This is a genomic window from Bradyrhizobium sp. UFLA05-89 (assembly GCF_059803475.1).
The window spans coordinates 56,888-110,864 of sequence record NZ_JBANBA010000016.1; the positions used below are offsets into that span (position 1 = coordinate 56,888).

At 63.9% G+C, this 53,977-nt stretch carries 50 protein-coding genes, 1 pseudogene and 1 riboswitch (1 of these 52 only partly in view); of the genes and pseudogenes, 38 read left to right on the top strand and 13 right to left on the bottom strand.

The genetic code is table 11. The features are described from left to right. From SO139_RS11400 to SO139_RS11425, 6 genes are all read right to left on the bottom strand, one after another. Positions 1-459: the 5' portion of a branched-chain amino acid ABC transporter permease gene (locus SO139_RS11400; protein WP_449377751.1), read on the bottom strand. The gene continues 540 nt to the left of window position 1, outside the view; the window shows 459 of its 999 coding nt (coding positions 1-459); it begins with the start codon at positions 457-459; its stop codon lies beyond the left edge, outside the window. Continuing rightward, complete coding sequence (locus tag SO139_RS11405; protein ID WP_449377750.1) at positions 456-1,331, bottom strand: branched-chain amino acid ABC transporter permease; 876 nt, start codon at positions 1,329-1,331, stop codon at positions 456-458. The genes SO139_RS11400 and SO139_RS11405 overlap by 4 nt, the downstream gene beginning before the upstream one ends. A 184-nt stretch (positions 1,332-1,515) precedes the next feature. Then, a complete protein-coding gene (locus tag SO139_RS11410) occupies positions 1,516-2,643 on the bottom strand; it encodes an ABC transporter substrate-binding protein (RefSeq protein ID WP_449377749.1) in 1,128 nt (375 codons plus the stop codon). A gap of 58 nt (positions 2,644-2,701) precedes the next feature. Beyond that, on the bottom strand, positions 2,702-3,577 hold the full coding sequence (locus SO139_RS11415) for a shikimate dehydrogenase (protein ID WP_449377748.1): 876 nt from the start codon (positions 3,575-3,577) through the stop codon (positions 2,702-2,704). 133 nt (positions 3,578-3,710) lie between these two features. Next, positions 3,711-4,649, bottom strand: coding sequence for a LysR family transcriptional regulator (locus tag SO139_RS11420; RefSeq protein WP_498540069.1), 939 nt, complete (start codon positions 4,647-4,649; stop codon positions 3,711-3,713). Between the two features lie 252 nt (positions 4,650-4,901). After that, on the bottom strand, positions 4,902-5,078 hold the full coding sequence (locus SO139_RS11425) for a hypothetical protein (protein WP_449377746.1): 177 nt from the start codon (positions 5,076-5,078) through the stop codon (positions 4,902-4,904). A gap of 171 nt (positions 5,079-5,249) precedes the next feature. Here SO139_RS11425 and SO139_RS11430 point away from each other — a divergent pair, with 171 nt between their 5' ends. The 10 genes and pseudogenes from SO139_RS11430 to SO139_RS11475 form a co-directional block, all read left to right on the top strand. Beyond that, the gene (locus tag SO139_RS11430; protein WP_449377745.1) at positions 5,250-5,978 is read left to right on the top strand and encodes a helix-turn-helix transcriptional regulator; all 729 of its coding nucleotides are present in this window, start codon (positions 5,250-5,252) and stop codon (positions 5,976-5,978) included. 80 nt (positions 5,979-6,058) lie between these two features. Next, the gene (locus SO139_RS11435; RefSeq protein WP_449377744.1) at positions 6,059-6,718 is read left to right on the top strand and encodes an acyl-homoserine-lactone synthase; all 660 of its coding nucleotides are present in this window, start codon (positions 6,059-6,061) and stop codon (positions 6,716-6,718) included. Positions 6,719-6,764: 46 nt separating this feature from the next. Further along, on the top strand, positions 6,765-6,950 hold the full coding sequence (locus tag SO139_RS11440; RefSeq protein WP_254102280.1) for a hypothetical protein: 186 nt from the start codon (positions 6,765-6,767) through the stop codon (positions 6,948-6,950). Positions 6,951-7,360: 410 nt separating this feature from the next. Further along, the gene (locus tag SO139_RS11445) at positions 7,361-8,278 is read left to right on the top strand and encodes a branched-chain amino acid ABC transporter permease (RefSeq protein ID WP_449377743.1); all 918 of its coding nucleotides are present in this window, start codon (positions 7,361-7,363) and stop codon (positions 8,276-8,278) included. Further along, entirely contained in the window at positions 8,275-9,219 is a 945-nt protein-coding gene (locus SO139_RS11450; protein WP_449377742.1) for a branched-chain amino acid ABC transporter permease, read from the top strand. Before SO139_RS11445 ends, SO139_RS11450 begins: the two co-directional genes overlap by 4 nt. Continuing rightward, positions 9,212-9,979 carry an ABC transporter ATP-binding protein gene (locus SO139_RS11455; protein WP_449377741.1) on the top strand — a complete coding sequence of 256 codons (768 nt, stop codon included), beginning with the start codon at positions 9,212-9,214 and terminating at the stop codon, positions 9,977-9,979. Before SO139_RS11450 ends, SO139_RS11455 begins: the two co-directional genes overlap by 8 nt. Positions 9,980-9,983: 4 nt before the next feature. Continuing rightward, positions 9,984-10,697: an ABC transporter ATP-binding protein gene (locus SO139_RS11460; RefSeq protein WP_449377839.1), complete on the top strand. Its 714-nt coding sequence runs from the start codon at positions 9,984-9,986 to the stop codon at positions 10,695-10,697. 113 nt (positions 10,698-10,810) lie between these two features. Next, the gene (locus SO139_RS11465; protein WP_449377740.1) at positions 10,811-11,737 is read left to right on the top strand and encodes a helix-turn-helix transcriptional regulator; all 927 of its coding nucleotides are present in this window, start codon (positions 10,811-10,813) and stop codon (positions 11,735-11,737) included. A gap of 248 nt (positions 11,738-11,985) precedes the next feature. Continuing rightward, the gene (locus SO139_RS11470) at positions 11,986-12,393 is read left to right on the top strand and encodes a hypothetical protein (RefSeq protein WP_498540070.1); all 408 of its coding nucleotides are present in this window, start codon (positions 11,986-11,988) and stop codon (positions 12,391-12,393) included. Between the two features lie 15 nt (positions 12,394-12,408). Next, positions 12,409-14,235 (top strand): annotated as a pseudogene (locus SO139_RS11475) (TonB-dependent siderophore receptor); the annotation flags it as partial. Between the two features lie 367 nt (positions 14,236-14,602). On the opposite strand, the gene SO139_RS11480 reads toward SO139_RS11475, so the two are convergent. Together SO139_RS11480 and SO139_RS11485 are read right to left on the bottom strand one after the other, a co-directional pair. Further along, on the bottom strand, positions 14,603-16,039 hold the full coding sequence (locus SO139_RS11480; protein ID WP_449377738.1) for a glutamine synthetase family protein: 1,437 nt from the start codon (positions 16,037-16,039) through the stop codon (positions 14,603-14,605). A gap of 282 nt (positions 16,040-16,321) precedes the next feature. Continuing rightward, positions 16,322-17,680 carry an aromatic ring-hydroxylating dioxygenase subunit alpha gene (locus SO139_RS11485; RefSeq protein ID WP_449377737.1) on the bottom strand — a complete coding sequence of 453 codons (1,359 nt, stop codon included), beginning with the start codon at positions 17,678-17,680 and terminating at the stop codon, positions 16,322-16,324. A 111-nt stretch (positions 17,681-17,791) separates the two neighbouring features. Here SO139_RS11485 and SO139_RS11490 point away from each other — a divergent pair, with 111 nt between their 5' ends. The 3 genes from SO139_RS11490 (at position 17,792) to SO139_RS11500 (ending at position 20,375) form a co-directional block, all read left to right on the top strand. Beyond that, positions 17,792-18,577: an IclR family transcriptional regulator domain-containing protein gene (locus tag SO139_RS11490; protein WP_449377838.1), complete on the top strand. Its 786-nt coding sequence runs from the start codon at positions 17,792-17,794 to the stop codon at positions 18,575-18,577. A 157-nt stretch (positions 18,578-18,734) separates the two neighbouring features. After that, positions 18,735-19,064 (top strand): PRC-barrel domain-containing protein, encoded by a 330-nt coding sequence (locus SO139_RS11495; RefSeq protein ID WP_449377736.1) that lies wholly within the window; start codon positions 18,735-18,737, stop codon positions 19,062-19,064. 180 nt (positions 19,065-19,244) lie between these two features. Beyond that, the gene (locus SO139_RS11500; RefSeq protein WP_449377735.1) at positions 19,245-20,375 is read left to right on the top strand and encodes a glycoside hydrolase family 172 protein; all 1,131 of its coding nucleotides are present in this window, start codon (positions 19,245-19,247) and stop codon (positions 20,373-20,375) included. A 59-nt stretch (positions 20,376-20,434) separates the two neighbouring features. Here SO139_RS11500 and SO139_RS11505 read toward each other — a convergent pair whose 3' ends face one another. Next, on the bottom strand, positions 20,435-21,343 hold the full coding sequence (locus tag SO139_RS11505; protein WP_254102299.1) for a helix-turn-helix transcriptional regulator: 909 nt from the start codon (positions 21,341-21,343) through the stop codon (positions 20,435-20,437). Positions 21,344-21,465: 122 nt separating this feature from the next. On the opposite strand from SO139_RS11505, the gene SO139_RS11510 reads away from it, so the two are divergent. From SO139_RS11510 to boxB, 5 genes are all read left to right on the top strand, one after another. After that, positions 21,466-23,007, top strand: a complete 1,542-nt coding sequence (locus tag SO139_RS11510; RefSeq protein ID WP_449377734.1) for a benzoate-CoA ligase family protein — start codon at positions 21,466-21,468, stop codon at positions 23,005-23,007. Between the two features lie 114 nt (positions 23,008-23,121). Continuing rightward, positions 23,122-23,940 (top strand): alpha/beta fold hydrolase, encoded by an 819-nt coding sequence (locus tag SO139_RS11515; protein WP_449377733.1) that lies wholly within the window; start codon positions 23,122-23,124, stop codon positions 23,938-23,940. A 21-nt stretch (positions 23,941-23,961) separates the two neighbouring features. Next, entirely contained in the window at positions 23,962-24,489 is a 528-nt protein-coding gene (locus SO139_RS11520) for a DUF309 domain-containing protein (RefSeq protein ID WP_498540071.1), read from the top strand. A 115-nt stretch (positions 24,490-24,604) separates the two neighbouring features. Then, positions 24,605-26,293, top strand: coding sequence for a 2,3-epoxybenzoyl-CoA dihydrolase (gene boxC, locus SO139_RS11525; protein WP_449377731.1), 1,689 nt, complete (start codon positions 24,605-24,607; stop codon positions 26,291-26,293). Between the two features lie 144 nt (positions 26,294-26,437). Then, positions 26,438-27,889 (top strand): benzoyl-CoA 2,3-epoxidase subunit BoxB, encoded by a 1,452-nt coding sequence (gene boxB, locus SO139_RS11530; RefSeq protein WP_449377730.1) that lies wholly within the window; start codon positions 26,438-26,440, stop codon positions 27,887-27,889. 75 nt (positions 27,890-27,964) lie between these two features. Here boxB and SO139_RS11535 read toward each other — a convergent pair whose 3' ends face one another. Continuing rightward, positions 27,965-29,023 carry a polysaccharide deacetylase family protein gene (locus SO139_RS11535; protein ID WP_449377729.1) on the bottom strand — a complete coding sequence of 353 codons (1,059 nt, stop codon included), beginning with the start codon at positions 29,021-29,023 and terminating at the stop codon, positions 27,965-27,967. A gap of 165 nt (positions 29,024-29,188) precedes the next feature. Here SO139_RS11535 and SO139_RS11540 point away from each other — a divergent pair, with 165 nt between their 5' ends. From SO139_RS11540 to phoB, 10 genes are all read left to right on the top strand, one after another. Next, positions 29,189-30,583 (top strand): OmpA family protein, encoded by a 1,395-nt coding sequence (locus SO139_RS11540; protein WP_449377728.1) that lies wholly within the window; start codon positions 29,189-29,191, stop codon positions 30,581-30,583. Between the two features lies 1 nt (position 30,584). Continuing rightward, positions 30,585-30,881: a hypothetical protein gene (locus SO139_RS11545; protein WP_449377727.1), complete on the top strand. Its 297-nt coding sequence runs from the start codon at positions 30,585-30,587 to the stop codon at positions 30,879-30,881. A gap of 472 nt (positions 30,882-31,353) precedes the next feature. Next, the gene (locus tag SO139_RS11550) at positions 31,354-32,409 is read left to right on the top strand and encodes a putative bifunctional lysylphosphatidylglycerol flippase/synthetase (protein ID WP_449377726.1); all 1,056 of its coding nucleotides are present in this window, start codon (positions 31,354-31,356) and stop codon (positions 32,407-32,409) included. A 34-nt stretch (positions 32,410-32,443) separates the two neighbouring features. After that, positions 32,444-33,742: an ATP-binding protein gene (locus tag SO139_RS11555; protein ID WP_449377725.1), complete on the top strand. Its 1,299-nt coding sequence runs from the start codon at positions 32,444-32,446 to the stop codon at positions 33,740-33,742. A gap of 143 nt (positions 33,743-33,885) precedes the next feature. Then, complete coding sequence (pstS, locus tag SO139_RS11560) at positions 33,886-34,896, top strand: phosphate ABC transporter substrate-binding protein PstS (protein ID WP_449377724.1); 1,011 nt, start codon at positions 33,886-33,888, stop codon at positions 34,894-34,896. A gap of 192 nt (positions 34,897-35,088) precedes the next feature. Further along, complete coding sequence (gene pstC, locus SO139_RS11565; RefSeq protein ID WP_449377837.1) at positions 35,089-36,078, top strand: phosphate ABC transporter permease subunit PstC; 990 nt, start codon at positions 35,089-35,091, stop codon at positions 36,076-36,078. Position 36,079: 1 nt separating this feature from the next. Further along, positions 36,080-36,925, top strand: coding sequence for a phosphate ABC transporter permease PstA (pstA, locus tag SO139_RS11570; RefSeq protein ID WP_449377723.1), 846 nt, complete (start codon positions 36,080-36,082; stop codon positions 36,923-36,925). Continuing rightward, positions 36,922-37,740 carry a phosphate ABC transporter ATP-binding protein PstB gene (gene pstB, locus SO139_RS11575; RefSeq protein ID WP_449377722.1) on the top strand — a complete coding sequence of 273 codons (819 nt, stop codon included), beginning with the start codon at positions 36,922-36,924 and terminating at the stop codon, positions 37,738-37,740. The genes pstA and pstB overlap by 4 nt, the downstream gene beginning before the upstream one ends. A gap of 11 nt (positions 37,741-37,751) precedes the next feature. Further along, complete coding sequence (phoU, locus tag SO139_RS11580; RefSeq protein WP_449377721.1) at positions 37,752-38,468, top strand: phosphate signaling complex protein PhoU; 717 nt, start codon at positions 37,752-37,754, stop codon at positions 38,466-38,468. A gap of 14 nt (positions 38,469-38,482) precedes the next feature. Next, entirely contained in the window at positions 38,483-39,190 is a 708-nt protein-coding gene (gene phoB / locus SO139_RS11585; protein WP_449377720.1) for a phosphate regulon transcriptional regulator PhoB, read from the top strand. A gap of 225 nt (positions 39,191-39,415) precedes the next feature. On the opposite strand, the gene SO139_RS11590 is transcribed toward phoB, so the two are convergent. Then, on the bottom strand, positions 39,416-39,928 hold the full coding sequence (locus tag SO139_RS11590) for a GcrA family cell cycle regulator (protein WP_027521514.1): 513 nt from the start codon (positions 39,926-39,928) through the stop codon (positions 39,416-39,418). Positions 39,929-40,383: 455 nt separating this feature from the next. Here SO139_RS11590 and SO139_RS11595 point away from each other — a divergent pair, with 455 nt between their 5' ends. The 3 genes from SO139_RS11595 (at position 40,384) to SO139_RS11605 (ending at position 43,855) form a co-directional block, all read left to right on the top strand. Beyond that, positions 40,384-41,592: an aspartate aminotransferase family protein gene (locus tag SO139_RS11595; RefSeq protein WP_449377719.1), complete on the top strand. Its 1,209-nt coding sequence runs from the start codon at positions 40,384-40,386 to the stop codon at positions 41,590-41,592. Next, positions 41,592-42,515, top strand: a complete 924-nt coding sequence (gene argF / locus SO139_RS11600) for an ornithine carbamoyltransferase (protein ID WP_449377718.1) — start codon at positions 41,592-41,594, stop codon at positions 42,513-42,515. The genes SO139_RS11595 and argF overlap by 1 nt, the downstream gene beginning before the upstream one ends. Before the next feature lie 332 nt (positions 42,516-42,847). After that, positions 42,848-43,855, top strand: coding sequence for an Hsp33 family molecular chaperone (locus SO139_RS11605; protein ID WP_449377717.1), 1,008 nt, complete (start codon positions 42,848-42,850; stop codon positions 43,853-43,855). 125 nt (positions 43,856-43,980) lie between these two features. Here the strand turns inward: SO139_RS11605 and apaG are convergent, their stop codons facing one another. Beyond that, positions 43,981-44,376 carry a Co2+/Mg2+ efflux facilitator ApaG/CorD gene (gene apaG / locus SO139_RS11610; RefSeq protein ID WP_027521510.1) on the bottom strand — a complete coding sequence of 132 codons (396 nt, stop codon included), beginning with the start codon at positions 44,374-44,376 and terminating at the stop codon, positions 43,981-43,983. A 178-nt stretch (positions 44,377-44,554) separates the two neighbouring features. Here apaG and SO139_RS11615 point away from each other — a divergent pair, with 178 nt between their 5' ends. The 3 genes from SO139_RS11615 to SO139_RS11625 are packed head-to-tail and all read left to right on the top strand — an operon-like array spanning position 44,555 to position 47,604. Then, positions 44,555-45,805: an OpgC domain-containing protein gene (locus tag SO139_RS11615; RefSeq protein WP_449377716.1), complete on the top strand. Its 1,251-nt coding sequence runs from the start codon at positions 44,555-44,557 to the stop codon at positions 45,803-45,805. Beyond that, the gene (locus SO139_RS11620; protein WP_449377715.1) at positions 45,805-46,584 is read left to right on the top strand and encodes an SGNH/GDSL hydrolase family protein; all 780 of its coding nucleotides are present in this window, start codon (positions 45,805-45,807) and stop codon (positions 46,582-46,584) included. The genes SO139_RS11615 and SO139_RS11620 overlap by 1 nt, the downstream gene beginning before the upstream one ends. A 12-nt stretch (positions 46,585-46,596) precedes the next feature. Then, positions 46,597-47,604 (top strand): SGNH/GDSL hydrolase family protein, encoded by a 1,008-nt coding sequence (locus SO139_RS11625; RefSeq protein ID WP_449377714.1) that lies wholly within the window; start codon positions 46,597-46,599, stop codon positions 47,602-47,604. Between the two features lie 130 nt (positions 47,605-47,734). On the opposite strand, the gene SO139_RS11630 is transcribed toward SO139_RS11625, so the two are convergent. After that, positions 47,735-48,922 carry an O-succinylhomoserine sulfhydrylase gene (locus SO139_RS11630; protein ID WP_449377713.1) on the bottom strand — a complete coding sequence of 396 codons (1,188 nt, stop codon included), beginning with the start codon at positions 48,920-48,922 and terminating at the stop codon, positions 47,735-47,737. 74 nt (positions 48,923-48,996) lie between these two features. Next, positions 48,997-49,076: riboswitch (SAM riboswitch) on the bottom strand. Between the two features lie 79 nt (positions 49,077-49,155). Between SO139_RS11630 and SO139_RS11635 the strand changes: the two genes are divergently transcribed. The 4 genes from SO139_RS11635 (at position 49,156) to SO139_RS11650 (ending at position 53,772) form a co-directional block, all read left to right on the top strand. Next, positions 49,156-50,292, top strand: a complete 1,137-nt coding sequence (locus tag SO139_RS11635) for a 2'-deoxycytidine 5'-triphosphate deaminase (RefSeq protein WP_449377712.1) — start codon at positions 49,156-49,158, stop codon at positions 50,290-50,292. A 185-nt stretch (positions 50,293-50,477) separates the two neighbouring features. Beyond that, positions 50,478-50,900 carry a PAS domain S-box protein gene (locus SO139_RS11640; protein WP_449377711.1) on the top strand — a complete coding sequence of 141 codons (423 nt, stop codon included), beginning with the start codon at positions 50,478-50,480 and terminating at the stop codon, positions 50,898-50,900. Positions 50,901-51,004: 104 nt separating this feature from the next. Beyond that, positions 51,005-52,057, top strand: coding sequence for a hypothetical protein (locus tag SO139_RS11645; RefSeq protein ID WP_498540072.1), 1,053 nt, complete (start codon positions 51,005-51,007; stop codon positions 52,055-52,057). A gap of 248 nt (positions 52,058-52,305) precedes the next feature. Next, on the top strand, positions 52,306-53,772 hold the full coding sequence (locus tag SO139_RS11650) for an MATE family efflux transporter (RefSeq protein ID WP_498540073.1): 1,467 nt from the start codon (positions 52,306-52,308) through the stop codon (positions 53,770-53,772). Positions 53,773-53,977 lie beyond the last annotated feature (205 nt).

Consider the following 53,977-nt stretch of genomic DNA (forward strand, 5'->3'; position numbering starts at 1 on the left):
CGCGATGCCGAAAATATGTGGCCGCGGAATATTGGAGATGCCGTAGATGCCGCCCGTGAGCCAGCTCTCATTGCGGAACACCAGGAAGGCGAGGGTGGAGAAGGCGAGCGTGACGAAGGCGAGGTAGTGGTGCTGCACGCGCAGCGCCGGGTAGCCGAGCACCCAGCCGACCGCAAAGCTCAAGCCGATCGCGACGAGGATCGCGGCCGGCAGCGGCCAGCCGTGGGTCGTCATGATCGCCGCGGCGTACGCGCCGATGCCGACGAAGGCGCCCTGTGCCAGCGAGACCTGGCCGGCATAGCCGAGCGTGAGATTGAGCCCCATCGCGGCGATCGTCATCACGGCCCACTGGCTCAGGATGAACAGGCCGTAGCGGTTGAAGTTCATGGGGACGACGATCAGCGCAGCGATGACGATAAGGCCGAGCGCGATCTTCAGGGGTTTGGCGAATCCGGTCATACCGTACGCTCCTCGGCGCGGCCGAGCAGGCCCTGGGGACGGAACAGGATGACGATGATCAGAACGAGCATCGGCACTGCCGAGCGATATTGCGTCGAGACGTAGGAAGCCGCGAGATTGTCGAGCACCCCGATCAGGAGGCCGCCCGCAATCGCGCCGCGCACCTGGTTGAAGCCGCCGACGATCGCGGCGATGAAGGCAGCCTGGCCCAGCACCTCGCCGGAGGAGAATTTCGCCAGATAGATCGGCGTGATCAGGAGCGAAGCCAGCGCGACCAGGAAGGCGTTGATCAGGAAGGTCAGGAGGATCATCCGCTCGACCGGTACGCCGATGATGCGCGCCACCGTCGGGTTCTGCGCCGCCGCCTGCATCTGGTGGCCGAGCGAGGTGCGGTTCAGAAGCGCAGTCAGGCCGACCACGGCGAGAATAGCGACGACGAGCACGCCGATGCTTTGCAACGAGACCGCATGTCCAAAGACAGAGACGTCACCAGTCGGCACGATCGAGGGGAAGGGCGAGGCTTCGGCGCTGAAGAACTGCTTCACGGCCTCCTTGATGCCGATTGCCAGCGCCATGGTGGCGATCGCCAGCGGCAGCACGCCATGGCGCAACATCGGATCGACCAGCAGCATCTTGAAGGCGAGGCCAAGCAGGATCATCGAGAGCAAGGTGCCGAGGATGATGGCGAGCCAGAACGGCGCCCCCACATGCATCGCCGCCAGCATCAGAAACGCCGGCAGCATCACGAACTCGCCCTGCGCGAAATTGATGGTCTGCGAGGTCTGCCACAGCAGCGTGAAGCCGACCGCCACCAGCGCATAGATGGCGCCTGTTGCAAGTCCCGCGACCAGAAGATCGAACAGATTGGACATTTTCCCCTCTCCCCGCTCTCACTCTTCTCCCTCTCACCGTTCTTACGGGCCGCGACGAGCATCGCTCGGGCTGAGAGGGTCGGGTGAAGGGCTCGCTCCGCAAATACGGTGATAATTCGCGGAAGCCGCCCCTCACCCCAACCCTCTTCCCGCGAAGAGCGGGGAGAGGGAGTAGGGCGCAAGGTCACTTCAGCTTCGGCAGCACCTGCTTCACCACCTGCTTGCCTTCCACGACCTCGACCAGGAAACTCTGGCGGTCGATGTCGCCGTTCTGGTCGAAGGTGACGTCCATCAGGATGCCCGGTTCGTCCGCGGCCTTGATGGTCAGGCCGTGCAGCGTGTCGGCAAACGCCTTGGGATCGACCTTGCCCATCTTCTCGGTGGTGGCCTTCACCATGTAGACGGCGAGGTAGCCCTTCAGGCCGTTATGGTCGGGCACGTAGTTGTACTTTTTGGAGAACCGATCGCGGAAGCCCTTGATCAGGTCGACCGGTGCGTCGGTGGTGAGGCCGACATGGCCGCGCGCGCCGTTGGCGGCGTCGCCTGCAAGCTCGATCACCTTCTGGCCGATCAGCGTGGTCTCGCCCATCAGCGGCGCGGTGACGCCCTGGCGCTTCAGCTCTTTGAGGATGCGCGCGCTCTCTTCCTCGTTCAGATAGACGAACACCGCGTCCGGATTGGCGGCCTTGATCTTGCCCACGTCGGCGGCGAAGTCGGCTTGGCCGGCTTCGGTCGAGAGATCGGCGACGACCTTGGAGCCGAGGCGGTCGAGCTCCTTGACGATGACGTCGCGTCCGCCGCGGCCGAAATCATTGTTGACCCAGACGACAGCGACCGTCTTCGCCTTCATGTCGTCGTGGATGTACTTTGCGACCTTCGGCATCGAGGATTGCTGGCCAAAGGAGGTGCGGAACAAGAACTTGTTGCCTGCCTGGGTCAGCTCGGCGGCCTCACCGCCCATGATCTGCGCGATGCCAGCTTCGGCCGCGAGCGGCGCGGTGACTTTCACCGAGCCGGAATAGCCGGGCCCGAGCAGCACATAGGGCTCGGCGTCGAGCGCCTTTTGCACTTGCGCGCGCGCCACGCCCGGGTTGGACTGCGAGTCGGCATGGGTGACCTCGAGCTTGCGACCGAGCACGCCGCCCTTGGCGTTGATTTCCTCGATCGCGAGATCGATGCCGTTCTTCCAGTTGGTGCCGACGGTGGCGCCGCCGCCGGACAGCTCGGCGACGTCGGCCAGCTTGATCGGCTGCGCAAAGGCGCTCGTTGCCATGGCAACCGCAAACAGGGCGCCCAGTAATGTCGATTTCATCTCACTCCTCCCATTTCTCTTCAGTTATGCAAGCGGTCTTGTTTCCGGCCGCTTTCCGTCAAGCTACCTGATAGGCGGCGCTGCGCGCTGCCATCACGGCGTCAAAAGCCTCGCCCATGACCTCGGTCGATGGGGCAAGGCCGGTGAACAGTTCGAACGCGTCTGCGGCCTGGTAGATCGCGAGCTCGCGGCCGGTCATGATCCGCGCGCCCTTGGCCTGCGCTGCCGCGAGCAGCGGGGTGATCAGCGGTGAATAGACGGCGTCGGCGACCCAAAGGTCTGCACGCAGCAGCGCCGTCGGCACCGGCGTGTCCCGGTTCGGCAGCATGCCGACCGGCGTTCCGTTGATCAGGCCAGTTGCGCCCTCGAGCGCATCCTCGATGCTGGATGCGACTTTTGCGCCGTTCGTGGTCAGGAGCGATGCGAGCTTCTCGGCCCGCGCCGGTTCGCTGTCGACGATGCGGATGTCGGAGACCTTCTGGCTCGCCAGCGCGAAGGCGATCGCCTTGCCGACGCCGCCGGCGCCGATCACGGCGACCGCATTGCCCGCGGGCGCCAGCAGGGGCGCCACCGCACGGGCAAATCCCGTGGTGTCGGTGTTGTGGCCGATCAGCCGGCCATCGCGAACGACGACGGTGTTGACTGCACCCATGGCGGCTGCGCCGGGCGCAAGCTCGTCGAGTAGCGGCACCACCGCTTCCTTGTAGGGATAGGTGACGTTGACGCCGGCAAAGCCGAGCCGCCGCACCCCCTCGAGCATCATGCTGAGCCCGGCAGAATCCGCGCCGGCGACCTCGATGAGCTGGTAATGGCCGCGCAGCCCCAGCGCCTCGGCGGCGTGCTCGTGCATGGCAGGCGAAGCGGAATGCTTAATCGGCGCACCGATCAGGCCGGTGAGGAGTTTCTGAGGTGCGGCAGGTCGGCGCGTTGACATGATCCGAATTGGTCTGGGTGTGTATGTGTTTCGCCACGCGGTGTTGCGCGGAAATCGGCAAAGCTCAAGCCCGACGATAGCCTGTCCCCCGCCTAACACAATTACCCATTTATCCTACAAACCTAACATAATGTTATTTCCTGCGACCGCGAGCCGCGGCGCCCTTCTGGCCGCTGCGCGAGGGCTCGACCGCGCGCATCTCGGCGCGGAGCTGCTCGATGAAATATTCGACGTGGAGCGAGAGCGGTGCGCCGCGTTTCACCGCGATATAGGTGTCGAACCGCGTCGGCTCGGTGATCCTCAACAGCTCGATGCCGGGATAGCCGCCATGGGCGACCGTGAACTGGTCGATGATCGCGATCCCCAGGCCCGCCTTCACCAGCGCGCACACCGTGGTGCCGAAGCGAGCGCGGATGGTGATGTTGTATTCGAGCCGGTGACGGGCAAAGATCTCGGCCATGATCCTTCCGTAAGGATCGTTCGGATCGATGCCGATCAGCGGATAGCGCGTGATCTCGGCCGCCGAGACCTGCTTGCGGCCGGCTCGCTCATGGCCGGGCGGCACGATGCAATAGAGCTCGCCGGAAGCGAGCGGCATGAAATCGAGGCCGGAATGCTCCAGGCGGTAGCTCATCGCGACGCACTCGCCGCGGCCGAGCATGAGATAGTCGATCGCTTCCTCGAGCTTGAGGATGTTGATGTCGATGCCGAGATCCGGATAGCGCCGCCGGACCCGCTCGATCGCACGCGGCACCATCACCTGCGAAATGCTCGGCACCGAGCCGATGCGCAGCTCCGACAATCCGCCGCGGCCGATCTTGGAGATGATCTCGGAGAGGTCATCGACCTTCTTGTAGACGCCGTTGATCTGCTCGAAGATGTTCTCGGCCTCGGGCGTCGGGAAGTAACGTCCGTTCTGGCGCTGGAAGAAGCGGATGCCGAGCGAGCGTTCGGTGTATTTGACGAGACGGCTGATGCCGGGCGCCGATACGTTCAATAGCTTCGCCGCGCCGCCAATGGTCCCCGTCACCATCACGGCGCGGATCACTTCAACCTGGCGTAGCGTCATCATGCTCTGGGACATCCCGACGGACGATCGTGAGTGACGATCATCTCACGACAGGCGTCATGTCATCCAGCCGCAAATGCCTGTCAACGTGAATAGCCCGCGGCGCGCGCTATCTTTGGCCATGAAGGGAGAACGGACTAGGAAGCGAGAACGGACTCAATTTCGCGGTCAGATTGTTTCAGCTAAAACCGGCGCGTTCGAATAGAAGGCCATCGCATCGCGACGTCTCACCCGCGCGATTGCTGCAACTGCGTTCTAGCGTGCCGGCCCTTCGGGTGAGACGCTATCGGGCAGCGCGGCGCGTTCGCTTTCCAGCACCTCGCGCGCGAGCTCGATGATCTTCTGCTTGTTCGCGGTCTCGCGCACGGCGAAGAACACGCGGTTGAGTTCCAGGCCGAGCACGCTGTTGAGGGCGATGTTCTCATCTTCCATCGTGGCTCTCTCGCTCCAGACGACGGAGGTGTATCTTGACCTCCCTTCCTCCACAAGTAGATTAAATCTTCAGAGCCTGCCGCACCGTGAAACTACGGAGGCGATGCATTGAGACGACGCCCGAGTCAGGCTACAAAGCAAGCTACGGAGCGAGGGGGCAGGAACGAACCGATGTCCGCTGTGGACTATGGCCGGGAAGCGCTCGACTTCATCGAAGGCCTGGAAGCTTACAGCAGGGTTCCGGATGCGATGAACGCGCTTGAGGCGGCATTTGGCCGCTTCGGTTTCGAGCACATCATCGTCACGGGGCTACCGAATCCGGAGCAGCACTTCGAACAGATGGTGCTCGCCAAGCGCTGGCCTGCGGAATGGTTCAGGATGTACACCGAGCGGAACTACGTCCGCTTCGATCCGGTGATCCGGATGTGCCGGCAGTCGGTGAATCCCTTCGAATGGTCGGAAGCACCGTACGATGCCGAGCGGGAGCCCGGTGCGGTGGAAGTGATGAACCGCGCCACCGATTTCCGCATGTCGCGCGGCTTCGTCGTGCCGATCCACGGGCTGACCGGTTATGAGGCCGGTGTTTCGCTCGGCGGCGTGCATCTCGATCTCAATGCACGAAGCAAGCCGGCGCTGCACCTGATGGCGATGTACGGCTTCGACCGCATCCGCCGCCTGCTCGATCCGCGTCCGACGCCGCCGGCGCTGCTCACGCCGCGCGAGCGCGAGGTGCTCGCCTGGGCCTCACAAGGCAAATCGGCCTGGGAGATCGGCGAGATTCTTCACATCACGCAGCGGACCGCGGAAGAGCACCTTGCAACCGCTGCGCGCAAGCTCGGTGCCGTCAACCGTACGCATGCAGTCGCGATCGCGATCAAGCACAAAATCATCAATCCATAAGCTCTCACTGGGAAATTTCCCAATATCGAAGCCGCCTCTTTTCAACGAGGCTTCCCCCGTTTCGAAGAACGGGGGATTTCATGATCCATGCAATTTCTTCGGCGAACCGACATCTGTACGAAGACGTCGTCGAGCAACACTTCCGCTTGCGGCACGAGATCTTCGTCGACGAGCGCAAGTGGGAAGCGCTGCGCAAGCCCGACGGCCGCGAGGTCGACGTCTACGACGACGACGATGCGATCTACATGCTCGCGCTGGAGAGCCGCCGCGTGATCGGCGGCTACCGGCTGTATCCGACCACGAAGCCGACGATGATGAGCGAGGTCTTTCCGCATCTCGCTGCGGTGCGCGGCTGTCCGGCTGGCGCGCTGGTGTGGGAATGGTCGCGCTTCTTCGTCGCGCGTGACCGCCGCGATGGAGCCATCAATCTGCAATTGATGGCGTCGGCGCAGGAGTTCTGTCTCGACCAGGGCATCGAGCGTCTCTGCCTCGTCATGGAGACCTGGTGGTTGCCGCGCTTCCACGACATCGGATTCGTCGTCACGCCTCTGGGATTGCCCGCGCTGGTCGACGGCTCTTGGACCATGGCTGCCATGATCGACGTTTGCCGGGAGTCGCTCGATACCGTGCGCGAGCGGATCGGCATGGCGAGCGTCGTACGCCAGGATGGTCCGCGCCTCGACGCCGTCGCCCGTGCCAACACCTGCGGCCTCACCGCCGCGCAACGAAAGACCGCCTGAGATGTCGAACATGATGCGAGACACCCGAACCCTTGCGAAGCTTAAGATGAAAATGAAGGAAGAGAATCTCGGCTACATGTCCGACATGGCGCTCGAGCTGGCGCAGATGGCGGATGATTGCGGCCACGCCACGCTCGCCTATCTGTTCCGGATGGCGGCGCTCGAAGCTTCCACCGCCGACGGCGTCGCGACTGACCGGGATGACTTTCCTCACTCGATGACCTCGCACTGAGCGCGACGATGGCCTGCCTCTCCCTCTCCCCGCACGCGGGGCGAGGTGAAGCGCGTTACTCGGATGAATCGTGAGGCGAGCTGTCGACCTCAGCATTCTTGATGTGAGTGCGCGAGACAATCGCCGGGATGCCGGCAGCAACCTCACCGTTCAACATCTACCCTGCGCCTCGTCTGAGTAGACGTGGGTGCGGCAGCTTGACCCATCCCCCACGCAATCTTCTTGCAAGTCGCACTCAACGCCTGTTCGATGAGATGCAACAAAGTGCATGTCGGGCATAGAATCGCTCTTGCGTCGGAACGATACTGCCGTTACCGATTTTGGCCTTGAAGAGGTAGGGGGAGCTCTTTCACTGATGGCGGCCGTGTTCGAACATCGGCGCAACGTGATGCCTGGCTGAAAGAGCGTCGATGCTGCTCGTCGTCGAACAATTCCTCAACGGATTGCAGTTCGGGCTGCTTCTCTTCCTGCTGGCCGCCGGGCTGACGTTGGTGTTCGGGATCATGGATCTCGTCAATCTCGCGCACGGCTCGCTCTACATGATGGGCGCCTATTTCGCCGCGACCTTCGTCGCCTGGACCGGCAATTTCCTGCTCGGCGCGCTGCTCGCACTGGGCGCGACGCTCGTGCTCGGCATCGTGCTCGAAGTGGTTGCGCTCAGGCATCTCTATGGCCGCGACCATCTCGACCACGTGCTCGCGACCTTCGGCCTGATCCTGTTCTTCAATGAAGCGGTGCGGCTGATCTGGGGCCCGGCGGGTCTCGCGCTGCCGCTGCCGCCCTGGCTCACCGTGCCGGTGCCGATCCTGCCCGGCATCTATTACCCGGCCTATCGCCTTGCCATCATCGTGGTCGCGCTTCTCGTCGCGTTGCTGCTCTATCTCGGCGTGATGCGCACGCGCATCGGCATGCTGATCCGCGCCGGAGCCTCCAATCGCGAGATGATCGGCGCGCTCGGCATCAACATCAAGCTGCTCTATACGCTGGTGTTCGGTCTTGGCGCGGCGCTCGCCGGCCTCGCCGGGCTTATGCAGGCGCCGATCCTCACCGTGCAGATTGGCATGGGCGAGAACATCCTGATCCTTGCCTTCGTCATCATCGTGATCGGCGGCATCGGCTCGATCCGCGGCGCGTTCCTCGCGGCGATCTTCGTCGGCATGATCGATACGCTCGGCCGCGCCTTCCTGCCGAACCTGCTGCGCCAGATCCTGAGTTCAACCGCAGCGTCCACCGCCGCGCCCGCGCTGTCCTCCATGCTGATCTATCTCTTGATGGCTGTCGTGCTGGTGGTGCGGCCGGAGGGGCTGTTTCCGGCCAGTCGTCGATGAAGGCTTTGAGCGTGAGCAAGGCCGTCACGGCCCTGGTGCTGGCAGGCCTCGTGTTGCTGCCGCTCTATTCGCAGCTTTCCGGCAACATCTTCATCCTGACGCTATTCACCCGCATCGTCATCCTGGCGCTCGCGGCCGCGAGCCTCAACCTCATCATGGGCTATGGCGGCATGATGAGCTTTGGTCACGCCGCCTATCTCGGCATCGGCGGCTACGCGGTGGGCATCCTGGCGCAGGAAGGCATCGGAAGCGGCTTCATCCAGTTCCCGGTCGCGCTTGCGGCGTCCGCGCTGTATGCGCTCGTGATCGGCGCGCTGTCCTTGCGCACGCGCGGCGTCTATTTCATCATGATCACGCTCGCCTTCGCGCAGATGGCCTACTACGTCGCATCGGGCCTCGCGCGCTACGGCGGCGACGACGGTCTCACCGTCTACAAGCGCAGCGATTTCTCCGGGCTGATCAATCTCTCCAGCCGTGTGCAGTTCTACTATCTCTGCCTCGGCTGCCTGCTGGGCGTCATTGTCTTGATCTGGCGCATCGTCAATTCGCGCTTCGGTCTTGTCGTGCAGGGCCTGCGCTCGAACGAGCAGCGCATGCAGGCGATCGGATTTCCCGCGAAGCGCTATCAGCTCGTCTGCTTCGTCATATCGGGCACCATGTGCGGCCTTGCCGGTGCGCTGCTCGCCAACAACACCGACTTCGTCAGCCCGGCCGTGATGTACTGGACCCGCTCCGGCGACCTCATGGTGATGGTGATCCTAGGGGGAATGGGTACGCTGTTCGGCCCGGTCGTGGGTGCGGTGGTATATCTGCTGCTGGAAGAATTCCTGTCGCAGATCACCGAATATTGGGCGCTGATCATGGGCCCGCTCCTGCTGCTTATCGTGCTGTTCGGGCGCGGCGGCATCATGGGCCTGCTCGGGAGGGCCGGTCGTGGTTGAACCGCTGCTCCGCGTCGAAAAGCTGGTGCGCCGCTTCGGCGGCATCATCGCGACCGATCACGTTTCGCTCGATGTTGCGGCCGGCGAGCTGCACGCCATCATCGGTCCGAACGGCGCCGGCAAGACCACGCTGATCAGCCAGCTCACCGGGCACCTCTCGCCGCATGCGGGCAGCGTCTTGCTCGGCGGGCGCGATATCACCTATCTGCCGGCCTATCGCCGCTGCGCGCTGGGGCTCGCGCGCTCGTTCCAGATTACCTCGCTGCTGCTCGACTTCACCGCCGCCGACAATGTCGCGCTGGCGGCGCAGGCGCACGCGGGCACGTCGTTCCGCTTCTTTGCCAATGCGCGGAAGGAGCGATCCTTGCGCGATGCCGCGCAAGCCGCGCTTGATCGCGTCGGCCTGTCGCATCGCGCAGATGTCGTGGTGAGCAGGCTCAGCCATGGTGAGCGGCGCGAGCTCGAGCTTGCGGTCGCGCTCGCAAGCAAGCCGAAGATCCTGCTGCTGGACGAGCCGATGGCCGGCCTTGGCGTTACCGAATCCCAGCGCATGGTGAAGCTGCTTCAGGATCTCCGGAAAGAAGTCTCGATCGTACTGGTCGAGCATGACATGCCGGCGGTATTCGCGCTCGCCGACCGCATCTCGGTGCTGGTCTATGGCCGCGTCATCGCCTCCGGCGATCCGGCCGCGATCCGCGCGAACGACGAGGTCAAGCGCGCCTATCTCGGCGATCAGCATGTGGTGAGGCGCCATGATTGACCAGATGGCCGACTCGCTGCTCGACGTCGACGGCATCGAGACCTGCTATGGCCTCTCCCAGGTGCTGTTCGGTCTGTCGCTATCCATCAAGGCGGGCGAGATGGTCTCGCTGATGGGCCGCAACGGCATGGGCAAGACCACGACCATCCGCTCCATCATGGGCCTGACACCCGCGCGCGCCGGCGCGATCCGCTTCGCGGGCTCAGAGGTGCGCCAGCTTCCGCCCTACCGGATCGCAAAACTCGGCGTCGGCCTCGTGCCGGAGGGACGCCAGATATTTCCCAATCTCACCGTGCGCGAAAATCTCGTCGCGGCGGCCGCTGATCGCTTCGGCATCGACAATCCCTGGACGCTGGCCGCGATCTACGTCCTGTTTCCGCGCCTCGCCGAGCGTGCGTCGAACATGGGCAACCAGCTCTCCGGCGGTGAGCAGCAGATGCTCGCCATCGGCCGCGCGCTGATGACCAATCCAAAGCTCCTGATCCTCGACGAAGCGACCGAAGGCCTCGCCCCGCTGATTCGCGAGGAGATCTGGAATTGCCTGTCGCTGCTCAAGAAGCGCGGGCAATCGATCCTGGTCGTCGACAAGAACGTCGACCACCTCGCCCGCATCTGCGACCGCCACTACATCATCGAGCGCGGCAAGACGGTGTGGAGCGGCACCTCGGACCAACTGACGGCCGAGCCTGAGCTGCAGCACCGGTATCTCGGAATTTGACGCGTTCCTCAGTGCGGGCACAACGTCGTCCGTTCTAGCCGCGCTCACGGGGGATCGGCAGCCGTCTTCGACGAAATCTAGTTTCGAAGCCCTCCAAACTGTTCGCACAGCTCTTGAGCGCACCGTCGCTGGTCGTAAAAGTTTGCAGCGTAGTGATGCAAGACTTCTATGATCAAATCGTCGGACGGCGTGGAGACAACGTTGACGCCACACGATCCGGCGCTTCAGCGGCGGCGCAATGGCTGGATTTCCCGGGCTGCCTGTTTGTGAGGGGTGAGTTTCAAGCCGCTGCAGACTGGCCTGCGATCGCGCAGCCGGGATTGTTCATTTCCGTGGCGTTCGACGGTGGGAAGGGCCGCGGCAATCTGGCGCATGGGAGGGGTTGCAGAAAGCAGATCACGGTGATTGCCGTCCGCGAAGCCGCTGCAGTCGCGCGCCCGGTTCAGTGTGATGAAAGGCCTGCGATAGGCCTGGCGTTGCCCAAAGCTTCCATCGACGGTCTCGGTCTCGAGCATGATTTCCGGGCACTGTTTGAGAACGACGAGTCCGGTGCGGTTGTCGTCTCTTTGAAGGCATCGCCGCGCATTCAGGCCATCGCGGCAGAAATGTTCTCGCCGCCGGTCGACGGAAACGCTGCAAAATTGTTGCTGTCGGCGCACGCTGCCGAGATCATCGTTCATGCACTGGCCGGCGAGCAGGGCAGGATCGAGATCGATCCGGTAGCCGATCTCCAGCGGATGCGATTGCAGTCGGTCAAGGCGCGCATGGACGCCGATCTGGCCTACCCGTGGAGCATCGACGAGTTGGCGCGGAACGCCGGGCTGAGCCGCCGGTCCTTCAACCAAAAATTCAAGATGGCGTATGGCGAGAGCGCGATCGATCACTTGAGGGCCCGGCGGCTGGATGCTGCTCGGGCCCTTCTGATTCATCAGCGGTTGTCGGTCACCGAAGCGGCCTATCGGGTCGGCTATGCCCATCCGGCAAATTTCGCAACGGCCTTCCGCAGACGCTTCGGCTATTCGCCGAGCGACTGCCAGTAGCAGAGTTCGACTGAGCTCGCGGGCGTTCTGCACGCAGCTGCATGAGTCTGCACGACGTGTCCATGTCGTCGACGACGAAGGCCTATCCGTTCGCAGACTTGAGAGCCTCCACGTGGAATCAAAGGTGATTTGCGCACGCGCAAAGGCGGTGCGCGCCGCGATCTGATTACTCCCCGATCGTTCGAAGATGGAACTCGGGGACGACGATGAGACGCGACGACGGGCATAAGTTGGTTTGGGAGCGGTTGATGAGATCAGGCCTGGGCCTGGGGATGGCTGGCCTGGGAGTGCTCCTGCAACCGACACCGTCGATCGCGCAGATATCCGAGCCGAGGTCCGGCTCGAGCGCAGGGACCTCATTGCCTCCCGTCACGGTGGATGCACCCGGACAGGCGCGTCCGCGCGCCCAGCGAGCGTCGCAATCGCCGCGCGACCGCAACCTGACACAGCGCAATGCCGGGCCCGTGGATACCAGAAATCAAAACGCGCGTGAGGCCGGTGCCGGTCGCGGCAATGCGTCAAGCGAGAGCAGCTACGTTGCGGGCACGAGCTCGGCAGGCACGAAGACGAGCACGCCATTGCTCGAGACGCCGCAGTCGATCTCGGTCGTGACGCGCAAGGAGCTCAACGATCGCACCGTGCAGACGCTGACGTAGGCGGTCGGTTACGAGCCGGGCGTCCGCATCGATGCTGCCGGCTACGATCCGCGCTTCGATTCGATCTCGATCCGCGGCTTCGATATCACCTATAACGGCACCTATCTCGACGGACTGCGCCTCGTCGGTGCCGGTCTCGGCGTGTTCAAGACTGAACCTTATGGCATCGACAGCATCACCGTCGTTCGTGGGCCGAGCTCAGCGCTTTATGGCCTCGGCTCCCCCGGTGGACTGATCGATCTACAGAGCAAGCTGCCGACCAGCCAGCCGTTTCACGAGGTGCAGACCCTGTTCGGCGACCGCAGTCGCTTTGAGGGCAATTTCGATCTTTCCGGGCCGCTCGATGCCAGCGGCCAGTTTCTCTATCGGTTGACCGGGGTCGTTCGCGAGGCGGACGTGTTCGTGCCGGGCGGCAAGGACGATCGTGTCTATGTGGCGCCAGCCGTCACTTGGAAGCCTGATCAATCGACGTCTTTCACGGTTCTCGGCGCCTACCAGAAATCGAAGACGCCGGGGTCGATGTTCACCTACTCCTCGGGGACCGGGACGACCAACGACATCTACACCGGCAGTCCGTCCTACAATTCGCTGGATCAGGAGCAGGGGCGCGTCGGCTACATCTTCGAGCATGCCTTCGACAACAGCGTCACGGTCCGGCAGAAGTTCCGTTACACGGATGTGGACGCGGTCACCCGCTATGTCGGCTTTCTCGGCGCTCCGGTGGGCGACGTCGTTTCGCGCTATACCGGCTACGTCCACGACAGGCTGCAATCCGCCATCGTCGACAACCAGGTCGAGGCCAAGGTCGCTACGGGACCTGTGCAGCACACCCTCCTGATCGGCACCGACTACACCTGGTCGAAATTCTCTGACATGCAGGGGTTCGGCTTCGGTGTGTCCGATCTCAATCTGGCAGCGCCGGTCTATGCGCCCGAATCCATTCCTGATCCGGCAATCTCGTCCTCGACGGCACAGCGGCAAATCCAGTCCGGCGTCTATGTCCAGGACCAGGCCAAGCTCGATCACTGGATCTTGACGCTGAGCGGTCGCAGTGACTGGGTGCGCACCACGGGCGAGGATCTGTTCGCGGTGACCCGGCAAGTGCAGTCCGACCAGGCCTATAGCGGGCGAGCCGGGCTGACCTATGTGTTCGATTCCGGCGTTGCGCCCTACGTCGCCTATTCGACGTCGTTCTTTCCCAATCTCGGCGTTGATCCGTCTGGCGCCTTCTTCAAGCCGACCACCGGCCGGCAGACCGAGGTCGGTGTGAAGTATCAGCCGCCCGGCACCAGGAGCTTCATCACCGCCGCTGTCTTCGACCTCACCCAGGACGGCGGGCTCGTGACGACGGGGACGGGGGTCACGGTCCAGCGCGGAGAGATTCAAAGCCGCGGCTTTGAATTGCAGGGGCTCGCGAGTCTGGGTGGTGGTTTTGATATCACCTCGTCGTACACCTATCTCGACATGGTCACCAAGCAGGCTGCAGACAGCTCGACGCTTGGTAAGTTTCCATCCGGCAACCCCCCGCACACCGCGACGTTGTGGGGCAACTATGCCCTGCCGCTGGCCAGTCCGTTCGCAGGACTAAGCGTCGGCGCGGGCGTGCGCTACATGTCCTGGAGCTTTGGCGACGACGAGAATACCTTCAAGAACAGCGCGGTTACCTTGATCGATGCGGCGCTGAAATATGATCTTGGCCAGGCGGCGAAGGAATTGAAGAGTGTGCAGTTCCAGGTCAATGCCAAGAACCTCTTCAATCTGCACTACACCACGTGCCAGGTTGGATATTGCTACCGCGGTGCGCCGCTGACCGTCATCGCGACACTCGGCTACCGCTGGTGAATGGATCCCCGGGGATGACGCGTTTTGCCCTGCAACCCGCGTCATAAGGTCAATCCGTCTTACCTAAGCGTACCTGGCGCTCAGCGTGACAGGCGATGCACGCCGATCTCGATCAGGGTGGTGCGGCAGGACAGACGGTAAATCAGGCTGAACAATTGACCCCACATGACCGAACTCCATCGTCTGATCACATAATCGCACTCTAGCGCTGCAGTCTTTCCGGCGCTTTTCGAGGCATACGGAAAATGGCTTCGTCCGGCGGCAACGTGATGTCGTCGGAACAGGCGGGACGAAGTCGTCTCACAGGAGGGTGAGGTATGCCCGCAGGGCGCCGTGGGGTTACCGTCACCACGGCGAGTAGCCGGTCTCAAAACATCTCGAAATATTCGCGATGCTCCCAGTCGGTCACCTCGGCCAGGAAGCGGTCGATCTCGGCATTCTTGATGTGGGTGTAGTAGTCGACGAACTCCGCCCCGAGCTTCTCGCGGAAGAATGGGTCGTCCTTCAGCGCGCCGACGGCATCGCGTAAGGATTTTGGCAATAGCGGCGCCTTGGTCTCGTAGGGCGCGTCCGCAGATGGGCCGGGATCGAGCTTGCGGTCGACGCCGTCCAGCCCCGAGAGGATTTGCGACGCCATGTAGAGATAGGGGTTGGCTGCGGGCTCGCCGATCCGGTTCTCGAGCCGCGTCGCCGGATCGTTTGCACTGCCGAGCACGCGGATCATCACGCCGCGATTGTCGCGACCCCAGATCGCGCGGTCCGGCGCCAGCGAATAGGAACGGTAGCGCTTGTAGCCGTTGATCGTCGGCGTGGTGAACACGGCTGAGGCGCGGGCGTGGTCGAGCAGGCCTGCGAGCCAGGCGCGGCCGAATTCGCTCAACGGCTGACTGGCATCTTTCGCCATGAACAAGTTCTCGCCGCCCGCGCGCGAGGTGATCGACTGGTGCAGATGCCAGCCGCTGGCGAACACGTTCGGCAGTTTTGGCCGGCACATGAAGGTGGCGTGATAGCCGTGACGGCGCGCGATCTGCTTCACGGCCGAGCGAAACAGCACCATGTTGTCGGCGGGCTCGATGCCCTTCCGCGGCTGGAAGGTGAACTCGCACTGGCTCGGCCCGAACTCGACCTCGACCGAGCGCAAGGGAAGCCCGAGCGCGACGATGTCGCGGCGCAGGATCTCCAGCACCGGCTCCATCTGATCGAAGCGCTGCTCGGTGAGGTATTGATAGCCGTGGCTGAGCAGGCTCACCGAGGGCGGCGTGCCGGGCTGGCCGGCATCCTCCGGGCGCATATGCCCGTCGTCGAGCTTGAAGATGTGGAATTCCACTTCGAGGCCGGCGACGAAATCAAGGCCGCGCGCGCCGAGCTCGTCGAGGACCCGCCGGTAAAGCCCGCGCGTCGCGAATGGCACAGGCCGTCCGTCGTTGAAATGGAGATCGCACAGCAGCCAGCCCGTGGTCGGCGCCCAGGGCAGCACGCGGAAAGTGGTGGGGTCCGCGACCATCAGCACGTCGGCCGCGCCCTCCATCTCCTTCATGCCGAAGCCGCCGCCCGATGTGAACACCGGAAACACCGTGCGGTGCGAAGTGTCCTTGGCGAGCATGGTGGTGGTGATGGAGCAGCCGCTCTCCAGCGAGGCGATCGCCTCGGCCGCGATGATGGTCTTGCCGCGCAAAATGCCGTGCTGGTCGGGGAAGGCGAGGCGGATGACTTCGAGGTTGTTCTCCTCGACCATCCGCCGCACGCGCAGCGCCGCGTCCTTCTGCTCGGCCGACCAGAGCTCATGACGCGCGACGAAAGTCACTGCATTACTCCGTCAGTTATTAGGCGTGAAGTACGCGCCACATACTCCGTCATTGCGAGCGCAGCGAACCAATCCAGAGTCTTGCGCCGGCGACAGTCTGGATTGCTTCGCTGCGCTCGCAATGACGCGGGAGGGGCCTTCACGTTTACTCCACTGCCGTAGGGCGGGCAAAGGCGCAAAGCGCCGTGCCCACCAGCTCTCCACGATATCGACAGAAGTGGTGGGCACGCTTTGCTTCGCCCACCCTACGATTTTCATGATGTGGCCTCACGAGCGCGAGCCTCACTCTGCCGCCGTCAGCCGATGCACCTTGCCTTCAATGTCCTTCGGCACCGGCGCCGTCCAGGGCGCGCCGCGGCGTCGCTTGACGTCGACTTCCATCCAGTAGGTCTCCCAGCCCCGTGTCGGCCCGATGCCGTCCATCGTTGCAGGCCCTTGGATCGAACGTGCGTTATCTTCATCGAGAAACAGCATCGGCTTCTCGCCGCCCAAGACCCTCTCGATCTCCTGCCGCAACAGGCGGCGATACTGCACGATCGCCTTGTCGCTCTGGCCGAGATGCTCCTTGGTACGATCCTGGATCGCGCCCATCGATTCCACCGCCCACTGGTCGTGGACGTTGATGTCGGTGCCCATGCCGGTATAGGTCGCGGTCTGCTGCTCGTGCGGATCGAAGCCGTAGTCGTTGGCCTTGTTCTTGCGCGATTTGTAGTCGGGCAGCTCATAGAGTTCGAGCCGCTGGTCGCGCATCTTCTTCTTGTCGACCGGGTTCGTGTAGCTGGTGAAGATCGCGTACCAGTAGCAGTTCTCGTCATCGACCGGCACGTGCCACTGCGTGATCGTCATCTCCGTGCTCATGGGGATGACGAAGCCGTGCGGGAAGAGCTGATTTGTCACCCGCACATGCGTGCGCTCGTCGTCGATCTCGCGTAGCGCGATCAGCCGCAGGCCGTATTCGGTGTGCTCGACGTTGATGATCGGGCGGTCGTATTCGCGCAGGATTTTGGTCATCGGCAGGTCAGAGCCGGCAGATGCGCCGCGGAACTGTTTGCCGTAGGCGGTCGAGGTGTCCTCGTCCTCGAAGAAGCGGTGCAGATAGGAGGCGTGTGCGGGATCGATGCCGACCTCCAGCGCCTGGAGCCAATTGCAGGCCATGTGGCCCTTGAAGGCAAAAGTGTGCGTGCCGGGTGCGACGAAGCAGTCGAGCTCCGGAAAAGCGGGCGGGGCGCCCTCGCCAAGATAAGCCCAGAGGATGCCGCTCTTCTCCACCACGGGATAGGAGCGCTGACGGATGTTCTGGCAGAGTTTTGAATCCTTCGGCTCGGCCGGCGTCTCGATGCACTGCCCCGTCGCGTCGAACAGCCAGCCATGGAAGGCGCAGCGCAGGCCGCCAGTCTCGAGACGTCCGAAGGCGAGGTCTGCGCCGCGATGCGCGCAGTGGCGGTCGATCAGGCCGTAGCGGCCGCTCTCGTCGCGGAAGAGCACGAGGTTTTCGCCCAAAAGTTTGACGGGCCGTACCGGGCGCGCGTCCTCCAGCTCGTCCACCAGCGCCGCCGGCTGCCAGTAGCTCCGCATCAGTCTGCCGCAGGGATCTTTCGGCCCGGTGCGGGTGATCAGGTCGTTCTGCTCCTGGCTCATCATGGCGGCGGCGTCCTTTTTGCGCGGAGGGGCGTTGTTCGCCTATTGAACGAATGGGCGAATTATGACATGCCGTGGTTTGGCAGCAAGCAATATTTTGCAGGCGCGGAGCGGATGCCCAAGCTGAAGCGGAACGAGACGGACGAGCGCGCGACGGATTTCGTCGAGAGCCTCGATCGCGGCCTGCGACTGTTACAGATGTTCGGCGCGACCGCCGGCCCGATGACGCTGAGCGATCTCGCCCGCGCCGCCGAGCTGCCGCGCGCCACCGCACGGCGCATCCTGTTCACGCTCCAGCGCGGCGGTTTCGTCGCCAGCGACGGCAAGCTGTTCGCGCTGACGCCCCACGTGCTGACGCTCGCAGCGTCGTATTTGCGCTCCAACCAGCTCGTTGCCGTGCTGCAACCGGCGCTTGACCGCATCGCAACCGCGGCGCAGGAGATCTCCTCGCTCGCGGTGCTCGACGGCGACGACGTCCTGTTCATCGCGCGCGGCAGCCCGATGCGGGTGTTCTCCGGCGGGCTCGAGATCGGCTACCGGCTGCCGGTCTTCTGCACCTCGGTCGGCCGCGTCATGCTTGGCCAGTTCGACGACGCCACGCTCACCGTCCGCCTGAAGAAGATGAAACGCGAGGCGCTGACGCCGCAGACCGTGACCGATCCGAAGCTGCTCGTTGCGAAGATCGCCGCCGATCGGGCGCAGGGTTTTTCGCTGGTCGATCGCGAAGCCGAGCCGCATTTCCGCTCGATCTCCGTTCCTGTCCGCCGCTACGACGACACCATCGTTGCCGCCATCAACATGGGTGCCCATGTCGACCGCGTGCCGACGCGGGAGCTGATCGACCGCTTCCTGCCGCTGCTCCGCGAAGGCGCGGAGGCGGTGCGCTCGCAATTGCTGTAGCGCCACAGTAGCTACGTAGGGTGGATTAGCGAAGCGTAACCCACCGCTTCGCCCAACGCGTGGCGAGCAAAGAGGTGGGTTACGCTGACGCTAACCCACCCTACGCCGCTCGCTTGTGCTATAATTCCCGCAAACGCAAAAACCCAGGGAGCACGCCATGCACACCATGGTTCCCAGCGATCGCGTGGAGCACGTCGCCGTCTTCGGGCGCGACGGCACGAAGCTCGGCACGATCGAGCGGCTGATGCTCGACAAGCTGAGCGGAACGGTCGCCTATGCCGTGATCAAGACCGGAGGGCTGCTCGGCACGCATCACCATTATCCCCTCCAGTGGAGCGCGCTGAGATACGATCCGCACCGTCAGGCCTTCCAGGTCGAGGTGACGCTGGACGAGCTGAGCACCGGCCCGTGCGAGTTCGACGGCGAGGAATTCGATTGGGGCGACCGCTCGCGCGCCTACCAGCATGCGAATTACTGGTCGGTATAGCTGGGCTGTGTAGGGTGGGTTTAGCCGGAGGCCTAACCCACCACTTCTGTAAACGCGGAAACGAAAGAGGTGGGTTACGCTTCGCTAACCCACCCTACGACCTGTTTGCACGCTCCCGTACGGACTAGGCTAGTTTCGTGCCTCGATCACCGACCGCCGTGCAGCAAGGTAAGACTCACAATGACATTCTCCGGACTAGGCCTCCATCTCGGCAATCTCTCGCGCCTGTCGAACGCGCGGTCGCGCTCGATCAGTCCGGAAAATTTCACTGGCGAGAAAGGCAAGGGCGGCATGGCCGTCGATGGCCCGGCAGCACCTCAGGCGCGCGATCTCGGACGAGGCTGGAAGATTTCACCTTACGTCGTCATCGCGCCCGGCGCGACCTTTACGCTTGCCGACATCGAAGGCGCGGGCGCGATCCAGCAGATCTGGATGACGATTTCGCGCGGCCGTCTGCGCCACTCCATCCTGCGCATCTATTGGGATGACCAAGCGCACCCGAGCGTCGAATGCCCCGTCGGCGACTTCTTCGCCTGTGGCTGGGAGGAATTTGCGCAGGTGTCCTCGCTCGCCGTCTGCGTCAATCCGGGCCGCGGCTTCAACTGCTATTGGGAAATGCCGTTCCGCAAGCGTGCGCGCGTCACTCTGGAGAACCGCAACGAGGAGGCGCAGACCATCTATTACCAGATCAACTACGCGCTGACGGATGTGCCGGAAGATTGCGCCTATTTTCATGCGCAGTTTCGCCGCGCCAATCCGGTGCCGTACAAGGAGGTCCACACGCTGCTCGACGGCGTCACCGGGCACGGCCACTATATCGGCACCTACATGGCCTGGGGCTCGAACAACAATGGCTGGTGGGGCGAGGGCGAGATAAAATTCTTCATCGACGGCGACGGTGAATTTCCGACCGTCTGCGGGACCGGCACCGAGGATTATTTTGGCGGCGCCTATAATTTCGATCCGCGCGTGCCGTGGCAGCTCGCCAATCCCGGTGCGAGCGGTGGGCCAGTGTCGCGCTATCTCGAGTTCACCACGCCCTATGCCGGCCTGCCGCAGGTGATCCGTCCCGACGGCGTCTACAAGTCGCAGCAGCGCTTTGGCATGTACCGCTGGCACATCCCCGATCCCGTGCGCTTCCAGAGCGATCTGCGCGTGACGATGCAGGCACTCGGCTGGCGCTCCGGCGTGAAGGAGCCGAAATACCTGCCGTTGCAGGACGACGTCGCATCAGTCGCGTTCTGGTACCAGGCGCTGCCGACGGCGCGGTTTCCGGAATTGCCGGGGGCGGATTATCTCGAGGTGGATTGAACCCGCGCTTCCTCGATGTCGGAGATGGCGGGAATTACGTCGCCGGCGCCGCCGCGCGCTTACAGCGCCACGCTGCGCAGCCCGAAGCTGCGCGCTTCGTTCTGCAGCACCGGCCGCACCGCATCGATCAGCCGCGCCGCCGCGGCGTCTACGCTCAGCCCCGCAGTATCCACTACCGCCGTCGCCCGCGAATACAGCGGCTCGCGGCTGAGCAGGATGTTGCGCAGCTCCGTCATCGCGGAGCGGTCGTCGGCCATCGGGCGCAGGTCGCCCTGGCGGCGCACGCGCGCCATGTGCTCTTCGGGCTCGGCTTTCAGCCAGATCGTGTAAAAGGATGACAGGATCTGGTCGAAGGTCAGTGGCTCCGAGACGATGCCGCCGCCGGTTGCGAGCACCATCAACTCGTGGCGTGCGAGGAGCTGTTGCAGCGCCGCCTGCTCCATGCGGCGAAAGCCTTCCTGGCCGTAAAGCGCGATGATCTCGGCGATCGAAAGCCCGTTCTGCTCCTCGATCGCCTTGTTGAGCTCGACGAAGCTCCAGCCGATCTTCTTCGCCAAGATCTTGCCAAGCGTGGACTTGCCTGCGCCGCGCAGGCCGATCAGCGCGATACCGCAGAACGGCGCGCGCCGCGGCGCCGACGCGCTGCCGCCGGCGAGCAGGTCCTTGGCCTGCGCGATCTGGCCAGGCGTCGCCTTGCGCAGGAGATCGCGGAACATCTGCCAGTCCGGCGCTGGCTCGATCGTCGGCAGCAGGTCTTCCAGATGCGCGCCCATCGCGTTCGACACGCGCCTGAGCAGCACGATCGAGACGTTGCCTTTGCCACTTTCGAGCTGGGCGATGTAGCGTTCGGAAATGCCGGACACCTTGGCGAGCACTTTTCGTGACATTCCGCGCAGCGCGCGCATGGTGCGCACGCGCTGGCCAAGCTGTTCGAGGAATTGGGATTCGGCGTCGGGACTTTCGGTCATTTGCCTTCTTTAGCGGATGTCCGGCGGCGCGTTTGTCGGAAACATAATGCCTGATGGCATTGACAGCAAGCCGACGGAGTGTCTTTCTATGAATTATAATTCAAAATTCGGGGGAGAAGTCCGTGAGCGAGGCATCCTACAACGCGGTGACCTGGCTGCTCGACCGTAACATCGCGGAGGGCAGGGGTAACAAGCTCGTCTTCGACGATACCGTCTCCCGCCTGACTTACCGCGAGCTCCAGCAACAGACGCGTCGCGCGGCCAACATGCTGCGCCGTCTCGGCGTTCGCCGCGAGGAGCGCGTGGCGATGATCATGCTCGACACGATCGATTTTCCGCTTCTGTTTCTCGGCGCAATCCGCGCCGGCATCGTGCCGGTGCCGCTCAACACCCTGCTGACCGCGGAGCAATACGCCTACATCCTCGCCGATTGTCGCGCGCGTGTGCTGTTCGTGTCCGAGGCGCTCTATCCCGTCATCAAGGACATCGTCGGCCGCATGCCGGATCTCGACCATGTCGTCGTCTCCGGCAACAAGCAGAACGGCCACAAGCAGCTCGCGGAAGAACTTGCACAAGAGACCGATGATTTCGCGACCGCTGCTACGCATCCGGACGAGCCGGCGTTCTGGCTCTATTCATCAGGCTCGACCGGCATGCCCAAAGGCGTGCGCCACCTGCATTCGAGCTTGCAGGCGACCGCGGACACCTATGCCAAACAGGTGCTCGGCATTCGCGAGGACGACGTTTGTCTGTCCGCGGCAAAGCTGTTCTTCGCCTATGGCCTTGGCAATGCGCTGACCTTTCCGATGTCGGTCGGCGCCACCACTGTGCTGAACACCGAGCGGCCGACGCCAGCGCGCATGTTCGAGCTGATGAACCGATACAACCCGACCATCTTCTACGGCGTGCCGACGCTGTTCGCGGCCATGCTCAATGACGAAGCCGGCAAGCAGGAGCGCGGCGGCAAGGCCCTGCGCATCTGCACTTCCGCCGGCGAGGCGCTCCCGGAATCGGTGGGCAATGCCTGGAAGGCGCGCTTCGGCGTCGACATCCTCGACGGTGTCGGCTCGACCGAGCTCTTGCACATCTTCCTGTCGAACGCGCCGGGCGACATCAAATACGGCTCGTCCGGCAAGCCGGTGCCGGGCTATGCGGTGCGGCTGGTCAACGAAGCCGGCCATGATGTGCCGGACGGCGAGGTCGGCGAGCTGCTGGTCGATGCCCCCTCGGCCGGTGAGGGCTACTGGAACCAGCGCCACAAGAGCCGCCGCACCTTCGAAGGTCCGTGGACGCGCACCGGCGACAAATATGTCCGCGACGCCGAGGGCCGCTACACCTTCTGCGGACGCTCCGACGACATGTTCAAGGTCTCCGGCATCTGGGTGTCGCCGTTCGAGGTCGAGAGCGCGCTGATCACGCACCCGGCCGTGCTGGAAGCCGCCGTCGTTCCCGAAGCCGATCCGGAAGGCCTGTTGAAGCCGAAAGCCTTCGTGGTGCTGCGTCCCGGCGCCAAGGCCAGCGATCTCCAGGAGATGCTGAAGGAGCACGTCAAGCAGAAGATCGGCCCCTGGAAATATCCGCGCTGGATCGACGTCGTGGAGTCCTTGCCGAAGACGGCAACCGGCAAGATCCAGCGCTTCAAGCTGCGCGCAGGCGCGAACTAGCAGCAGGTCGTCATGGCCGGGCTTGTCCCGGCCATCCACGCGCCACCGTGATTGAGGATAGACGTGGATGCCCGGGTCAAGCCCGGGCATGACGACGGAGAGCAGAGTGACAGCATGACCAATCTCGCCCCCACAGGCTTCCTCACCATCGGCGGCGCCAACCTCGAATACAAATGGCTTGCGCCGAAATCCGCGAATGCGTCGACCATCGTCATGTTGCATGAGGGGCTCGGCTCAGTCGGCTTATGGGGCGACTTTCCGGAAAAGCTGCAGGCCGCTACCGGCGCCGGCATCTTCCTTTATTCGCGGGCGGGCTATGGTCAGTCGAGCTCGGTGACGTTGCCGCGAACGCTCGACTACATGCATCGCGAGGCGCTCGACGTGTTGCCGGGGGTGCTCGACGCGATTGCCTTCAGGCGCGGACTGTTGCTCGGCCATTCCGACGGCGCCTCGATCGCGACTATTTACGCAGGTTCACATCAGGATCACCGCCTGCAAGGCCTTGTGCTGATCGCGCCGCATTTCATCGTCGAGGACATCTCGGTGAAGTCGATCGCCGAGATCAAGAGGACCTACGAGACCACTGATCTAAGAGCGAAACTGGCGCGCTGGCACAAGGACGTCGATAACGCCTTTCATGGCTGGAACGGCGCCTGGCTCGACCCAAAATTCCGCAACTGGGATATTTCCGAGTACCTCGCCTATATCCGCGTCCCCGTCCTGGTCGTTCAAGGTGTGGATGACCAATACGGGACCATGCGACAGGTCGAGATTGCGCAGGAAGAATGTTATTGTCCGGTAGATTTGAAAGTCATTTCAGAGGCGGGGCACGCTCCGCATCGTGAAGCGCCGGGGGCGACGCTTGACGCTATTGCAGAATTTGCCCAGGCGGCGTTGCGCGCCGACCGGGGTCTTGAGGGACATGCGGCATGAATCATCGGAGGCTTCGCTCCGATGATTGCGCGACCACCCGTGGCCGGCTCCTTGCCGTGGCCGCAATGGGCCTATGTGCCCGGTGAAACCGATCTCGACGCCGATTGCGAAACGCTCGACATGGCCAAGGCGCTCGTGCCGCCGGCGTTCCGCGGCCATGTGCCGGCACGACATCCCGCGCTGCGCTATGGACTCGCGCTGAACGATCGCGGCTACTTCTGGGAATCGCAGGAGGTCCTGGAAGCGGTGTGGGCGGCAGCTCCCCAGCGTGGCCGCGAGCGCATCCTGCTCCGCGCCTGCATCTATGTTGCCAACGCGAATCTGCGGTTGCGCATCGTCAGGCCGCATTCGGCCTCGCGCCTGTTTGGCGAGGCGCTGGAGGAGCTGCGCGAGCTCCGGACACGCAAGGCATCCACAGCCGGTGACGGCTTCGTCGACCGCTTTCCGACCGAGGCGCTCGTCGCTCTTCTCCAGGCCAAGCTCGGCCGCCCGAAGCTGTTGTCGAAGGCCGATTGGGTCCCGCTCGGGACGATTCCGCGCCCCGAGTAATCATGAAGCAAAATGCATGTATTGATCGCAACGGACTAGACGCGGCCTGAAAGATGCACTATTTTGCATGAAAAGGTTAAAGCCAGACGCGCATAATCGAGCTCAAGGGTGGCCCATGGCCGGGGAAGATCGTCGTCTCGCAGGCGGTGCGAAATTCATCGATTTCCAGACAGATCCGTCGCGCTACCGGCACTGGAAGCTCGCGATCGCCGGCGAGGTCGCGACGCTGACCATGGACGTCGACGAAAACGGCGGCCTGTTCGAGGGCTACCAGCTCAAGCTCAATTCCTACGACCTCGGCGTCGACATCGAGCTTGCCGATGCGATCCAGCGGCTGCGCTTCGAGCACCCCGAAGTGAAGGTCGTGCTGATGCGCTCGGCCAAGAACCGCGTGTTCTGCGCTGGCGCCAACATCCGCATGCTCGCCGGCTCGACCCATGCCCACAAGGTCAACTTCTGCAAGTTCACCAACGAGACCCGCAACGGCATGGAAGACTCCTCGGAGAATTCCGGCCAGCGCTTCATCACTGTCGTGAACGGCTCGGCCGCCGGCGGCGGCTATGAGCTGGCGCTCGCAACCGACCACATCATCCTTGCCGATGACGGCTCCTCCGCCGTGGCGCTGCCCGAAGTGCCGCTGCTTGCCGTGCTGCCGGGTACCGGCGGGCTCACGCGCGTCGTCGACAAGCGCAAGGTGCGCCGCGACCACGCCGACTTCTTCTGCACCATCGAGGAAGGCGTGAAGGGCAAGCGCGCCGTCGCCTGGCGGCTCGTCGACGAAATCGCCCCGAACTCCAAGCTCGAGGCGAAGATCACCGAGCGCGCCAAGGAATTTGCAGCGTCATCCAAGCGCAAGGGAAGCGGCGAGGGCATTGCGCTCACCCCGCTCAAGCGCATCATCGATGAGACCAGCATCAGCTATGGCTTCGTGAGCGTCGATATCGATCGCGCCGCGCGCATCGCCACCATCTCGATCAAGGCGCCGGAGGCTGCCCCGCCTGCCGACATCGACGGCCTGCTGGCGCAGGGCGCATCCTTCTGGCCGCTCCAGGTCGCGCGCGAGCTCGACGATGCGATCCTGCACCTGCGCATCAACGAGCTCGAGGTCGCGATGCTCGTGTTCAAGAGCCATGGCGAGCGCGCCCATGTGCTCGCCTGCGACGCTTTCCTCGAAGCCAATAAGACGCACTGGCTGGTCAACGAGATCCGCCATTACTGGAAGCGCGTGCTCAAGCGCATCGACGTCACCTCGCGCACGCTGGTGACGCTGGTCGAGCCCGGCTCCTGCTTTGCCGGCACGCTCGCCGAGCTCGTCTTCGCCGCCGACCGCTCGTACATGCTGATCGGCACCCGCCAGGGCGACAATCGTCCGCCGCCCTCGATCGAGCTCTCCGCGATGAATTTCGGCCCCTATCCGATGAGCCACGGGCTGACCCGCCTGCAATCGCGTTTCCAGGCCGATCCGTCCGATGTGGAGCGGGCGGAAGCCACCGTCGGGATCAGCCTCGACGCCGAGGAGGCCGAGGAGCTTGGCCTCGTCACCTTCGCGCTCGACGACATCGACTGGGACGACGAGGTCCGCGTGTTCCTCGAGGAGCGGGCGAGCTTCTCGCCCGACAGCCTCACCGGCATGGAAGCGAGCCTGCGCTTCGTTGGTCCGGAGACGATGGAGTCAAAAATCTTCGCGCGCCTGACCGCATGGCAGAACTGGATCTTCCAGCGCCCGAACGCGGTCGGTGAGGAAGGCGCGCTGCGCCGCTACGGCAGCGGCCAGAAGCCGAAATTCGATATGACGCGGGTTTGATGACTTTCGCGTCCCGGGCGCGCTGCGGCACGAAGTGACGCTGCGCAGAACCGGGACCCGGACGGACCATATGGGTCCCGGCTCACCGGCGCAACGCTTCGCGTTGCACCGCGTCCGGGACACGAGATCGCAAGGAGCACGGCCATGAACATGAACATCATGAACGTCGATTACTCGACCAAGATTCCTAACAACGTGAATCTCGCCGAAGACCGCCAGGTGCTGAAGGCGTTGGAAGGCTGGCATCCCGGCTACATGGACTGGTGGAGCGACATGGGCCCGGACGGCTTCCAGGAATCGCTCGTTTACCTGCGCACCGCCTATTCGGTCGATCCGCGCGGCTGGGCCAAGTTCGACTATGTGCGCATGCCCGACTATCGCTGGGGCATCCTCCTTGCTCCCCAGGAAGAGAACCGCGTCGTGCCGTTCGGCGAGCACTATGGCGAGCCGGCCTGGCAGGAGGTCCCCGGCGAGCATCGCGCGATGCTGCGCCGCTTGATCGTGATCCAGGGCGACACCGAACCCGCTTCCGTCGAGCAGCAGCGCCATCTCGGCAAGACCGCGCCCTCGCTCTACGACATGCGCAACCTGTTCCAGGTCAATGTCGAGGAAGGCCGTCACCTCTGGGCGATGGTGTATCTGCTGCAGAAATATTTCGGCCGCGACGGCCGCGAGGAGGCGGACGAATTGTTGCGCCGTCGCTCGGGTGACGCGGATGCGCCGCGCATGCTCGGCGCCTTCAACGAGGCGACGCCCGACTGGCTGTCCTTCTTCATGTTCACCTATTTCACCGACCGCGACGGCAAGATGCAGCTGCACAGCCTCGCGCAGTCGGGCTTCGATCCGTTGTCGCGCACCTGCCGCTTCATGCTGACCGAAGAGGCGCACCACATGTTCGTCGGCGAGACCGGCATCACCCGCGTGGTGCAGCGGACCTGCGAGGCGATGAGCGAGGCGGGCATCTCCGACCCCAACGACATCGCCAAGGTGCGTGCGCTCGGCGTCATCGACCTGCCGACCATCCAGAAGAAGCTGAACCTGCACTATTCACTGTCGCTCGACCTGTTCGGCTCGGAAGTATCGACCAACGCTGCGAACGCGTTCAACGCCGGTATCAAGGGCCGCTACAAGGAAACCTCGATCGAGGACGATCACCAGCTCAAGACCGCGACCTACCCGGTCATGAAGTTCGTCGACGGCCAGATCAAGATGGTCGACGAGCCGGCGCTGACAGCGCTCAACATGCGGCTGCGCGACGACTACACCCAGGACTGCGTCAAGGGCATGCTGCGCTGGAACAAGGTGATCTCGACGGCGGGCTACGACTTCAAGCTGACGGTGCCGCACGTCACGTTCCACCGGCACATCGGCGAGTTCAAGGACGTGCACGCCACGCCCGAGGGCATCCTGATCGACGACGCCACCTGGGCCAAGCGCAAGGACGACTGGCTGCCGTCAACGAACGACGGCGACTTCATCGCTTCCCTGATGAAGCCCGTCACCGAGATCGGCCAGTTCGCGTCCTGGATCTCGCCGCCGAAAGTCGGCATCGACAACAAGCCCGGCGATTTCGAATATGTGAAGATCGAGTCGTAGGTCGCTGGACACGACAGCACGCCAGGCCCTTCGATGTCGTCCCGGCCTTTGCCGCGGCGACAGCGGAGAGGGAGGCTACGCCGCCGCAAACCGGCGGAAGCCGTTCCACATTGCGGTGGCAGCGCCCGAGGTCAGCACCGGCAGGATGCGGGCATCCTGATAATTGCCGTTGAGCGAGACGCGCGGCAGTGCGGTCGGGTAACCGGCATTTTCGGCGAACAACATGCCCGGGCGCGTGGTCACCGCGGTCTTGAAACCGCTCGCCGCGGCCAGCGCGAATTCGCGTTCGCCCGCGGCATGGCGGTCGCCATAGGGATAGGCGAGGTGCTGCACGGGGCGTCCGAGCGCGTGCTCGATGCGCACGCGGCCCACCGCCATCTCCTGCGCGGCAATCTCCTCGCTCTGCTTGGCAAGGTTGCAATGGCTGATGGTGTGGGCGCCGATCGCGACCTGCGGATCCGCCGCCAGCGCCTTCAGCTCGTCCCAGGACAGGCAGAGGTCGCGGCAGAGCGCCGCCATGTCGACACCGTGCTTCGTGCAGAGCGCCGTGATCTCGCGCTGAAGGTCGTGCTCGCCCGGCAACGCGCGCAGCCAGTCATGGATGCGGTCGAACGCGGCCTGTTTCGCAGGCGCGCTCGTCGCATCGAGACGGAGCGCGGCATGGCCGATCTGCACGTCGATGTGACTCGCCTTGGCGATGACGGCCTCAAGTGCGATCCACCAGAGACGTCCGGTCCCCTCGGCGAAATCGCTCGTGACATAGATGGTCGAAGGTGCGCCGAATTCGCGCAGCACGGGGAGGGCAAAATCGCGGTTGTCGCGGTAGCCGTCGTCGAGCGTGAAGGCAGCGAAGCGGCGGGTGAACTGGCCCTGCGCGAGCCGATCATGCAATTCGTCCATCGAGATGATGTCGATGTCGTGCGAGCGCAGATGGCACAGCGTGGCGCGCAGGAAGTCCGGCGTGACCTCGAGATGCCGATTGGGCTGGAACGCATCCTCCCGAGGTGGTCGCACATGGTGCAGCATGAAAATGGCGCCGACGCCGGCGAGCAGCGGCCGCAGGAGGTGGTGCGCCCCGCTGAAATAGAGTGCTTCCAGCCCGACGCGGATGACGTTGTTGCGCAGTTGTTTCATCGAAGGCTGGTTGACCCCGGCATTCCACGGTCAACCTAGGGGAAGACCCTTGAAGAAAAAGTTAGTCCGGTTGCTCATCCAGAGCCTTCACAAGGCCGCCATTTCCGGTTTGACAGCCCGTCAAGGGTTTGTTTTGTCTCCGGTTCCAGAGGTTCGGGTCGTCGAATGCAGAAGCTTTTCAAGTGGGCCAGCAAATGGTGGCCGGGGTTGATCCCCTTGGCCATCATGTGGGGAATTGCGGCCTGGAATGACACTTTGCCGCTGGAAGCCGACTTGTCTGCCCGCTCCGCTGCCGCGCTGAAGAACACCGTTCTGGACAAGACCCGGATCGCGGTGGCCGGCCGCGACGTCACTTTTGCCGCCGAAGCGTTCTCGGAGGAGGGCCGCCGCGACGCCGTCACGGCGGTCGAAACCGTGCCGGGCGTGCGTCTGGTCGACGACCAGACCCGGCTGGTTCCCGAGGCCAAGCCCTTCGTCTGGAACGCCGAACGGGACGTCGTCCGGGTCACCCTGTCCGGCAGCGCGCCGTTGCCGGGGGTGAAGGGCCGGCTGGTGGAGGCCGCCCGCAAGGACCTCGGCGGCATCGAGGTCGCCGATCAGATGGGATTGGCGCGCGGTGCGCCGCCGCGCTTCGAAAATGCCGCGATGCTCCTGCTCGACCAGGTCGGCAAGCTCAAGGACGGCAAGATCACGATATCCGACACCAACGTCAGCCTGTCCGGCATGGCGCGCGAACTCGGCGGCCGAGAAGCCATTGCGGCGGCGCTGAAGAATTTGCCTGAGGGTATTTCGGTCGCGACCAACGACATCAAGGCGCCGCCTTACATCTTCCAGGCCTACAAGGATCCGGTCGCGGCGACCGTGACGCTAACCGGCTACGTCCCCGACAACAACGTCCACGCGGTCATCGCCACGGCGGCAGGGCAAAAATTCTTCGGCGAGAAGGTCGTCGACAATCTCAAGGCCAGCATTGGCGCGCCTGCTTCGTTCGGCAATTCGGTGGTTGCCGCGCTTGGGGCTCTGTCACGGCTCTCGACCGGCACGCTGGTGGTGACGGATCGTGAGGTGAAGCTGTCGGGCGATGCGCTCTATGAGGGCGCGGCAGCCGATATCCGCGCAGGCCTCGGCAAGGATTTTCCCAAGACCTGGCAGTACAAGCCGGAAATCACCGTGAAGCCCGCCGCAGGTCCGGTCGACGGCACGGTCTGTCAACAGCTGTTCTCCGAGCTCCTGACCAAGGGCAAGATCCGCTTCGAGCCGAAGCGCGCCACGATCGATCCGGATTCCGCAGGTCTCCTCGATCGCCTCATCGAAACGGCGCTGCGGTGCCCGAACGCCACCATCGAGGTGGCGGGCCACACCGATTCCGACGGCGAGGATGCCTTCAATCAGGCGCTGTCGGAGAAGCGCGCCCAGGCGGTGATCGACTATCTCGTCAAGGCGGGCCTTCCGGCCGATCGCTTCACGGCAGTCGGCTATGGCAGCACGCAGCCGGTCGCCGGCAACGATACCGACGAAGGCAAGGCACAAAACCGCCGCATCGAATTTCTGGTGAGATGACATGTCATTTCTGTTGGCGTTCCATTGGGGTTGGCTGGTCGGATCGCTGCTGCTCGGGCTGGCGATGGGTTGGATCTCGGTGGTCCAGCGCGGTAACGGCACCTCGAAGGTGCTTGCGCGCTGGCTCGCGGTCCTCGCGGCGGCCCTCGTCGCGGCGGCGCTCGCCCGTGTGGTCCCCGGCCGCTTCGGCTACTGGCTCGACCTCGGCCTTACCATGTTCGGCTGCTATCTCGTCGGCTGCACCATCGGCGCATGCCTCCGCGACCGGGTCGTCTCGCGCAGCGCGCCCGCGGCCTGAGCTTTGCGCTTGCACCCTGCCTATGCGCAAGGCGCCGGACTGCCCTGATGACTGCGCCTTGGGCGCCGCACAGGGTCGCCGCGCTTCGGCGCATGCCAAATCGCGTTCCGGCCTGCCTTTACCACCGCCGATCGCGGGGCCAAAGATTGACGCCGGCTTAAGCCGCAGCGGAACATTGTCCGGGTGAAATCATCAAAACTTCACGGCCCGTACGCAGGATCGCGATACAGATTCGGCAGAGGCCGTCGCGGAAAAGAGCCAAACGGTGCAAGGCAAGCGCGGATACCCGCCTAAAATATTGAAGAAACGCGTTTTTGCGCTTATTGGCGAATTCCACTCCGGCCCAAAACGCGCTACTGGAGGGTCGGGGAGCATGCGCGAAGCTGGAGCCGGCGCCAAGGGGTCGCCGGCTATCTGTACGTTCGCCCGTTCGCCGGCCGCTATGGCCGCGGAAGCGTAGTTCGAGGTCTAGATGCTGGAAGCCATACGCAGGGCCATGACGTTTCTGCGCCAGAAGCAAATCCTGCATAAGCTTGGCGTCGTGATCAGCGTGACGGTCATCGGCATCGCTTGCTACGTGCTCTATCACATGCTGCGCGGCATCGACTTCAACGAGGTGGTCGAGGCGATCAAGAGCACCGAGCCGAGCCAGATTGCGATGGCGGCGCTGTTCGTGGCCGCCGGCTATTTCACCCTGACCTTCTACGATCTGTTCGCGACGCGTGCGATCGGCCACGCCCATGTGCCCTACCGCATCAATGCGCTCGCGGCCTTCACCAGCTACTCGATCGGCCACAATGTCGGCGCCAGCGTCTTCACCGGCGGCGCGGTGCGCTATCGCATCTACTCGGCCTGGGGCCTCAACGCGATCGACGTCGCCAAGATCTGTTTCCTCGCCGGCCTGACCTTCTGGCTTGGCAACGCCGCCGTGCTCGGCCTCGGGATCACCTATCACCCCGAAGCTGCGGCCTCGATCGACCAGCTGCCCCCCTGGCTCAACCGGCTGGTCGCGATGGCGATCATCGTCGCGCTGGTCGCCTATGTCGTGTGGGTCTGGACCCAGCCGCGCGTGGTCGGTCGTGGTCCATGGACGGTGGTGCTGCCGGGCGGCCCGCTGACGCTGCTCCAGATCGCGATCGGCATCGTCGATCTCGGCTTCTGCGCGCTCGCGATGTACGTGCTGGTGCCGGACGAGCCCAATCTCGGCTTCGTCGTGGTCGCTGTGATCTTCGTCTCCGCCACACTGCTCGGCTTCGCCAGCCACTCCCCCGGAGGTCTCGGCGTATTCGATGCCGCCATGCTGGTCGGGCTGTGGCAGATGGACCGCGAGGAGCTCCTCGGGGGAATGCTGCTGTTCCGCGTCCTCTATTATCTTTCGCCCTTTGTCATATCTGTAATCTTGCTGACGTTTCGAGAGGTTATTATCGGAGCCCGATCGAAACGCCTGCAGCAGGCGGCCCTCAAGCTCGATCCCGGCCCTGCGCGCGAAGCCGCTTACGTGAGAGAGCGCAGCGACAAGAGCGCCTGACCGGCCTACAATTCTTAAGGAGAAGCCTGCCCCGATGGCGATCGACGCCCACCCTTCTCCCTCGGTCCAGCCCTGGTCCGATCGGCTGCGGCATTCGGCGATCATCCTGATCGCGGCGGCGCTGGCGCTGTCGGTGGTGGTCTCGCTCGGGGAATTGTCGGCGACGCGGGCTGTGGCGGTGTTTCTCTGCATCGCCGCGGCCGCGCTGATCCCCTGGCGCCTGCACGATACCGCCGCCTCGCGCGACGACGTCCGCCGCATCAACCCGGTCGAAAACGCGGCGGTGGCCGCGGTTGTCTCGGGCATGCCGGACCCGGCCGTGCTGCTCGATCGCGCCGGGCGCGTCATCCATCTCAATGCTGCCGCAGCCCAGCTCGCGCCAGCGCTGCGCAAGAACGAGCTCGCCCAGTTCGCGCTGCGCTCGCCGGAGATCATCACCGCGCTGCGCGAGGCGATCGCTACATCCGAGCCGCGCCGCGCCGACTATCTCGATCACGTGCCGGTCGACCGCTGGATGGAGCTGATCATCACACCGGTTCCGGTGCCGACCACGTTCGGCGGCGCTGACAAATGCATGCTGATGACCTTCCACGATCAGACGCCGCTACGCCGGGTCGAGGAGATGCGCGCCGATTTCGTCGCCAATGCCAGCCACGAGCTGCGCACGCCGCTGGCCGCGCTCTCCGGCTTCATCGACACGCTTCAGGGCCAGGCCAAGGACGATCCCAGGGCGCGCGAGCGCTTCCTCGGCATCATGCACACCCAGGCGACCCGCATGGCGCGCCTGATCGACGATCTGTTGTCGCTTTCGCGGGTGGAATTGTCGGCGCATGTGCGGCCCGACACGCTGGTCGATGTCGTGCCGATCATCCGCCAGGTCGCTGATGGGCTCGAACCGCTGGCGCGCGAGCGGCAGGTGGACGTCGAGATCAATCTGCCGGAGACGGCGGTGATGATCGCGGGCGACCGCGAGGAATTGTTGCGGCTGTTCGAGAACCTGATCGAGAACGCGCTGAAATACGGCGCCTCGGGCGGGCGGGTGATCGTCTCGCTCGGCATGGTCACGGCGGCTGACGGCTCGCCGGAAATCCGCGTCCTGGTGCGCGACTTCGGCCCCGGAATTGCACCGGAACACCTGCCAAGGCTGACCGAGCGGTTCTACCGGGTTGACGTCGGCGACAGTCGCTCGCAGGGCGGGACGGGCCTCGGATTATCGCTGGTGAAACATATCGTTAACCGGCACCGCGGCCGGCTTTTGATCGAAAGCGTGCTCAAACAGGGCGCCACTTTCACGGCCTGTTTTCCCCAGGCCAAGCCCCCAGCTGCAAGCTGAAAATCCAGCTATCTCAGGCGCTTAAGCCTGTCATCCGACTGTCACGAAACCTTCGTAAAAGCACTACCGATCGCTCCTAAAGGGGCGGCGCGGGAGCGCGATCGGGCGCGCATGGCGCTTCGCTCCCCACTATGGAGACCAGCATGAATTTCATCAAAACTATCGTCGCTGCTGGCCTGGTGGCCGCATCGACGTCGGCCTTCGCTGCCGACATCACCGGCGCCGGCGCGACGTTCCCGTTCCCGATCTATTCGAAGTGGGCTGACGCCTACAAAAAGGAGACCGGCAACGGTCTGAACTATCAGTCGATAGGCTCCGGCGGCGGCATCAAGCAGATCCAGGCCAAGACCGTGACCTTCGGCGCCAGCGATGCGCCACTCAAGGCCGAGCAGCTCGAGAAGGACGGCCTCGTTCAGTGGCCGATGGTCATGGGCGCCATCGTCCCCGTGGTCAACATCGAGGGCGTGAAGGCCGGCGAGCTGACCTTCGACGGCGAGACCCTCGCCAACATCTACCTCGGCAAGATCACCAAGTGGGATGATGCTGCCATCAAGAAGCTCAATCCGAACGTGAAGCTGCCGTCGGACGCGATCACCGTGGTCCGCCGCTCGGACGGTTCGGGCACCACCTTCAACTTCACCAACTACCTCTCCAAGGCCAGCGCGGACTGGAAGAGCAAGGTCGGTGAGGGCACGGCCGTCGAATGGCCGGTCGGTGTCGGCGCCAAGGGCAACGAGGGCGTGTCGGGCAACATCAGCCAGACCAAGAACTCGATCGGTTATGTCGAGTACGCCTATGCCAAGCAGAACAAGCTGACCTACACCGGTCTCGTCAACAAGGCCGGCAAGCCGGTGCAGCCGACCGTCGAGGCCTTCCAGGCGGCCGCGTCCAACGCCGACTGGGGCAAGGCTCCGGGCTACTACGTCATCCTGACCGACCAGCCCGGCGACAAGTCCTGGCCGATCACCGCGGCGACCTTCATCCTGATGCACAAGGACGCCACCGACAAGGCGGCCTCGCAGGAAGCCATCAAGTTCTTCCGCTGGGCCTTCAAGAACGGCAGCAAGGCGGCCGAGGAGCTCGACTACATCCCGATGCCGGACAGCGTCGTCCAGCTGATCGAGAAGACCTGGGCTGCCGAGATCAAGAGCTGATCGCAGCGGCTCTCGTCTCCCGGACGCGGTACGGCATGAAATGACGCGCCGCTGAGCCGGGACCCAGAAGACTTTGGGTGCAATAACTTCGGCCCCGGATCAGCGTCGCACCGCTTCGCGCTGCGCCGCATCCGGGGCACGAGACCGACAATAAGCGTAGATAAATTGGTACAGGGGATCGGCGTGGCAGAGATGGCCGTTCAAAGCGATATCGTCGACGACGCCGGACCATATGATCGCGCCAAGGCCTTGAGCGCGTTCAAGCTCGGCGACATGACCTTCTATTGGATCACGCGGCTCAGCGCGATCTCGGTCCTCCTGATCCTCGGCGGCATCATCGTGTCGCTGATCGTCGGCGCCTTCCCGGCCATCAGGGAATACGGCCTCGCCTTCCTGTGGACCCAACGTTGGGCGCCCTCTGCCGATCCGCCGGTGCTCGGCGCGCTCGGGCCGATTTACGGCACGCTCGTCACCTCCTTCATCGCAATGCTGATCGCCATTCCCGTCGGCCTCGGCATCGCGATCTTCCTCACCGAGCTCTGCCCGCAATGGCTGCGCCGCCCGATCGGCATGGCGGTCGAGTTGCTCGCCGGCATTCCCTCGATCATCTACGGCATGTGGGGCTTCTTCGTGCTGGGTCCGTTCCTGGCCAACACCTTCCAGCCCTTCATGATCAAGCTGTTCGACGGCGTTCCGGTGCTGGGCGCGATCTTCGCCGGCCCGCCGTCCTATCTCAGCCTGTTCAACGCCTCGCTGATCCTCGCGATCATGGTGCTTCCCTTCATCACCTCGATCTCGGTCGACGTGTTCAAGACCGTGCCGCCGGTCCTGAAGGAAGCCGCCTATGGCGTCGGCTGCACCACCTGGGAAGTCGTGCGCAGCGTGGTGATCCCCTACACGCGCGTCGGCATCATCGGCGGCGTCATGCTGGCACTCGGACGTGCGCTGGGTGAGACCATGGCGGTGACCTTCATCATCGGCAACTCCTTCCGCATCTCGTCGTCGATCTTCGCCCCAGGCACGACCATCTCGGCGGCGATCGCCAGCGAGTTCGCCGAAAGCGACGGCCTGCATCAGTCCGGCCTGATCCTGCTCGGCCTGCTGCTGTTCGTGCTGACGTTCTTCGTGCTCGCCGGCGCGCGGCTGATGCTGCTGCGTCTCGAAAAGAAGGCGGGGAAGTAACATGAACCCGATCTACGCACGCCGCCGCCGCAAGGACATCGTCATCCGTGGTCTCTGCATCGCTGCCGCCGCCTTCGGCGTCACCTGGCTCGCGCTGATCCTGATCACCTTGCTTTACAACGGCCTCACCGGTCTGAACCTTCAGATCTTCGTCGCGGACACTCCGCCTCCGGGCTCGACCGAAGGCGGCCTGCGCAACGCCATCATCGGTTCGATCATCATGACCGTGATCGGCGTCGGCATCGGCGCGCCGCTTGGCCTGTTCGCCGGGACCTATCTCGCCGAATACGGTCGCAACGACAAGTTGACCTCGGTAATCCGCTTCATCAACGACATCCTCTTGTCGGCACCCTCCATCATCATCGGCCTGTTCATCTATGGTGCGGTGGTGGTGCCGATGCGCGGCTTCTCGGCGATCGCCGGCGCGCTGGCGCTGGCCGTCATCGTGATCCCGGTCGTGCTGCGCACCACCGAGGACATGCTGCTGCTGGTGCCGAACGCGCTACGCGAGGCGGCTTCTGCTCTTGGGCTGCCGCGTTCGCTGGTGATCAAGCGGATCGCCTACCGCGCGGCGCGCTCCGGTCTCATCACCGGCGTGCTGCTCGCCACCGCACGCGTCGCCGGCGAGACCGCGCCGCTGCTGTTCACCGCCTTGTCGAACCAGTTCTTCAGCCTCAGCCTGAACAAGACGATGGCGAACCTGCCGGTCACCATCAACAATTTCGTGCAGAGCCCCTATGCCTACTGGAAGCAGTTGGCCTGGAGCGGGGCGCTGCTGATCACCCTGACCGTGCTTGCCCTGAACATTGGCGCGCGCATTCTTGGCGCCGAGAGGACTGCAAAATGAGCGATCTGTCCGTTTCCGTAAGTTCCACCGGGCGTCAGGCGTCTCCGACGCTGCCCGAGGCTCCGGCCAAGGTGACGGTGCGCAATCTCAACTTCTATTATGGCGAGCACCACGCGCTGAAGAACATCAACCTGACGCTCGGCACCAATCGCGTCACGGCGTTCATCGGCCCATCCGGCTGCGGCAAGTCGACCCTGCTGCGCATCTTCAACCGGATGTACGATCTCTATCCGGGACAGCGCGCCACCGGTCAGCTCATGCTGGACCAGACCAACATCCTCGACTCCAAGCTCGACCTCAACCTGCTGCGCGCCCGGGTCGGCATGGTGTTCCAGAAGCCGACGCCGTTCCCGATGACGATCTACGAGAACATCGCCTTCGGCATCCGCCTCTATGAGAAGATCTCCAAATCGGAGATGGACGTCCGCGTCGAGAAGGCGCTGCGCGGCGGCGCGCTGTGGAACGAGGTCAAGGACAAGCTCAACGCCTCCGGCCTGTCGCTCTCCGGCGGCCAGCAGCAGCGTCTCTGCATCGCCCGCACCGTGGCGGTGCGTCCCGAGGTGATCCTGTTCGACGAGCCCTGCTCGGCGCTCGATCCGATCTCGACCGCTAAGGTCGAGGAGCTTATCCAGGAGCTCGCCGAGAACTACACGATCGCGATCGTCACCCACAACATGCAGCAGGCGGCGCGCGTCTCGGACAAGACCGCCTTCATGTATCTCGGCGAGCTGATCGAGTTCGACGAGACCAGCAAGATCTTCACGTCGCCCAGCGACCGGCGTACCCAAGACTACATCACCGGCCGCTTCGGCTGAGGAGACAGGAAATGGCTTCTGAACATACCGCAAAGGCCTTCGACACCGACCTGCAAGAGCTCACGCGGCTCGTTGCGGAGATGGGCGGCCTTGCCGAGCGCATGATCGTCGATTCCGTCGATGCGCTGATCCGCCGTGACGTCGCGCTCGGCCAGCGCGTGGTGGCAACCGACGCCGAGATCGACGCGCTCCAGAAGAAGATCGAGGAGCGCGCCGTGCTCACGATCGCGCGCCGCCAGCCGATGGCGGTCGACTTGCGCGAGATCGTTGGCGCCATGCGCGTCGCGACCGATCTGGAGCGGATCGGCGACCTTGCCAAGAACATGGGCAAGCGCGTCGCCGCGCTCGAGACCGATTTCCATCCGCTAAAGCTGTTCCGCGGCCTGGAACACATGACCGACCTCGTGCAGCAGCAGGTGAAGTCGGTGCTGGACGCCTATGCCGCGCATGACCTGCCGGCGGCGATGGTGGTGTGGAAAGGCGACGAGGAGGTCGACGCGATCTGCACCTCGCTGTTCCGCGAGCTCCTCACCTACATGATGGAGGATCCGCGCAACATCTCGTTCTGCATCCATTTGATGTTCTGCGCCAAGAACATCGAGCGGATCGGCGACCATGCGACCAACATCGCCGAGACCGTTTTTTACATGATCGAAGGTCAGGCCATCGCCGACAAGCGCCCGAAGGGCGACATGACGACCTTCGCCACGACCGTGCCGAACACTTAAGGAGCGACGACGCCATGGGCGCACGCATTCTGGTTGTTGAGGACGAGGAAGCGCTGACCGAGCTATTGCGCTACAACCTCGAAGGCGACGGCTACGATGTCGAGACGGTGATGCGCGGCGATGACGCCGACACCCGCCTCAAGGAGCATATCCCCGACCTGATCGTGCTCGACTGGATGCTGCCGGGCCTGTCCGGCATTGAGCTGTGCCGCAGGCTTCGCGCCAGGCCCGAGACCAAGCAGCTGCCGATCATCATGCTCACGGCACGCGGCGAGGAGAGCGAGCGGGTGCGGGGGCTTGCGACCGGCGCCGACGACTACATCGTCAAGCCGTTCTCGGTACCTGAGTTGCTCGCGCGCGTGAAAGGCCTGCTCCGGCGTGCAAGCCCCGAGCGGCTTGCGACCATACTCGCCTACGGCGACATCGAGCTCGACCGCGAGAAGCGTCGCGTCGCGCGCTCCGGACGGCCGATCGACCTCGGCCCGACCGAATATCGCCTCTTGGAGTTCTTCCTGGAGCATCCCGGCCGGGTGTTCTCGCGTGAACAGCTGCTCGACAGCGTCTGGGGCCGTGACATCTATATCGACGAGCGCACCGTCGACGTCCACATCGGCCGTCTGCGCAAGCTGCTCAATCTCGGCCGCGAGCAGGACCCGATCCGCACCGTCCGTGGCGCCGGCTACGCGCTGGACGATCGTTTCGCGAAGGCGGAGCAGACTTAAGGTTTGCAGGTGGCAGCGGTGATCCAGCGGGCTGCCGCCACATTCTCCGATGTCGTCCCTGCGAAAGCAGGGACCCATAACCACGGGGAGTGGTTTGGCGAAGACTCGGAGTGATCTTCCCGCGCAATAACTGCGCCCTGGATTATGGGTCCCTGCTTTCGCAGGGACGACATCCAATTTGTTGAACCATCGTTGCGCGTCGGCCAGCCCCCCGCGCTGATGACCTCAGCGCGTGCCGGGCTTGGCCGGTGCGCGTCGGCGGTCCGCCGCCGGCTGGTAGGCGACGCGCGAATGCTGCGCGCAGTAGGGCAGGCCCGAGAGCGACTTGCCGCCACAGAAGAAGAAATCCGGGCTCGAGGGATCGCCGACAGGCCAGTGGCAGGTCGCCTCGTTGAGCTCGAGCAGCGACAGGCGCTGGCTCATCGGAACGACGTTGTCGTAGGTGATCGGATCGGGCTCGACCTCGACCTCGAAGGCCTGGGCGAGGGCGGTGTTGCCGCGCGAGATCGGGCGGCTCACCCGCATCATGTGCTGTGCGGGGCGCGCCTTGCGGGGCCGGGGAGCCGCCGAGGACGGGCTCTTGGCGCGACCGGACAGGCCCAGCCGGTGCACCTTGCCGATTACGGCGTTGCGCGTCACATTCCCGAGCTCGGCAGCGATCTGGCTGGCCGAAAGCCCGGCTTCCCAGAGCTTTTTCAATTGCTCGACGCGATCGTCGGACCAGGTCAAAACCGTCATTGCACCCTTCCCTTCGCCGCGCGCCTGCCAATCCTTGGGGCCGCGTGGCGATGTCTAAGCCTCGAAAAACCCGTGCCCCCAGAATCCCTTAAGGCTCGCCGGGCGCGAAAAACGCACCTGAACGTTACGCCGGTACATGAGGACTAAGAGGATCAGAACTGCTGCACGAGATGTCGTATCTGACACGGTAAACGCTACAATATGGCGTGACTCCCGCGCAAGAGTCTGCGGCTCCGCGTCCACATGTTCCGTCGCTAAAAGAACTCAAAATCGCCACCGCAAGACTACGGGTCAGGCGCCTTGCAGGGCCTTCTGGCGGCATTGACAGCGGTTTTTCCAAGCATAAAATGGTGACACGTGCCGCCCTTAAAAGGCGGCACGTTTCGTTTTCCGGGCAGGTCAATGATGCGCTGCGCAAGGCAGCCTCAGCCGGCCCCAACATCCAAGTGACCGCCATGACCAAGAGCGCCGCGACGCATCTGCTTCCCGTTTTCGCCAGGGCCGAGCTCGGCTTCGAGCGCGGCGAAGGCTGCTGGCTGGTCGCAACCAATGGAGAGCGCTATCTCGATTTCACGTCGGGCGTCGCCGTGAATGCGCTCGGTCACGCGCATCCGCATCTGGTCGGGGCTCTGCAGGAGCAGGCGACAAAGCTCTGGCACATGTCGAACCTGTTCCAGAGCCCGGACGGTGAGAAGCTCGCGGTCAGGCTCTGCAACGAGAGCTTTGCGGACTTCGTGTTCTTCTGCAATTCCGGCGCCGAGGCGATGGAATGCGTGATCAAGGTGGTGCGCCGCTATCATGCCACCAAGGGCCATCCCGAGCGCTACCGCATGATCACTTTCGAGGGCGCTTTCCATGGCCGCACGCTGGCAACGCTCGCCGCTACGGGGTCTGCAAAATATCTCGAAGGCTTCGGTCCGCCGATGGACGGCTTCGACCAAGTGCCGCATGATGACCTGGAAGCCGTCAAGAAGGCGATCGGCCCACAGACCGCAGGCATCCTGATCGAGCCGATCCAGGGCGAGGGCGGCGTGCGCTCGGCGTCTCCCGCCTTCTATCGCGCGCTGCGCCAGCTCTGCGACGAGCATGGCCTGCTGCTCGCCTTCGACGAGGTGCAGACCGGCATGGGCCGCACCGGCGAACTCTTTGCACATCGCCGCCTCGGCGTGACCCCTGACGTGATGTCGCTGGCGAAAGCGCTTGGCGGCGGCTTTCCGATCGGCGCGTGCCTTGCGACCGCCGAGGCGGCCTCCGGCATGACGCCCGGCTCGCACGGCTCGACCTTCGGAGGCAATCCGCTCGCCGTGTCCGCGGCGAACGCCGTGCTCGACGTGATGCTCAAGCCCGGCTTCTTCGATCACGTGCAGAAGATGTCGCTGCTGCTCAAGCAGAAGCTCGCCTCCGTGATCGACCGCCATCCTGATGTCGTCAGCGAGGTGCGCGGCGAGGGGCTGTTGATTGGCGTCAAGGCCGTGGTGCCCTCGGGCGATCTCGTCACGGCGCTGCGCAACGAAAAGCTGCTCACCGTCGGCGCGGGCGACAATGTGGTGCGCTTCCTGCCGCCCTTGATCGTCACCGAGGCGGAGATCGAGGAGGGCGTCGCGCGGCTCGAGCGTGCCTGCACCGCGATCGAATCCACTCTCAAGACGCCGGCGGCAAGCTGATGAGCAAGACGCCCAAGCACTTCCTGGACATCAACGAGCTGCCGCTGTCCGAGCTCAAGAGCATGCTCGCCGCCTCCTCCGCCATGAAGGCGAAGCAGAAGGCGCATCAGCCGGTCAAGCCGCTCGAGGGCAAGACGCTGGCGATGATCTTCGAGCGTCCGTCGACGCGGACGCGGGTGTCGTTCGATGTCGCCATGCGCCAGCTCGGCGGCGAGCCCATCATGCTCACCGGTGCCGAGATGCAGCTCGGCCGCGGCGAGACCATCGCCGACACCGCGCGCGTACTGTCGCGCTATGTCGATGCCATCATGATCCGCATCCTCAATCACGATGCACTGCTCGAGCTCGCAGCGCACGCGACTGTGCCTGTCATCAACGGGCTGACGCGGCGCTCGCATCCGTGCCAGGTGATGGCCGACCTCATGACCTATGAGGAGCATCGCGGGCCGATCGAGGGCAAGACGGTGGCCTGGACCGGCGATGACAACAACGTGCTCGCCTCCTGGGCGCATGCCGCCGAGCGCTTCAAGTTCAACCTCAATGTCGCCACCCCGCCGGAGCTCGCGCCGAAGAAGGCGATGCGCGACTGGGTCAAGGCGACGGGCGCCCCGATCATGCTGGGCACCGATCCGGAAGCCGCTGTCCGCGGCGCCGATTGTGTCGTCACCGATACCTGGGTCTCGATGGGCGACAAGGAAGGCGAGCACCGTCACAACGTGCTCAAGCCCTACCAGGTCAACGCCAAGCTGATGTCGCTGGCCAAGCCCGATGCGCTGTTCATGCATTGCCTGCCCGCCCATCGCGGCGAAGAGGTCACCGACGAGGTGATCGATGGCCCGCAGTCCGTCGTGTTCGACGAGGCCGAAAACCGCCTGCACGCGCAGAAGGGTATCTTGGCCTGGTGCTTTGACGCGGTGAAGTGATTGGTCGTCGTCCGGCGGACGATAGTGAGAAATCCGTGACGACGGCAGTATGGAGTTGCTTTCGCCTCATGTTCGGTCGTCGTCCCGGACAAGCGCAGCGAAGCGGAGCGCGGATCCGGGACCCATAGCCACAGGGCGCGGTTTGGTGACGATTCGGAGTTGTCATCTCGCGCCACAACACAATCATGTGGTTATGGGTCGCGGGCTCGCGCCATGCGCGCCCCGGGGACGACATCGAATTTGCGGAATCGTAGTGCCGCAAGACTGCACCCGGAACAGGTTGCCTCGCCGCCCCCTTTCATTTCACCTCCTCCGACCCCAGATAGAGCGCCATGGTCTCTCAATCCCCTGACATCAAAGCCGGGCCCGAAAGCCCGGTTCGCGCGCCGTCTTCCGTTCCCGTCGACGATGCGGTGCTGCCCTTCGAGGTCGATGCGCTCGACGTGCGCGGGCGCTTGACCCGGCTCGGGCCCGCGCTCGACGAGATCCTCACCAAGCACGACTATCCCCCGCCGGTCGGCAAGCTGCTCGGCGAGGCCATCGTGCTGACGACGCTGCTCGGCTCGGCGCTGAAATTCGAAGGCCGCTTCATCCTTCAGGCGCAGACTGACGGTCCGGTGTCGTTCCTGGTGGTCGACTTCAAGGCGCCCGACCGCCTGCGCGCCTATGCCCGCTACGACGTCTCGCGGCTTGGCGAGGCCAAGGACTCCGGCTCGCTGCTCGGCCGCGGCCATCTCGCCATGACCATCGATCAGGGTGCGGATATGAGCCGTTACCAAGGCCTCGTCGCACTCGATGGCGGCAGCCTGGAAGATGCCGCGCACGAGTACTTCCTGCGCTCCGAGCAGATCCCGACCCAGGTGCGCCTCGCCGTCGGCGAGGAATGGCGCTCGAGCGACGGCGGCAAGCATCGCTGGCGCGCCGGTGGCCTCTTGATGCAGTTCCTGCCGAAGGCGCCGGAGCGTGCGCGACAGGCCGACCTGCATCCCGGCGACGCGCCCGAGGGCACCACGCCGCATACCGTCGCCGAGGACGATGCCTGGGTCGAAGCGCGCTCGCTGATCGGCACGGTCGAGGACGTCGAGTTGATCGATCCCGATCTCTCCGGCGAGCGCCTGCTCTACCGCCTGTTTCACGAGCGCGGCGTGCGCGTGTTCAATCCGCAGAATTTGAAAGCGGAATGCTCCTGCTCGCGCGATGCGGTGGCGGCGATGCTGAAGAGCTTTTCGCCGGATGACCGTGCCGCGATGGTCAAGGACGACAAGGTCGTCGTGACCTGCGAGTTCTGCAGCTCGGTGTATCAATTTACGCCGCACGAGGCGGGCGTGGAAAACGCCTAGTCTAACATTCGGAAATCGTAGGGTGGGCAAAGCGAAGCGTGTCCACCAACTTCTGTCACATAATTGAAGAGCTGGTGGGCACGGCGCTTCGCGCCTTTGCCCACCCTACAGCAGCCCGCCGCCTCTCAATTCAACACCCGCTTGCCGCCGTCCGGGCTATCGAGCGAAAAGGTCGGCACGTCGATCTCAAAACGCTCGCCGCTTTCGTTGACCATCTGGTAGCGGCCGGTCATGAAGCCCGAGGCGGTCGAGAGCGGGACGCCCGAGGTGTATTCGTAGCGCTCGCCGGGCGCGAGGATCGGCTGCTCGCCGATCACACCTTCGCCCTTGACCTCCTGCTGCCGCCCCGTCGCGTCGGTGATGATCCAGTGCCGCGTCTTGAGTTGCACGGTCTCGTCGCCGGAATTGGTGATCACGATGGTGTAGGACCAGAAGTAGCGCGAGCGCTCGGCCGACGACTGCTCCGGGACAAAGTTCGGCTCGACGGTCACTTCGATCTGGCGGGTCACGGCACGGTACATGGTTGCCATCATAACGAAAACCTTGCCGGGAACCAATCGTGGCCCGCGGCGTCAGCGACATCGTGCCGCCCGAATTGGCACTGTAGTTACACCCCAATGTGATCCGATCGCTTTGCGAGCAGGCCATCGGCCCGGTACACTCCTCAAACGCTGCGATTTGCGCAAGGGTTTTGGCCCGATGACCATTGCCGACCAAGTGACGGGATCGCGGATCGCGGGAACCGCGGATGCCAAGGAGGCGAAGCCGCGCGCGGCGGCGCCGGCCATCACGCTCCCCGTCATCGGCGAGCGCGAGCTTCGCCTCGACCTCTTCCGCGGGCTGGCGTTGTGGCTGATCTTCATCGACCATTTGCCGCCAAACCTGCTGACCTGGTTCACCATCCGCAACTACGGCTTCAGCGACGCCACCGAGATCTTCATCTTCATCTCCGGCTACACCGCGGCCTTCGTCTACGGCCGTGCGATGTTGGAAAACGGCTTCGTCATCGCCACCGCGCGGATCCTGCGCCGGGTCTGGCAGATCTACGTCGCCCACGTCTTCCTGTTCACGATCTTCCTCGCGGAAATCTCCTACGTCGCCACCAGCTTCGAGAATCCGCTCTACACGGAAGAGATGGGCATCATGGATTTCCTCAAGCAGCCTGACGTCACCATCGTGCAGGCGCTGCTGCTGCGCTTCCGGCCCGTCAACATGGACGTGCTGCCGCTCTATATCGTGTTGATGCTGGCGCTGCCGCTCATCCTCTGGCTGATGAAATGGAAGCCGGATCTCACGCTCGGCCTGTCGGTCGTGCTCTACGTGGTGACCTGGGAGTTTGACCTCTATTTTTCGGCTTATCCGAATGGTTTCTGGGCCTTCAACCCGCTCGCCTGGCAATTGCTGTTCGTGTTCGGTGCCTGGTGTGCGCTCGGAGGTGCACGGCGCATGACGCGGATCCTGGCATCACCCGTGACGATGTGGATCTCGATCGCCTATCTGGCCGCTGCGTTCTACGTGACGCTGACCTGGTACGTGCCGCAGCTCTCCCACTTCATGCCGAAGCGGATCGAGCAGTGGATGTATCCGATCGACAAGACCGATCTGGACGTGCTGCGCTTCACGCATTTCCTGGCACTGGCCGCGCTCACAGTGCGCTTCCTGCCGCGGGACTGGCCGGGCCTGAAATCACCCCTCTTGAGACCGCTGATCCTCTGCGGCCAGCACTCGCTGGAGATATTCTGTCTCGGCGTGTTCCTGGCCTTTGCCGGTCATTTCATCCTGGCCGAGGTGTCGGGCGGCCCGGGCATGCATGCGCTGATTAGTCTCTGCGGAATCCTGATCATGTGGGCCATGGCCTGGGTGATTTCATGGTACAAGCAGGTCGCTGACAAGAGCGGTTCGAAAACCAAAAACGCCGTCGGCAACGCCGATCTGGCGGGAGGGGGCTGATGAAGGCGAAGGTTCTCCTGAGCCTGATCCTGCTATGCGGTGCACTCGCCGCGCCTTCCGCGCGCGCCGAGGATAATGCTGCGCCTGCCGCTCCCGCAGGACCGTCGGCGTGCGAGGTGCCGTCGTATCTGCTCGCCACCGAAAGCCAGCTCCCGAAGGTCGCCGAGGCCGTGAAGAGCGAAAAACCGCTCGAAATCCTGGTCATCGGCAGCCGGTCGACCACCATCCCGTCATCCGAAGAGAGCTCCTATCCGGCCCGGCTTCAGGCGATCTTGAAGGAGAAGCTGCCTTCGGAACCGGTGCACGTCTCCGTAGAACTACAGAGCAAGAAGACCGCAGAAGAGACCGCATCCGGCTTCGTTAAGCTTATGGAAGCGAAAAAGCCTACTTTGGTCATCTGGCAGACCGGGACCGTGGATGCTATCCGATCCATCGATCCCGATGAGTTCCGCGGTGCCGTCACGGATGGCGTTACTGCGCTGCAAAATGCGGGGGCCGACGTTATATTGATGAATTTGCAGTACAGCCCGCGGACCGAAACCATGATCTCGGTGCCGCCCTATCTCGATAATATGCGCGTGGTGGCGCAGGAGCATGATATCCCGCTGTTCGACCGTTTCGCGATCATGCGTCAATGGAATGATCAAGGTCAGTTTGACCTGTTCAATCCCTCGCGCGGACCGGAGTTGGCGAAACAGGTCCATGATTGCCTTGGCCGGGCGCTGGCGCAATTCGTCGTCGACGCCGCGCATCTCGGTCCGGCCCAGCAGCAAAATTGAGGTTTAGCGTAAATGAGTTCTTTCCGCCCTTTTGGCCTGACGGCATGGCTGGCTGCGCCCATTGTGGCCGCGCTGCTGATGCCTGTGTCGCTCTCACCCGTCCGCGCGCAGGCCGTGGCTGTCGCGCCGACGGCCCCGCAGGCCGCTAGTCCGGCGCCCGCGCCGCAGGCCACGACCGCCGCGACCAGCCAGCAAGAATCTTCCGAGCAGCGCGGTCTTACCGCGCGGGCCATCGACAAGGTCAAGCAGGTCGCCAAATCCGCCGGCGACATCTTTAGCCGCGTGCCGTGCCTGCCGCCTAGGGGCAGCGCGAACAAGGGCGGCGCAAAATCGATGGGCTCGCTGCCGCACGTCGCGAACAAGCTGGTCGCGGGCAAGCCAGTCGTCATCGTCGCGTTCGGATCGTCATCGACGGCAGGCTTCGGTGCAAGCTCGCCTGATTTCAACTATCCGAACCGCCTCGCCGGGCAGCTTCGCCGGCAATATCCGACCGCCGACATCGCCGTCATCAACGCCGGCGTCGGCGGCGAGGACGCGCCCGAGATGATGAAGCGCCTCCAGAAGGAGGTGATCGACGTGCATCCGGATCTCGTGATCTGGCAGGTCGGCACCAATGCAGTGCTGCGCAACCTCGATCCGGGCGACACCGCAAAGCTCGTCGAGGACGGCATCACGCGCATCCAGGCGGCCGGCGATTCAGACATCGTGCTGGTCGATCCGCAATATTCGCCGCGCGTCACCGAGCGTCCCGAGAGCGCCGGCAAGATGGTGAAGCTGCTCGGCCGCGTCGCGGAGCTCCGCCACGTCGGCATCTTCCCGCGCTTCGAGGTGATGCGCGACTGGCACGAGAAGCAGGCCATTCCGGTCGAGAGTTTTGTGATCTCCGACGGCCTGCACATGAATGATTGGGGCTACGCCTGCTTCGCGCAGCTCCTCGGCGACGACATCATCCGCTCCGTCGGCCAGATCAAGTTAGGGGTCAACGTGCCTGCGGACGTGCGGACCTATCGGCCGATGTAGCTCGGCTGCTGTAGCGATTGTAGGGTGGGTTAGCGAAGCGTAACCCACCACTTCTCTCGACGAGTGGAGAGCAAAGAGGTGGGTTACGCCTTCGGCTAACCCACCCTACTTTTCCGAAAGCGTGGCTACCTTACGCCTTCTCCAGCGCCGCGGTGAGATCCTCGATCAGATCGTCGGCATGCTCGAGCCCCGCCGAGAAGCGGATAAAGCCTTCGCTGATGCCGAGCGCAGCGCGGTCTTCCGGCTTCAGGCGCTGATGGGTCGTGGTCGCCGGATGCGTCACCAGGCTCTTGGCGTCGCCGAGATTGTTGGAAATCTTGGCGAGCTTCAGCGCATTGAGCACGCGGAATGCGGCCTGCTTGCCGCCCTTGACCTCGAACCCGACCAGCGTCGAGCCGCCGCGCATCTGCTTCTTCACGAGAGCTGCCTGCGGATGATCGGCGCGGCCGGGATAGACCAGACGCGAAATTTTTGGATGGCTGGCGAGCACCTCGGCAACGCGGGCCGCGGTGTCGGTCTGTGCGCGCACGCGCACGCCGAGCGTCTCCAGCCCCTTGAGCAGGACCCAGGCGTTGAACGGCGAGATCGACGGCCCGGTCTGGCGCATGAAGTTGTGGATGTGCTCGGCGGTGAACGCTTCGGACGACAGGATGACGCCCCCCAGACACCGGCCCTGGCCATCGATGTGCTTGGTCGCGGAATAGACCACGACATCGGCACCGAGCGCGAGCGGGCTCTGCCAGATCGGCGTCGCGAACACGTTGTCGACCACGAGCCGCGCGCCGCCTTTGTGTGCGATTTCTGCGATGGCGGGAATGTCGAGCACGTCGAGCGTCGGATTGGTCGGGCTTTCCAGGAAGAAGGTCTTGGTGTTCGGCTTGACCGCGCGCTGCCACTGGTCGAGATCGAGACCGTCGACCAGCGTGGTCTCGATGCCGTAGCGCGGCAGCAGATCCTGCACCACGTAGAGGCACGAGCCGAACAGCGCCCTCGATGCCACAACGTGATCGCCAGCCTTCAAGGGCGCCAGGATTGCGGTCGTCACCGCGGCCATGCCGGTTGCCGCCGAGCGGGCGGCTTCGGCGCCCTCGAGCTCGATCATGCGCTGCTCGAACATCGCGATCGTCGGGTTGGAATAGCGCGAATAGATGAAGCCGGGATCCTCGCCCTTGAACCGCGCCTCGCATTCCTCGGCGCTCGCGTAGACGTAGCCCTGGGTGAGGAACAGCGCTTCGGACGTCTCGCCATATTGCGAGCGCAGGGTGCCGGAATGAACCAGCCGGGTTTCGGGACGGTAGTTGGCGGGCGACTTCGACATAGGTACCTCCGACATGACCATCGATGCGAAAATGGTCACAAAAAAACCGGCCTGGATATCTCCACTGGCCGGGATCACAGAGGTCCCCGGCCTGTTTAGCGATTTATTTAACGTGGCTGCAAGCCGGCCGGCTCAAATCACCACGGGATAAGTCATGCTCATATTCCGCCATGGCCTTTTCGTCAAGGCATCCATCGGATAGCGGTAAAAGGTTCGTTTTTCCGCATTTTTGGATGCGTTTGACCCGAGATGAGGACCACCGGTTGACGTTCACGGTCGCCGCCGACGCCAATGGTATCCTGCCCGACCGCATGATCGCGGCGATGGCGGATGATGGGCTTATCCTGCCCGCCTACGACTTCGTCGAAAGCCAGATTCAGCCGGCAAGCCTCGATTTGCGACTCGGTGATATTGCTTACCGCGTCCGCGCGAGCTTCCTGCCCGGGCCCGGCGCCACCGTCGCCGAGCGCATCGACGAGCTGAAGCTGCACGAGTTCAGCCTCACCGACGGCGCGGTGCTGGAGACCAACTGCGTCTACATCGTGCCGCTGCTCGAGAGTCTCGCGCTGCCGCCGGAGATCGTCGCGGCCGCCAATCCGAAGAGCTCGACCGGTCGGCTCGACGTCTTCACCCGCGTGATCGCCGATGGCACCCGCCGTTTCGACATGATCGGTGCGGGCTATCACGGCCCACTCTATGCCGAGATCAGCCCTAAAACGTTTCCGGTGCTGGTGAGCGAGGGCTCGCGGCTGTCGCAGGTGCGCTTCCGCACCGGCGATGCCATCCTCAGCATTGACGAGCTCGAGGCGCTGCATGCGACAGAGCGTCTCGTCGACATCGACGATGCCGATCTCACCGGCGGCGTCGCCGTCTCCGTCGATCTCTCCGGCGAAAAGGGCGGCGGCTTCGTCGGCTATCGCGCCAAGCGCCACACCGGCGTGGTCGATGTCGATCGCCGCGCCGGCTACGCGATCGAGGATTTCTGGGAGCCGATCTCGGCGCGTCCCGACGGCAGCCTCATTCTCGATCCCGGCGAGTTCTACATCCTAGCGTCCAAGGAAGCGGTGCAGGTGCCGCCGGACTACGCCGCGGAGATGGTGCCGTTCGATCCCCTGGTCGGTGAATTCCGCGTGCACTATGCCGGTTTCTTCGACCCCGGCTTCGGCTATGCGGGCGCCGGCGGGCAGGGGGCGCGCGCGGTGCTCGAGGTGCGCTCGCGCGAAGTGCCCTTCATCCTCGAGCACGGCCAGATCGTCGGCCGCCTCGTCTACGAGAAGATGCTGGCGCGGCCCGATGCCATGTACGGCCAGCGCATCGGCTCGAACTACCAGGCGCAGGGATTGAAGCTGAGCAAGCACTTTCGGGTGTAGCTGCTAGCCCACCCACCCGCCGCCGTCATGCCCCGGCTTGATGACCGGGGCATCCAGTACGCTGCGGCCTATCGACTCTATAATAGCTGCCTCTGGAATACTGGATCGCCCGAACAAGTCGGGCGATGACACCGAATGTGTGCCAGGATGTGAACCTAAATCCGAGCTGTAAGCGAGGTGGCGACATGACAGATCAATCCGACCTCGACACAAGAATTCTGGAAGACGCCGCGGATGCGCTGATCTATTCGGATCGCTCGGGCACGATCGTCCGATGGAATCGTGCATCGAGCGCGCTGTTCGGGTTCTCCGCGCAAGAAGCGCTCGGCCAGAACCTCGACCTGATCGTTCCCGAACATTTGCGCGCCGCGCACTGGAAGGGCTTTGAGACTGCGACGTCGAGCGGCATGATGAAGCTTGCCGGCCGTCCTACGCTGACCCGCGCACTGCACAAGAGCGGACGCAAGCTCTACATCGAGATGACGTTTGCGCTTGTCAGAGATGCCGGCGGTGCCGTGCACGGAGCGGTGGCGATGGCGCGCGACGTGACCGAAAGGGTCGAGCGCGAGCGCGCGGCCAAGGCTGCGCCGCCTCCGCAGGCTTCGTGATGCGGAATTGGCGAGGGAGCGTGCAGGGCGCCCTGCATGAGCGTCAGGTTGCCCGCCACGGATTGCAGTGACACACTCGATCAAAACGACGATCGGGAGCGAACATGGCCGCCGCTTTGGACTCCGCGCAGGAAGCCCAGTGGAAACGCTGGCGTGCCATCGCCGATCTCTACCATGCCTATTTCACCGGCCTCATCCTCACCGTGGTGACGCGGCGCGGCACTGCGGATGCCGCGGAATTCGTCTTCCGCGTGTTTCGCCGCCAGCAGCAGGAGCGTTTCCTGCCCGGGCTCGACAAGCTCGGGCTGCGCCATCTGCCGCCGGCGGTCGCGGCCGCGCAATACCACTATCTCTCCAACTGGATCGGCGGCGTGCGTGTCGAATACATGTATGAGAGCGATCGCAAGGCCTGGATCCGCTATCCGCCGCCGCGCTGGATCTGGAAGGGCCCCGCGATATGCGGCATTCCCGGCGAAGTGTCGCGCGCGATGCTGCGCGGCTGGCACGCCAACAATGGCGTCGTGCTCGGTGACCTCAGGCTCGGTTTCGTCTGCACCAAGCAGAGCGTCGATGGTCAGGACGGGCTCGAAGGTTACTACTACGAACATGATCACCCGCTCGAACTCGACCAGCGCCTGGTATTCGCGCGTCATCTCGAAGCACCGCTGTTCGATGCGAACAACGCGCCGGCGCTGCCGGTTGCGAGTTGGCCAAAGCCGCGACTGGAAAAGGCCTATCGCAACTACGCGATGGAATATGTCCCCACGGCCGCGCCCGTGATGGTGCAGTTGTTCGATCCTGGGGATGCCGGATATCTGCTGCATCTGACGGGCAAGCTGATCGGCATGCAGAGTTTCGACGAGGTCGCGGCGGCGCTGGGGATGAGCCGCGGCGGCGCGAAAGAGTTTGCATCTTTCCTCAACGCGCTGCTCGCCGCGCAGGACGATGCGGCCGATCTTGCGGGATCCGAAGGCGGCTTCGAGATCCGTCAGCAGAGCTGGAAGCTGATGGATGATGTTGCTGATTATCATCCGGTGATCGCGAAGGTGCTGGATGGCCTGTTCGAAGGGCTTGCGGCCGGGTGCGGGCGTCATATCGGTGTCAGTTTGAAAGCTGGTGCAGGCGGCAGGTCTCCACTGGTGTGGAGCATCGGCTAAGCAACCCTCGATCCCTGCACTCCATCCCCGCTTGCGGGATGGTGAAGCGCCTTCCACGCGCCGAAATGCGCTGCCGCAGGGGGGCCGTGCGCCGGACGCAGGCGGAATCAGCTCGTGGCATGCTAACACGGGTCATTCATTTCGTTCGTGCAGGGGTTGAATCCGGTCAATTGACGGTGAACGTGATCGCGCTCACAGACGCCGCGGCCAAATCGCCGTAGCAGTTGAAAAGGTTTTTCGGAGAGGAAATGTCCGACGTCGGCGTCGCCGAGCTTCCCGTCGATGAGGAGGAGCGTCCCGAGCCGCCGCCATCGCGGCCGGCGAGGCTTGCCGCGCCACGCAGCGCGCTGGTTGATGGGCCGATCCTGCGCACGCTGCTCAGCCTGGCCTGGCCGAACGTGATCGGACTATCAGCGGGCACCTGCGTGGTGATCGCGGAGACCTCCTATATCGGCCGCCTCGGCGTCGAATCGCTCGCCGCGATGGCGCTGGTGTTTCCCTGCGTGATCCTGATGATGACGATGTCCGGCGGCGCTATGGGCGGTGCCGTGGCTTCCGCGATCGCGCGTGCGCTCGGTGCGGGCGACCGCGAGCGCGCCGGTACGCTTGCCGCGCACGCGCTCCTGATCGGCATCGCCTTCGGTCTCGTCTTCATGCTGGGCATGCTGATCTTCGGGCCGCATCTGCTCGAGCTGCTTGGCGGCCGCGGCAACGTGCTGGCGCAGGCGATCGCCTACATGCAGGTGTTCTTCGGCGGCGCGGTGCTGGCCTGGCTGCTCAATACTCTGGCCGGCGTGCTGCGCGGCACCGGCAACATGAAGCTGCCTTCGCTGCTGATGCTCAATTCTGCGGTGTGCCAGATCATCCTGGGCGGCACGCTGGGTCTCGGGCTCGGACCGATCCCGCAATTCGGCATGCGCGGCGTCGCCGCCGGCGCGCTGATCGCCTATTCGATCAACATTAGCGTAATGAGCTGGTACCTGTTTTCCGGCCGCGCGCGTGTCGTGCCCAAGCTGATTGGCCTCCGGATCCAGTGGGCGATGTTCTTCGACATCCTGAAGGTGGGCGCCATCGCCTGTTTCTCGCCGCTGCAATCGGTGCTGACGATCTCGATCCTCACCCACATGCTGGCCAAGTTCGGCACCGCAATCCTCGCCGGCTACGGCGTCGGTGCGCGGCTCGAATTTCTGCTGATTTCGATCGCGTTCGCCTTCGGCATCGCCTCGGTGCCGATGGTCGGCATGGCGATCGGCGCCGGCAAGATCGCGCGCGCACGCCGCATTGCCTGGACGGCCGGTGCGGCCGCATTCCTCGCGGTGGGCACGCCCGCGAGCCTGGTTGCGATCTTCCCCGATCTCTGGGTCAATATCTTCACCGACAGCGCGACCGTGCGCGCGATGAGCCATCAATATCTCTCTACCGTCGCACCGTTCTACGCCTTCATGGGCCTCGCCACGGCGATGTATTTCTCATCGCAGGGCGCGGCCAAGGTGCTGGGACCGGTGTTGGCGCAGACCGCACGGCTCGTCTTCATCGCAACCTGCGGCTGGTGGCTGTCGACGCATGAAGCGACCGCGCAAAGCTTCTTCTGGCTCGCGGCAAGCTCGATGGTCCTACTTGGAACGCTCTCCTGTTCCAGCGTGGTGCTGACGCGCTGGGGAACGCGCGCCACCAAGCCGGATATCCGGCCAGCTCTGTCCGGCGTTGCGGATTAAAGCATGATCCGGAAAAGTGTGGAGCGGTTTTCTCTCGCGACAAACGCGGAACGCGCTTGCGCGGAGATCATGCTCAAACATCAACCTAAAGCGCGATGACGATTCATCCTAATCTCATCGCGCTTTAGTCTTACTGTGTCATAAAATCATCCGCACGGTACGTCTTTGGATGAGAGCAGTACAGCACGGACATCGTCGCAGGCGA

Bases quoted from the DNA above. Each gene is read 5' to 3' on its own strand.
- SO139_RS11495 (WP_449377736.1), top strand. From the start codon at position 18,735: ATGCACACCATGGTTCCCAGCGATCGCGTGGAGCACGTCGCCGTCTTC.
- SO139_RS11620 (WP_449377715.1), top strand. From the start codon at position 45,805: ATGAAGGCGAAGGTTCTCCTGAGCCTGATCCTGCTATGCGGTGCACTC.
- SO139_RS11535 (WP_449377729.1), bottom strand. From the start codon at position 29,023: ATGAAACAACTGCGCAACAACGTCATCCGCGTCGGGCTGGAAGCACTC.
- SO139_RS11590 (WP_027521514.1), bottom strand. From the start codon at position 39,928: ATGACGGTTTTGACCTGGTCCGACGATCGCGTCGAGCAATTGAAAAAG.
- phoU (WP_449377721.1), top strand. From the start codon at position 37,752: ATGGCTTCTGAACATACCGCAAAGGCCTTCGACACCGACCTGCAAGAG.
- boxB (WP_449377730.1), top strand. From the start codon at position 26,438: ATGAACATGAACATCATGAACGTCGATTACTCGACCAAGATTCCTAAC.
- SO139_RS11450 (WP_449377742.1), top strand. From the start codon at position 8,275: ATGAAGGCTTTGAGCGTGAGCAAGGCCGTCACGGCCCTGGTGCTGGCA.
- SO139_RS11605 (WP_449377717.1), top strand. From the start codon at position 42,848: ATGGTCTCTCAATCCCCTGACATCAAAGCCGGGCCCGAAAGCCCGGTT.
- SO139_RS11490 (WP_449377838.1), top strand. From the start codon at position 17,792: ATGCCCAAGCTGAAGCGGAACGAGACGGACGAGCGCGCGACGGATTTC.
- SO139_RS11405 (WP_449377750.1), bottom strand. From the start codon at position 1,331: ATGTCCAATCTGTTCGATCTTCTGGTCGCGGGACTTGCAACAGGCGCC.
- SO139_RS11640 (WP_449377711.1), top strand. From the start codon at position 50,478: ATGACAGATCAATCCGACCTCGACACAAGAATTCTGGAAGACGCCGCG.
- SO139_RS11440 (WP_254102280.1), top strand. From the start codon at position 6,765: ATGAAAATGAAGGAAGAGAATCTCGGCTACATGTCCGACATGGCGCTC.
- SO139_RS11595 (WP_449377719.1), top strand. From the start codon at position 40,384: ATGACCAAGAGCGCCGCGACGCATCTGCTTCCCGTTTTCGCCAGGGCC.
- SO139_RS11420 (WP_498540069.1), bottom strand. From the start codon at position 4,649: ATGATGACGCTACGCCAGGTTGAAGTGATCCGCGCCGTGATGGTGACG.
- SO139_RS11635 (WP_449377712.1), top strand. From the start codon at position 49,156: ATGCGTTTGACCCGAGATGAGGACCACCGGTTGACGTTCACGGTCGCC.
- SO139_RS11460 (WP_449377839.1), top strand. From the start codon at position 9,984: ATGGCCGACTCGCTGCTCGACGTCGACGGCATCGAGACCTGCTATGGC.
- pstA (WP_449377723.1), top strand. From the start codon at position 36,080: ATGAACCCGATCTACGCACGCCGCCGCCGCAAGGACATCGTCATCCGT.
- SO139_RS11555 (WP_449377725.1), top strand. From the start codon at position 32,444: ATGGCGATCGACGCCCACCCTTCTCCCTCGGTCCAGCCCTGGTCCGAT.
- SO139_RS11425 (WP_449377746.1), bottom strand. From the start codon at position 5,078: ATGGAAGATGAGAACATCGCCCTCAACAGCGTGCTCGGCCTGGAACTC.
- pstS (WP_449377724.1), top strand. From the start codon at position 33,886: ATGAATTTCATCAAAACTATCGTCGCTGCTGGCCTGGTGGCCGCATCG.
- SO139_RS11470 (WP_498540070.1), top strand. From the start codon at position 11,986: ATGAGATCAGGCCTGGGCCTGGGGATGGCTGGCCTGGGAGTGCTCCTG.
- SO139_RS11500 (WP_449377735.1), top strand. From the start codon at position 19,245: ATGACATTCTCCGGACTAGGCCTCCATCTCGGCAATCTCTCGCGCCTG.
- SO139_RS11550 (WP_449377726.1), top strand. From the start codon at position 31,354: ATGCTGGAAGCCATACGCAGGGCCATGACGTTTCTGCGCCAGAAGCAA.
- pstB (WP_449377722.1), top strand. From the start codon at position 36,922: ATGAGCGATCTGTCCGTTTCCGTAAGTTCCACCGGGCGTCAGGCGTCT.
- SO139_RS11485 (WP_449377737.1), bottom strand. From the start codon at position 17,680: ATGATGAGCCAGGAGCAGAACGACCTGATCACCCGCACCGGGCCGAAA.
- SO139_RS11435 (WP_449377744.1), top strand. From the start codon at position 6,059: ATGATCCATGCAATTTCTTCGGCGAACCGACATCTGTACGAAGACGTC.
- SO139_RS11515 (WP_449377733.1), top strand. From the start codon at position 23,122: ATGACCAATCTCGCCCCCACAGGCTTCCTCACCATCGGCGGCGCCAAC.
- SO139_RS11645 (WP_498540072.1), top strand. From the start codon at position 51,005: ATGGCCGCCGCTTTGGACTCCGCGCAGGAAGCCCAGTGGAAACGCTGG.
- SO139_RS11505 (WP_254102299.1), bottom strand. From the start codon at position 21,343: ATGACCGAAAGTCCCGACGCCGAATCCCAATTCCTCGAACAGCTTGGC.
- SO139_RS11430 (WP_449377745.1), top strand. From the start codon at position 5,250: ATGTCCGCTGTGGACTATGGCCGGGAAGCGCTCGACTTCATCGAAGGC.
- SO139_RS11415 (WP_449377748.1), bottom strand. From the start codon at position 3,577: ATGTCAACGCGCCGACCTGCCGCACCTCAGAAACTCCTCACCGGCCTG.
- SO139_RS11545 (WP_449377727.1), top strand. From the start codon at position 30,585: ATGTCATTTCTGTTGGCGTTCCATTGGGGTTGGCTGGTCGGATCGCTG.
- boxC (WP_449377731.1), top strand. From the start codon at position 24,605: ATGGCCGGGGAAGATCGTCGTCTCGCAGGCGGTGCGAAATTCATCGAT.
- SO139_RS11615 (WP_449377716.1), top strand. From the start codon at position 44,555: ATGACCATTGCCGACCAAGTGACGGGATCGCGGATCGCGGGAACCGCG.
- SO139_RS11630 (WP_449377713.1), bottom strand. From the start codon at position 48,922: ATGTCGAAGTCGCCCGCCAACTACCGTCCCGAAACCCGGCTGGTTCAT.
- SO139_RS11520 (WP_498540071.1), top strand. From the start codon at position 23,962: ATGATTGCGCGACCACCCGTGGCCGGCTCCTTGCCGTGGCCGCAATGG.
- SO139_RS11650 (WP_498540073.1), top strand. From the start codon at position 52,306: ATGTCCGACGTCGGCGTCGCCGAGCTTCCCGTCGATGAGGAGGAGCGT.
- SO139_RS11625 (WP_449377714.1), top strand. From the start codon at position 46,597: ATGAGTTCTTTCCGCCCTTTTGGCCTGACGGCATGGCTGGCTGCGCCC.
- argF (WP_449377718.1), top strand. From the start codon at position 41,592: ATGAGCAAGACGCCCAAGCACTTCCTGGACATCAACGAGCTGCCGCTG.
- apaG (WP_027521510.1), bottom strand. From the start codon at position 44,376: ATGTACCGTGCCGTGACCCGCCAGATCGAAGTGACCGTCGAGCCGAAC.
- SO139_RS11540 (WP_449377728.1), top strand. From the start codon at position 29,189: ATGCAGAAGCTTTTCAAGTGGGCCAGCAAATGGTGGCCGGGGTTGATC.
- SO139_RS11410 (WP_449377749.1), bottom strand. From the start codon at position 2,643: ATGAAATCGACATTACTGGGCGCCCTGTTTGCGGTTGCCATGGCAACG.
- pstC (WP_449377837.1), top strand. From the start codon at position 35,089: ATGGCCGTTCAAAGCGATATCGTCGACGACGCCGGACCATATGATCGC.
- SO139_RS11445 (WP_449377743.1), top strand. From the start codon at position 7,361: ATGCTGCTCGTCGTCGAACAATTCCTCAACGGATTGCAGTTCGGGCTG.
- phoB (WP_449377720.1), top strand. From the start codon at position 38,483: ATGGGCGCACGCATTCTGGTTGTTGAGGACGAGGAAGCGCTGACCGAG.